Consider the following 57,671-nt stretch of genomic DNA (forward strand, 5'->3'; position numbering starts at 1 on the left):
ATCCTGCAATATGGGTTGGTAGGGCGGATACATTAAAGCCTCATTTGGATGATAAATTAACCATTGGTTGTTGTTTCTAAAACTAGCTACATCATCATTAGCGACTTTTAATAACATATCATCAAATGCAGGTGCATTAAAAAAATCATTGAATTCCTCTTGCTGCAACAGTTGATGTAAGTCGTAGGTATGCCTGATTTTTCTCTTTAAATCAGCTATTGGGTTTTCTCCATAAGAGAAACGGACCAGGCTCATAATTTTTTCACAGATAGTTCTTATGGGCTCTAATACCAATAAATTAAAAGATAACATTCCGTTTTCCTCTGCTATGTCCTTTTGACCATTGCCGAGCATCATATTGCCTATGAATGAAATGATACTTTTGGAAGTATAAGGTTCGTGATAGCCCAGCCATGTCGCTTCAATAATAATTACATCTCTAACTTGTCCGTAATTACCCTCAAATTCCTTATTATAAGTATGTGCCGTCTTTCTGTTCATACCCATTTTCTGCGTTATCCCTGCAATTGGCACTTCTGGCATTATAGTTTCAACAACCCTACTAATAGCTTTTAATTTTGATTTTAGTTTGCCATTTGTATCCCCTGTTTTACGTAACACCACTAAATCAATATCCTCCGAAAACCTATCAATCATGTTATAGCATTTAGAAAGGGATGTTCCGCCTTTAAATACAGTATCACTACCAATTTCGTTGTTAAAAATGGCATACAGCGCATACGTTACCCAATAGTCTTTCTCTACATAAATGGACGGGATGTCCATCTGTTGCGCTGTAAACTGAACCGCTTGCCTAAATAGTGTTTTGTTTTCATGGAGCCTCATACAATATTCCATTTTACGGTGGTAGCTAACACTTTTACCGCACCAATAAATTTATATTTAGTAATGGGGTTTAATGATTTTAAAATTGGCTCTGTTAAACTGTTTGGTTTAATCTGATCTAATAGCGCACCAACCAATGCTTTGGTAGCAGGGGGATATTTTAATACCAAACGAACTAACGTAACTTTCTTTTTTTCAGAAAGCCTTTTGATTATTGCCAAAAGTCGTTTGCTAGCAGATTCTATTGTAGCATCAGGTATTTTTTTAATATATCGAACGGCATCTAATAGTTGAAGCAATGGAATATTCTCTTTCGTAATTGTGTTGTTTTGCTTAATAAAAGCAATCATGTACCGTTCCCGTTTAAAGTTGGGTCTAATCTGATTTTTTCCTATTTGAATAGTGTTACTGACCTGAGTAGTTAACCCCAGCTGATTATAAACACTGTAGCCGGTAAGATAGCCGATAATCTTTCCATCATCTTCTAATAAATCTTTCACAACCTGTGCCTGATTTGGCTGTAAATTACCAAAAGGTGTATTTTCAGGTTTATAGAATTTCCCCTTAGAAAGTTTAGCAATTTTTCCTGAGGCAGCCATTCGATTAAGCGCTTTTATTATAGCCTCTTTCTTACTGACCTCAGTAGTAAAATCTACATAGGTGAATATATATCCTTTAGGAAGCCTATCAATGGTAGATGATATATAATCAGTGATTTTCATATAAGAGCTTAGACAAATATAAAAGTAAATGTCCAGTTTTTTTCATAAAAAACTGGACATTTACTTTTATATTTAATGAGTTCCTGCCTTTTAGTATAAAAATCCAAATAGCCAGATTGGAACTTTGTTTCCTGCTCCGATTTCAATATCATCAGCTGCAATTAAATAATTATCCAGGTGCTTAACCTGAGATGTATTCATGCCTTTTCCTCCAACCTCGATTGTCAATCCACTAATGGCAAAGTCACCTTCCGACGGAGAATTGACCTTTAAACCTGCATTGAGTAATTGGTTTAAAACAAATGTCTCCCTGATATTCCCAATATCAGGTTTTTCTTTTAGTGCAAAAGCAAGGTTAGTATTTTCCAAAAATATCTTGTCCGGCTTTTGTAAAGTTGAAACCCCTTTCCCTTCCGAACTTAGCGTGTTAAGCAACCGTGCATCTTGTAATTGGTAGATATATTGATAGACACTGTCACGGCTCAAATCAAGTTTCCTTGCAAGTGCGGCAATATTAGGTTTAAAGGGAACCGATTCGGCTATTACACCCAATAATTTTTTAACCTTGATTGCCGTCCCTGAATTATATGAAACGATATAAGCCAGGTCGATATCTACAATTGTATTGATCACCTGGTTCAATTTCATCAGATAGGTATCTTCCCCTTCTACAATAATTGGCAAATAGCCTACTTCTAAATATTTACGGAATGCAGGTAGTGGATGAAAACCTTCAGTGATCATCCGGCTTAGGCTCCGGTGGTTATTGTTGATATCCTCAATTTTGAATGCGTTAAAACTTACCCCATGGATAAATGCTAAATATTCCCGAAAAGAAAGCCCTGCCAGCAAATAGCTCACAACTCTTCTACTTAAGTCAGCCTCACCACGATAAATATCCAATGCTGAAGAAGCTGAAAAAACAACCTGCATTTCGGGCAATCCATCATAAATGTTCTTCAACTCAACTGACCAGTTCTCATATTTATGGACTTCATCGATAAATAATATTTTCCCTCCTTGTTTATACCAATCATTCGCTGTATCCAGTAATGTATGATTGTAAAACCATGTATGGTCAGCTGTGATATATAATGCTTCTGGAGGCAATCCAAGGTCATACTTTAAATACTGCAACATTAGTGTAGTTTTCCCCGCACCTCGTGGGCCTTTAATCCCAATCATTCTTTGTTTCCAGTTAATCTGGTTATGCAAGTATCTTCGGAAATCATTCTTTATCGGACGTAAAAGATTTTCCTGAAATTCAAATAAAATTTGCATATTTATGTCGATTTAATACGACAAAAATATAACAAATATGTCGATTGTAATCGACATATTTGTTATATTTCTAAAAATCCTGATACTTATTCCTAAACGAAGCCTTCAGCCCAATAGTAAAAAACTTTTCCTTATCACTCTTCAGGTCATTTACCTCATTACGCAGGCTATAGCCCAGCTCCATGCGCAAGTTATTCTTAGGGTTCAGCAAGTACGATACATTTGTATTAGCATAAAAGAATTTGGTTTTCAGGCCATGACCAATCTCTACCCCATAATCATCCACACGGGTGGTATAATCGAGGTAAATATTCTTTCCATAATTTAAGCCATCCACATCCAGACCATAGCGTGCTACATTACCCTGCAGGCGCAGTTCCCAGCGGTTGTAGCGATAGTTAACCAACGCAAGGTATTCCCGGAAGTTCGCACCAAAAGGATGCGCCAGCGGTTCATTATAATGACCATAGTTTTTAATGCGCTGACTCGCCGAGTAGGTATACGGCCGCACCGCATTATATTCCAAAGTCGCGTTTAAGTTAGGCAGCTGAAAAACATCAAAAGCACGAAGCCCTAATTGCGCACCATGTTTATTCGCCCAATAGCCGGTACCCGCAAAAACCTCTTTCAGCGTAAACTCATTCAGCACAAACTGGCCATAAGCCAGCAATTTTTTATTCAGCTTATAACTCCCGTTCAAACCCAGCACGACTTTATCCGGAGAACCATTATTATATTCCGTTGGACGTAAAACTAAGACCGGAACCGCATAACTCAAATCCAGCCCCCTTGGCGCCCACATCACATTCTCAAAAACACCCAGACTCAGTCGTTTATTCACATTCCAATCCAGGTAATGAAAGACTCCATATTTCTTATCATACGGCGTTTCATCATCAAAGCCTATCGCATATAGATCCTCAAACTGCGCCCACATAGCAGTATATTGCACCCTGCCCAGCGCACCCGTAACCTTTAAATACGGATAGTTGAACGCATAATCCGAAAGCAGCAAGGAACGATACCCATTTCCGATGAAGTTCTTTCCATAACCCACCTGAACGTTCAGGTATTTCGAAGGCGTATACGAAAGCAAGGCCGAAGAATTCGAATAATCAAAACCATCAGCACCATACGTCTTGGCATGTCCCTGTCCCGGAACCACCTTATTATTACGAATATAATCGTTGTAGTAGGAGGGATATACCCCTTGATTTTCACTTATCGTGCCATTAAAAGAAAACTTATCGCCTATATGACCATCCACAGCCAGTTCCCTGGTATTATTCCAAATCGTACGGCCATCCTGCTTTCCAACCCATAGATCAGGCAAAAAGTCAAAGTTTACCTCATACTCGTCATTTTTAATCTCAACCAGATGCTGCGTAAAGATCTTCCTGAACAGCCAGTTCTTAGATTGCCATTCTTTAACCGGAACGTCATGTTGCAAAATAGAATCCCGGATAGCAGACCGTAACATCAGAGGCTGAGCAGCAGTATGAATCGAAAAATCTTCCATCTGATACAAATGTGAATTAGGAAACCTATTCAATACCGGAAGCGGGGAAGATTGAGGGAAAGCCTTAAAAGAGAGGCCAACACAGAGGAGTAAAAAAAGTGTATACTTCATGAACAACAAATATATCTAGTTCTTTGAAATTTTCTTCAATATTTCATTCGGATCCATTTGACTGTCAAGGATCTTCTTTATTGGAGCTTCATGCTTTCATAACCAGTTTACCGATTACAATCCTCCTGTACACGATCTAATTTTTCAAAGACCGAATTCATACTAACGAATTCAGGAACAATTTTCTTCATCTGCAATACGATTTGCGTATTATCATTGATAGTCGCCAGTTTGAATAATTCAGCAAGCTGTTCTTTCACTTCGGCAAAGTCATGTTCCCGTACCTTCCCAATCATGATCTTCTCATGATGCGTAGGTAACGTGTTTTCCCCATCATTCAACAACTCTTCATACAATTTCTCACCAGGTCTTAAACCGGTAAAAGCAATTTTGATATCAACATCAGGGATCAAGCCGGCCAGTTGAATCATCTTTCTAGCCATGTCAACAATCTTTACCGATTTACCCATATCGAAGATAAAGATCTCTCCACCATGCCCCATTGATCCAGCCTCTAATACCAAACGGCAGGCTTCCGGAATAGTCATAAAATAACGAGTAATATCCGGATGAGTTACCGTAACCGGACCACCCTTTTCAATCTGTTGTTTAAAAAGAGGAACCACCGAACCATTTGAACCCAACACATTCCCAAAACGCGTTGTAATAAACTTCGTCACCGGCTTCATGCTCAGCCAATCACTGATGGTCGCATCCAGGTTACACAATGAATTATTTAAAGACTGCACATAGATCTCTGCAATCCGCTTAGAAGCCCCCATAATATTCGTGGGGTTCACTGCTTTATCCGTGGAGATCATCACAAACTTCTCCACCCCATACTTTACTGAAAGATCAGCAATCGTCTTGGTGCCCAATACATTAGTTTTAATCGATTCCGCAGGATTACCCTCCATCATCGGAACATGTTTGTATGCCGCAGCGTGGTACACATAATGTGGTTTAAATTTATTGAAAAGAAAATCCATTCTCTTTTTATCCCTTACATCCCCTATGAAAGCAAAAAAGTCACTAGGCTGATGCGTTTCACTTAATTCCATATACAAATGATGCAAGGGTGTTTCCCCCTGATCACAGATAATGATCATACCTGTATTGAACTTCATCAATTGTCTGACAATTTCACTGCCTATAGAGCCCGCAGCGCCAGTAATCAAGATTCGTTTACCTTTAAGTTCTTCCTGAATCACTTTATTATCCATTGTTATAGAATCCCTGTTGAGCAGCTCTTCAATATTTATATTCTGGATCTGACTAACTTTAGTATCCTTCCTTGTCCAGACATCATGAGCTGGGATATTTAACACCTTTACTTTATTCTCCAGGCAAACATTGACAATATGATTCTTACGCTCAAATGGGATAGAATATGAGGCAAAAATAACCTCATCCAATTCATGTTTAACAATCAGCTCTTCTAGATCTTTAGCATCCAGAATCTTAATCCCATCAATAGATTTACCCACTTTACGATCATCATCATCTACAAAAGCTAAAATCCGTTTATTAACATACGGATCATGATCAAAAGTTCTTTTAGTAGCCATCCCTGCTTCACCTGCACCGTATACCATAACCCGGATCGTATCCAGCTTCAGATTTTTAATGTACATAAAAAAGTATTTCACAATTACCCGATACGTAATTAAGAATACGAAACTAAACAAAGTATAAATGATGATGACAGCAGTACTGATAAACGGCACCCCTCCAAAAGAAATAATTAAGGCATGAATGAAAAATAAAGTGAGCGAACTCCCTGTTAACGCACCTAAAATACGAGTAGAATCTTCAGCAGACGTGTAGCGTATAATACCGGCATAGATTCCAAATGACAAAAAGACCGCCATATTTACACCCATTGTCAAAACAATAGACTTGTTCAGTGCTAACACATTAATAGCCTCTAAATCAAAGTTATGCCTCACCACCTTAGCCATTAACAAAGCAAGAACAGTCAGAAAAATATCAATTATAAAAATCACCCAACGAGGTACAACATCTAATTTAGCAAACATGGAAATACGTTTAATATTATAAACAACACACTTCTTAACTTAAAGTTACATTATAAAAGCAGATTTCTCACCTTTCACATTTTCAATTACAATCAAGCGGTAGTACCAAATAATTTGCTTGAGCCTTCTGTTAAAAGCCTCATTGTCAGAAACAAAAGGGCACTAACTAACAAAAAAAGAACAAACGCAATAACTGAATAGGGCATCCAGAAAAGGACAACAACATTAATTATTAACTGGCTTAAAGCGTAAATAGAAGAAACCAACAGATGGGGCATTTTCTTTTCGTTTGCCAAATACTGATAAAAATGACTTCTATGGGCATCAAAAATATTCTCTTTCCGGATTAATCTGAAACATATTGTAGTCACCGCATCCAGGCCATACAAAAGAAGCAGTAATAAATAACTAAAATTCTCAGTTTTAATAATTAACAGAAGCAAAAAGAACAAAATAATAAAGGCTATACTAACACTACCCACATCACCAGCAAAACACCTAGCCTTCTTTCTGAAATTGAAAAAATTGAACACAACCACTGAAATAATTGAAGTAATTAAAAAGCTTGGGACGACAAATTCTATGATGGAGCTATTGATATACAATAATGAACAAAGCGTTATTAATGTATAAGAGCCCGTAATACCATTAATCCCATCCATAAAGTTAATGGCATTAATACTTCCTATAACTAAAATTAATGCAAGAATTATCCAGTAAAAAGAAAGATCAAAAAGGCCTAACTGATGAAACATGAGAGTAACGGCAATCAAATGAAATACGATTCGCAACTTATTACTCACAGGCTTAATATCATCTATAAAGCTAATAACCAAAACTGTGGCTAATCCTAAAAGGAAATATTTATATTTAAAACCGAAATAAAGAGGATATAAAAGAAGAGCTATTGGAAAAATTATCCCCCCACCTCTCAAAGTCACAGAGGTATGTGAGCTTCTATGATTAGGTTGATCAATAATATTAAATTTATTAGCTGCTTCAAAGTATATAAGTTCTAATATAAAAAGTAAAATTGCAATGTATATATATATAATTTCAAGCATTATATGATAATAATTCTATATTAAATCTTAAACCCTTTTAAGACAGCAGTAGGTCTCCAACCCAGGACTTTAAAAGCTTTGGAATCATCAAAAGTTAAATCAGATGTTATCTTTTTTAATCTAGGAGAATTCAAAGGTATTCCTTTTCCCATTAAATCTCCAAGTTTAGCAATAACCCTTGCAACCCATAGAGGAATATTATATGGCATAGATCTGCCTAATTGAAATGCAATTAGGGAAGATAATTCTATAAATGATGGATGCTGGCCATCTGTTAAATTAAAAACTCCACCAATTAAAGCTACTTTAGGGATTATGAGAGCAATATCTTCAGCTAGCACAATACTCTTTTTTGCTCTTCCTCCATCAATATCTAAATAATAACCATTTTTAATCCCCCTAATCATAGACCCTAGATTACCTTTAGGATTTGCACCAGCAATTAAAGGAAGTCGCAATATAGAACAAATAACGTTATTTTTTTTACACCATGATTGTATTAATTCCTCCGCTCGTATCTTGCTTTGACCATATGTATCTTTTGCTAATAACTCTCTATCCTCCGGAATTAATGTTCCGCAGTCACAACCATAAACAGCAACAGTACTGATGAAAACAAAACTTTTTGGCAATCCAGATAATTCTAATCCTTCTAATAAATTTCGAGTACCAGAAACATTAATATTATAGAATTCATCCCTCTCAGCGTTATTTTTTGGAAACGAATGTGCTTTACCGGCAGCATGAATTACAATATCTACTAATGGCAAAGTAGGAACATTCTTAGACAAGTCACATATGATACATGTATAAACAGTATCATAATGATTCCTTACAACTACACTAAAATCATATAAAGACAAAGTTTTTAAAATTATATTTCCTAAAAACCCAGTTGCTCCAGTTAGCAATATTTTCATTAAAGTATTTTAAAACCTGTTCAACGCAATAAGCAAATTCTCTTCGTAACGCTCCCAAGTGTAGTTCTCTTTTATAAACCTACTAGCATTACCACCCATCGCCTTATACTTTGATGGATGTTTAAATATATCATTAATTTTTATTGCCATCTCCAAAGGCGTATTTCGTACTATAAAGTCAACATCATTTACAGCACCTTTGATGGGATCTGCACCATGTGATGTTAAAATATTTATTTTCCCTAATGACATAGTTTCTAATATCTTATTTTGAATACCTCCCCCATTTTGCATTGGTGCAATAACAGCAAAACATGAATTAAGAATCAAATATGGATCTTCCATAAATCCAGTAACGATAACATTATCCCTATGTTTTAAAATATTTAAGATTTGCTTAGATGGTTTAGCTCCGATAATATAAAAAATAATATTAGAATCAATATGATTCATGACATAGTGGTCAAACCAAATAACAGCATCTATATTGGGCTGATAATGCATTGCTCCAAAAAATGCTATGCTGTGCTTATACTTAGATGATAATTTGTTATAAATAAATAAGCTATCATTAACTCCGTTAGGTAGCCATATAGATTTTCCAAAAGCACTTAAATAGTTCGCATCATCATTGTTCACACATAAAGTTAACAGACTCTCTTTAACTACTTTCAACTCATAAATTTTTAAACGCTTCGCTTCTATCTTATAAATCACCTTATACATTAAAGATTTAGTCGAGTGATATGATTTCACATAGCTTTTGGACAATAAATCTACCATGTCAAAAACTACATTTTTTTTTCTAAATAGATCTATGTATTCTCCTGATCTTATAAGATTTAAAAATACAATCTCATCAGAATTAGCATTTCTTTTTATATATCTTCTTACAGTAGGTAATGTAAAGTAAGCTACTTGGAATGGAATTGATGAAAATATAGATATGAAAACTCTCAATAAAGCACTTATTAATTCAATCCTAAAATAAGCATACTTATAGCTATGATCTTCTAAAAATTTTCTTTCTATCGCATTAGGTACTTCTCTTGAGATTATAATTAAATGTAAATCATAATGCTTAAAAAGTATCTTTATCAAATTATATATTTTCAACTTATAGCCATTCACAGGGGGATAAGGAATCCCAGGTATAATTATTAAGCATTTTTTTTTCATATGCAATCATCTAATAAACAGCCGATACACTAACGCATTTGACCTAAAAAGGATTTTACCGTTTCTTCAAATTTATCATAAGAATATTCTTTCAAAATTTCATATCCCATTGAAACCTTTAAAGAAGTTGCATATCCATCTGATATAACACCATTTATCTTGGAAGCTAAGTCACTCGAATCACTAGGATTAAAATAAGTAGCTGCCTGTTTAGCAATTTCCGGAAAACAGGAAGTTGAGCTGCAAATTAATGGGCACCCGTACTTCATCGATTCAATTAAAGGAATTCCAAATCCTTCTTCAAATGAAGGTAAAACAAACATTTTAGCATTCCTATACAATTCAGCTATTTCATCGTCAGATTGATAATTTAAAAAAACTACTCGATCTTGGATACAAAGCTCAATAGCAGTTTTTTTAAACATTTTCAATGTTTCAGAGCTCCTGATACCTACTACTTTCAAGAAGAAAGTATTTTTAATATGTTCTGATAATTTAGCAAACGCTTTCAATAATATTAAAGAATTTTTATATTTTGGTTCTCCTCCAATATGAAAAATATAGTTCTCCTTTTTCTCAAACCTAATATTTTTCTTTATATCATCTGGTGTATATTGAATTGTATTCGGAATTACAAATATCTTATTCGGGTCTAAATTGAAAAAGTCCGCAATTTGCCTTTTAGAATATTCAGAAACTGTGATAATATTGGTAAACTTTGTAATTATCCTAGGTAAAATAAACCTTCTATATAAACTTCCAACCAATTGTTTAAGAGACTTTGAAGAAAACTCCTTCATAAATATTAAATCATGAATAATCAGTATATTTTTATCTGACTTCTTTATAAAAAGAGACGCAGTATTATATGGAAATATCATTGTACCTTCATTTTTAATCAAAAAAAGAAATAATGACAATTGCTCCCATAAAATATAATTAGAAAACCCAAAGGATAGATATTGACTTAAAATCCTATTCCCAGTTAATAAACCTGTCACATTATAACTCAAGTCTTGCTTCATCACAGACACAAATTGATTAATGAACTTACCCATTCCCCTAAACCTTTCTACAGCAAAATTGGCATCATAGTATACTTTAGTAATCATATTTATTTGCTTTGATACTTCACTAATAAAATATATTTAACAATTATTAAATAGAGATAACACATTTTTCATTGTTTGTTCAATAGGAAACTTTTCTACAATCTGTCTCCTAGCCTCTTTACCCATATCTAATCGTAATTCCTTATTGCATATTAATATTTCTAAGGCACTATATATTTCAGCAATATTTTTTGGAGTGATCAAATAGCCATGTTTTTCATTGATGACGATTTCTGGTATTCCTCCAACATTAGAACTCACTACCGGTATCCCCAACGCCATTGCCTCACAAATCGATATCCCAAACGATTCGTAATAACTTGGCAAAAGGAAGATATCTGTTGTTTGTAAGTATGATTTAACGTCATTGACATGACCATAGATAATAAAATTCTTCAATCCCTTACTCTTTATGTAATTAGTAACACTATTCATTTGGCTACCAGTACCAATTATGTTGAATACAAATGAATATTTGGATGATAGCCTTTCAAGAGAGTAAATTGCATCCCAAATCCCTTTAGAAACTTCAAGGCGGCCAACAAATGAAATTTCCAGCATTTCATTACGCCTCTTATAATCCTTCTTCATTATTTGGGTATTAATTCCATTATATATAACCTTAAGCTTTTTCTTAAATCTCAAATGCTCATTAGCAATCGAATTTGATACACATACAATTTTATTGGAATAAATGAAGTTAAAATTTATTAATATTTTATATAAGAATGTCTTAAATAGACCATTGACAGATTTCACGCTAGTATGCTTGTATGCAATCTTGTAAACATAAGATTTTAAGAATGCGGACATATAAATTGCCCTATTACCATTTAATATAACGTAATCGATTTTATTTTTATCAATGAATAGATTAATTTTACTAATAGACTTAAAAAAAACTAAAGACACGTCTAGTACTTTCTGAGAAGTTTCAAGATTATTATATAATTGCTTATTTGAAACCCAATAATATATATCAATTACGCCCTCTAAACGCGGAAAAACCTCAGCAATAAAGACCTCTCCTCCACCAAAAAATAGAGTAGGACTTATAATCAAAACTTTTTTAATCATAGTTTAATATTTTTCTTATTTACAAAGAAAATTATACAGAAAAAAGAAATTAATATATATATAGGAAGTCTTACCATCAAGTTGATATCATACGAATACCACCTAACAAAAAATAATAAGCATGCTCCGCAAAAAAGATTGCTTAAAAAGCTACCTTTTAGTGGTGAATATATATAATTACAAATTAATGCCAAAAATGCCCCTAGTACCAAGGGCCCCAAGTAGCCTAGTATAACAAAAAAAGCAAAAGGAGCTAAACCACCACCACCTGTTTCCGCTCCATGTAGTGACAAAAAATGGGGAAATTTATAATCGCCTGGAAGAAAAGATGGAGGTATAATAGATGTAATTAAAAGGCCTAACAATATTTTGATTCTATCAATAAAGTCTACTGAACCAGTAGAAATGACTCCAGATATTGCATTTCCGACGTACAATAATTCAGACTGGTTATTAATTATTATGTTTGATCCCCTAGTATTATTTTGAAAAAGCGAAATGTTATTCTTAAACCTATCTATTATAGTTAGTATAAATAATCCAAATCCCGATAGCCCGATTATCCACTTCCAATTAAATCGGTTCTCAAAGAAGTAGAAGAAATAGATTAATATTGGGGGAACAATCAACATTCTTGTTCCCCTTGATACTCCATAAAATAGATATAATAAAAAAATCAAATGCAAAAATTTCTCATACCCGATCTTTGGTTTAAAAATAAACATTAAAAAAAAGAATATATAGAAATACACAGCTATTCCTCCAATGCTATCCAAATTTGACACATATAATTCATACAAATTGCCAGACGAAAAAAGCAAGTTTGTACCGCGCGTGAATAGATATATAATGACAAAGAGACATACTACAAAGCAGAAGTAATAAGCTTTAATAGAAGAATTAATATCTTTGATTTTTGTAAACAAATTGATTTCATTATTAACTCCTCCTCTAAAACACAATATAAACGAAAACAACTGCAATAAATTAATTAATATTCCATTTTCATAATAAAATGGGTCTTGAAACTGCTCTCTAGGCCCAAACTGCGCACCCTCAAAATAGTAATAATAATATTGTATATTGTAAGTAAATATGAAAATTATTGTTATTAAAGGAAGTTGAAACCTTCTACATTGCCAAATTGCATAAACATTAGATATAAGTAAAGAAAGCACTAAATATGTAGTAGTACTAAATATAGAATATAATACTATACTTAATGCTATGTTGACCAGAACAAAAATTTTACTTCCTAAATAAAACATGAAATGATGTTTATAATATTCTAATTTTTAATAATGAAATTTAAAAATCAATCTTATAATAGATTTCAAATAATCAAAATATAGAATTAACCTATAGTGCTTTAACATTAACATTAAACCCACTTTTTTATTTAATACTGAGTTAATTGCTATTTCATATAATACTATGTTGTTATGTGCTTTAGGATAGAAATCACAACCCTTCCACCTATCAACTACGATCTTTTGCGCTTCTATCATTTTATAATAATTTGAAGACATATTTGTTGAATGGATTCTGTAGAAAGCTAAATTAATAGGAATAAAATGGAAAGGATATTTATTAGCAATTTTAAGCCACATATCCCAATCTTCAAAGTAAAGATTTTCATCATACCCTCCCATCTCTATAATAACATGTCTTTTAGCTAATACTGTCAATGCAGGAACAAAGTCATCCAATAACAATTCCCCAAAATTACATTCAATTCTTTTTTTAATAGGTATTTCACTTATAATACCGCTCGTATTAAATTTCATTGCCTTGGTAAAAATAAAACCAAGTTCAGGTTGCCTAATAAATACTTCAATCTGTCTGTCAATTTTTTCATTAGCCCAATAATCATCAGAGGCTAAGCAAGCTATGAAATCACCTTTGGCAAGGAGTTTTATCGCTTTATTTAAGGTTTTGCATAACCCCATATTTGTTTGCCGTTCTAAATGAAAAACATATTTCTTCCTAAGCTGCGTTAAAACTTCAAATGAATTATCAGTAGAGCCATCATCGATTACAATTAACTCTATATTTTTATATGTTTGGTTAATAACACTTAAAATGCATGTTTCTACAAATTTTGAATGATTATAACAGGGAACAATTACTGAGACAAGAGGTACACACATATAGAAAACTCTTAAAATATAACTAGTTATAACTTAGTTATGAAAACATCTTCTTTTGAACGAAAGATATATATTTTTCGCGTAATAGACTAAAATTTTCAAGCGTCCATTATGAGGAATGCTATTACCAGCCAATACAAAATACTTCACTCCCACGTGTATCTTGCTTGTTGGTATTTTTGATATCGCTTGAAAATCAATATAATTATCGTTAAGATGTAACTCATATAGACTTTTAATATCTGTATTAAAAGAATTGTCAAAGCTATTTTGAAAATCATCTTGAACTCTATTAATAGTTAAAACAATGCATTTCCCATTTTTAAAAGAAGCTAAACCTTCCTTTTTAATAAAAAGGTTAGGGTGTTCAGCGACATCACTTTCAAGAAAATTAGGGTTTTTAATTCTTTCAGGATTTAATTGGGCCAAGATTTCAATTACATTTATCTTTCTATAAATAGTTGAATCTAATTCCCAAGGATAACTCCAATTGATAACATTTGCAGTTTTCCAATTCCATTCTAAGTGATTTTCAAATTTATGTATCTTAGGTAAGACAGGCTTTATGTTTTCACCCAAACGTAAACTAAATCCAAAAACATTTGGATTTTTAGATAAAATATTTAATGCAACAGGTATATCGATCCAACCATTAAAGATAACATCATCACATCCAAACATAATATAGTTTGTTGATCGATTTATTAAATATGTTAAATCGTTAAAAAAAACATTTTCTTTAACCCAATGAATCTCAGGAAACTCTTCGAGTAGCTTTTGGTAGCTTATTCTCAAATTATATTTATATAAAACAGAAATTGATGATTGCTCTATCTTAGAAAAATAAATAAGACTTTTAAGATAAGCTTGAAGTTGAAGTGGCCTATCTTTCGAAAAGACAATAACTGATAAAGTTTCTATTGAATTAATAATCATGAGGTGTTGTTCTAATCAGGTGAGTAAAAGCTACTAATGCTATTTGAATCTTTTTTAGTGCCTTTCATGAAAAAATCGAAGTCTTTTGCTATATGCCCAAGATCAAGAGCTTGATAGCCCAATTTAGCTAAATCAAAAGATAGAATTGTAGCAGTTGGACCTAATATGATTAAAACAAGTCTGTTGAGATCTATATTCTTTGCCTCTGCCAATAACAATTCATAATCATGAAAGGCATTTTTCGCAGGTGCATATATATATTGTTTAGATTTTGCACAATCAAATATATCATACTTGAGTCTACTTAAAATACCTTTCCCTTGTATAATGGTAATGTCTCTATCTTTCCAAAGATTTTTAATTTTCTCAAAATAACTAAATAAATTAATTTCTTCAGAATACGTCATATATAATTGGGTACATTCTGTAGAATAATATTGTTTGTCAAACACAATGTGTTTTTCGTATTCCCCTCTCCTCTTTGAAATTACCCTTCTTACAAAGTCTTTTATTATTGGGTTACAATTATTAACAGTATTCCAGTAATAAAAAGGTAATCCCACCAATATATTATGGACATTAGATTCTAAAACCTCACTCAATCTTTCCGCTAGTTTGATACTATTTGCCTGAAAAGCAATCGGCCGGTTATTCAGTAATTCAAATTCTCCATCTCCGAAACGAACAAGAGAGGCTCGATCATTTAAGATTCTATCAATTGTTGTATGAGGAGTCGCAATCTTTGGCCTTTTAACATGGAGAACATCATCTTCAATTTCATACTTAATGTTATCCATGTAAAGATTCATAGTATCACTTAAAAGAAATTTATCTTTAATGTCATACCGAGCTAAAAACAAAATATTCTTCATGAATATTTTTAAATGAATGAAAGATATTTTGATTATACTTAAAATTTTCATAAATCTAATATGTTCAAATAGATCATCAGATATAATATCAACAGAATGTCTCAGTTCAAATGATGATCATTCATTAAAATCTTTATGCTACAATCTTAATTTAATTCAACCCTAATTATGTCATCCTTTACCTCTATCTTACTCTTTGAGCGCCTAGATAAAATATATTTGAATAATTCCTCTTTCTTTGGATAATCACCTATTCCATTAAAACAACGAGCATCGTCTATTAAGATTATATGATTTAAGTTTGAATCTAATATTGTTGTCAATTCTTCATAAACAGGACATTCTTTGTCCCCTTTAGCGGTTACTCCTGCTGAGTAATGTCCATCTAGCCAAAATATTGATTCTCCCTTTAATTCCAACACAACATCTTTCAGTATTTTTGAACTATCCCCTTGAAGGATTACAACATGGGAACTATCTTTAAATCTTGCTACTGCCTCTCGCCAAAGGTCTTCCCCTAGTTCAATTGAATATATTTGTTTGAAATTATTTAGCTGCGCATATACCATATCGCCTAAATAAGTGCCTGTTTCAACTAGGGTGCTATAATTAGACTTATTTTTATACTCTTTAATAGCTAATTGTTTAACTAAATGTTGTTTTTTCCACTCTCTTATTTCATATTCTTTTTGTACAAATTCCTTAACACTTAATGGTAAAAAATTAACTAGTGGTTTTAATAAGTTTTTAATCATTTTAATTTAATATTTACTTTTTAGAAATTTTTCTCGAACATATGATTTTAGGCCTATATAACTATCAAGTTTATACCAAGAATAATACACTGAAAAAACTAATATTACTCCTCCTAAAATATATACAGTTACTTCATCAAACATAAAAGAGACAATAAGGGCACTCATACAAAACGCAATAAGAGTTAAAAATATCTTCACAAATTGAATGTTAAATGAAAAAGCATATATTTTATTAAATTTATAAGATAAAAATAATAAATAGATTAATTGAAATAGAGAAAACGCTATAGCCATCCCCATTAGTCCATATGCTAGATAACCTGCAATATAAAATGCAATTGACAAAACACTATTAAATAGGCTACTGTATAAAAAGTATGCTTTTTTATCACCTTTCGCAAGTGAAATGTAAGACAATACAACTATTGGTGCGGTAAATAAAGTGCCTAGTGCCAGCCAGCGTATAAAAAAAGAAATAGCATAAAATTCAGAAGTTAAAAGAATTTTTATTACCAAAGGGGCAAAAACTATCAAAGATATGAGCATCGGTGCTGCAATAAGTACTGTAATTATACCTTGCTGATTAACCATATCATTAAGCTTTTTGTCATTTGTGCTTACTGCTGCTAACCGAGGATAATAATCCATAGCCATAGCTGTAAAAACAAGTCCTATACTTTGATTAGTGATTGAAGTTCCAGCCTGATACAGCCCCACATCTGCTAATCCTCCTTTGCTCCTTATAAAAGTATTAATAACATATATGGCAACAAGTCCTATCAATTGCGCCATTACCATAACTACTCCTAATTTCGCCATCTCACCTCCTTGGGTTAGTGTATCCTTTCGGCTTACTAAAACCGGAGTGAGTACTATTTTATTTGCAAAAAAAACACTTATTAAAAAGGTAATAATTGATCCTATAATGAGAGCTGGAACAATGCCACTGGATCTCAAAAAGTAATATATTGGAATTGTAGTGATAAGTGCTAGCAGCGACCCTATAATTGCAGATTTCGCTGTATACTCAATTTTACGTAAGCCTTGTAATAATGCTGTATTCCCATTCGTTAGTATTGTGAAGATCAACATTAATGAAAGTAATACGAAACTTACAGTATAACTATTATTCCCAAATGTGAATATGCTTAAATAATGAGAAAAGCTAATAAGTAATATAACGCCGACAAAACAACTAATCCAAAGCCATCTCTTGAAAACAATTAAAATAAAACTTAACTTTTTAGTATCGCCTGATTCTCTTGCTTTTGAAATATCCCTTACTGCACTAAAATTTAAGCCCATACTCGCAATTATAATAACTAATGTAACGGTAGAAACCAACAGTGCAGAAATACCCATACCTACTGGACCCAAAAAAATTGCTACAAATTTTGATCTCACAATACCCGTCAAAACACTTATGAATTGCACTCCACCAAACAAACTGGTAGCTTTAAAAATCTGACGGTATGATTGTTGTTTGGTCATTGTAATATGTCAGCTTAGAATAATAATAAGAATACTAAAAACAGTTTAAGACTTTGCAAACTTTTTCAACTTCTTCTAATGTCATTACAGGACTTATTGGTAGACTTAAAACCTCTCTATGAATTTGCTCTGTAATCGGAAAAGATAAATTATTCCATTCTTTATATGCCTGTTGCTTATGCGGAGGAATAGGATAATGAATCATAGTTTGAATATTATTATCACTAAAAAACTTCTGTAAAGCATCTCTCTTAGGATGTCTTATAATAAATAAATGTCCATTATATGAAGTGTCATTTTTAATCAATAATCCATCTTTATAAAAAGGTAGTATGACATCTGGATTCTTAATATTTTCACAATACTTTAATGCTATATCTCTTCGATTTTGATTATCCCTATCTAAGTATTGTAATTTCACTTTTAAAATAGCTGCCTGAATTTCGTCAATTCTTGAATTCAAGCCTTGGTATATATTCTCATACTTAATTTTTGAACCGTAATTAGATATAGCTCTTACAGCATCTGCCAAATCTTTGTCGTTAGTAGTTACAGCACCTCCGTCACCTAATGCCCCTATATTTTTCCCAGGATAGAAACTATGACCAGCAGCATCTCCTAATGACCCTGTACGTTTTCCCATATAAATACAACCTTGCGACTGAGCATTATCTTCAATTAGTTTCAAATCATAATGGTCAATTAACCTTTTTATTTCAGGGTGCATTGAGTTATTTCCATAAAGATGAACAATCATAATTCCTTTTGTCCTCTTGGAAATTTTTTCTTCAATCAGAAAAGGGTTGATATTATATGTAAGAATATCAGGTTCGATTAAAATAGGAACCAATCGATTATCAGTAATTGCAAGAATAGTAGCAATATATGTGTTTGCAGGAACGATAATTTCATCCCCTTCTTGCATAACTCCTAATTCAATATAGGATCTTAATATTAACCGCAAAGCATCTAAGCCATTGGCAACTCCAATACAGTTATTAGTACCAATATAATTATTATACTCTTGTTCAAAAGATTTACTTTCCTTACCTAGCAAGTACCAACCAGAATCTAATACTTGTTTAATTGCCAATGACAGCTCTGGTTCGTAACTATCATTAATAGCTTTAAGATCAAGAAACTTTAACATATTTCTTCTATTTTACCTTTATTCATCGTATAACTTTTTGCACAACCTTCACAATGGTAATCACTATCAAGCTTGGTACCACATTTGCAAACATAACCCTTTAATTTTCCCGGATTTCCATACCATAAGGAATAATTAGGAATATCCTTATTAATTAAACTACCAGCACCAATCATAGCATATTTACCAATATTTATTCCACCGATAAGTGTTGAATTGGCACCAATACTTGCTCCTGTTTCAATCTTAATTTTCAAAAATTCATTCGGATATTGTTTTGAACGAGGTTTAGCATCATTTGTAAATGTAACATTAGGACCAATAAACACATCATCCTCTATGGTTATACCATCCCATATTTGAACTCCTGATTTAATTGTTACATTGTTTCCTATTAATACATCATTTTCAATAAAACAATTACAATTGACGTTGCAATTCTCACCAATAACAGCATTTTTCAATATAACAGTAAACTGCCATATAAACGTGTTATTCCCGATGGCTTTTGTCTGCACATCTGACAGATCATGAATGAATACTTTAAATTCAGATAGTCCCAATTGATTTTCGAATAATTTTGTATTTCCCTTATCCATTTATATGTTCTAAATAATCGCTATATTTCCTTATATAATCCGACTCATTGTAAAGATGGGAAGCAAAAACTAAACATATAGATCCAGATGAAAAATTAACTTCAGAAGCCCATATTCCCGGAGGAATGTGCAATCCTAAATATGGCCTATTTAACTGCACCATTCTTTTTGTTTTACCATCATCCATTAAAATTTCAAAACTACCACTAGCAGCAATTAAAAACTGATGACATTCTTTATGCGAATGCGCACCTCGTGATTCTCCACCAGGTATGTCATACAAATAAAAGACCCGCTTTATGTCGAAAGGCAATTCGATACTGTTATTAATAGGAGTTAAATTACCAGCTCTATTTTTTATTTTTGGAAGTTCAAATATTGAACAATCATATGTTGTAGCCTTCTTCATGACTTATTAATTTTTGAATTAATAAATTGTTGATAATCCCTTTGATAATCCTCTTCATCAAATACTGTTGAAGCAACGATAAAACATAAAGAATTAGTAGAAAAATTTTCCATATAGCGCCATATCCCCTTTGGAACAAATAATGCGTAATAAGATCGATTCAATGAGTAAGTTTTCTTGTTATTTCCATCATCCAGTATGACATCAAAACTACCACTCAATGCTATTATAATCTCTTCATTCTTATGATAACTATGCCCTCCCCTAGCTTCTCCACCTGGAACATCATAGATCCAATAACTTCTTTTTATTTTAAAAGGAATATGTCTCTCTTCCTCCAAAAATGAAAGATTTCCTCGCTCATCTAAACTTTTTGGTAATTTAATAATTTTAACCAGATCAATTGACATAATAAGTTATTTTATCACTTGTGAAATTATTTTTTTAATAATTAAAACTAATGTGCTCAGGAAAACAAACAGCATAAGTCCCATAATCATCCCTTTAATATTACCGAACTTAATTTTTTCTAGTGGAAAAACAGGTAGGTCTATAACTTGAATTAAGGGCGTTTCTTTTAGTAAAGCCATTTTTGACATCTCTAAATTTTTTACTAATTCGCTCAATATCTCTTTATTTGTTTCAGCTGAAAATTGCGAGCGCTGTAAAGGAGCTACACGTTGAACCTGTCGGGTAAGGTTTAAGTTAGGTGTAGCATCTGAAATTGCTGCAGCTGAGTAAATAGCACCATTCATCACCTTAAGAACCGAATCAGCTTTATGCTGTAATATTTTAACATTAATAATAGATTTTCTTGTCTTTGTTTGCACATAAAAATCATTCACATTCTTAACTATCTGTTCATTAAATGCTTTTGCAAAGAATTCGTCTGTTGCTTTAACTTCCACTTTAATGATACTCAATTTCTTATCTGATTTAGCAACATTTAAATAGTTTAAGTTTATATCTTTTACAATACCACCAAGAATACTATCCTTTAAACGTTTTGATTTTAGAGTGCTAGAGTCTAGAAAACTAAATTGAATATCTTTTAATTCCGATTTTTCAGCCCAAGCTTTTCTTAACTTATTGAAATCGATATAACGATCAACTAATAATTGTTTCTTTCCATTATAATAAACCTCTGTTAACAAGGTTTTTTCAATCATAGTTCTTGATTTGTATAATTCGAAAATATTATCTCCTTGAAAAATACCACCACCTCCACCACCCAAATCTAACCCTGCCATAGAAGCTAATCCACTTAGAGATCCTAATCCACCAGCTGCTTTATCATCATCTAATACAAAAGTGGTTGTTGCCGTATATATTGATTTTTTAGACCATGCAAAAGTAAATCCTAGAATACCACCCAATATACCACACAAAACAATTGTTGACCATTTGGACAGCAGATAATGATACCATTCCTGTAATTTCAAAATAAGATCTTTTAGTGAAATCTCATCTGAGTTACTTGATATTTTATTTATACTTTTAGAATTCATTTTAATCAATCAAATAAATCAGGCTTCGTTACTATTTATATAAACTTATAATTATCAATGCCAAAGAAGTCAAGGCAGTTCCAATACTAATCCATCCCTGAACGCCTACCTTTTCTCTTGGAGCTCGTTTAGGTACAAAGATCTCAGCACCGGGCTTAACACCAGGATAGAAATTCAAAAATAGCACATGACTTACCGCATCAACAGACCCATTTGCATATTGAATATAAGCACCTCTTTTATTAGCGTTATAAGTATATCCACCTGCTCCATTAATATAACCCTTCATACCCTTACCTGGCCGGTATACTACATTTATAGGTCTGAGAACCTCTCCCGTAATCTTTACTGTTTGCAATTGTTTAGGCACCCGAATCACATCTCCATCCTCTAACAATAAATCAAATCTAGATAGTGGTCTATCTAGAATTTTCTTCAAATTAATTCCCACTAAATCACTTTCTAATAGTTGAATTTCCTGACTAGATGTATCCTTTACCCCTTCTCCTTTTAGCCTGGATAAATTAACCAGTTTCTGTTTATCTTCTTCCTGAGTATCAATAGCATTATTACTTCTGCTATCTTTAGCTTCATCTGCCCCTGGCCTTTTCAATGAAGCACCTTCTACAAATGAAAGAGCTGTTAATCCTCCGGCCCTTTTAATTACATCAGAAATCCGCTCATCTTTATGACTAATCGTATAGATCCCAGGATATAAAACCTCTCCCTCAACCCTAACCTGTTGCTGAATCTGGTAACCTTCAGAACTCCGGATCGAAACTACATCAAAGGGTTGTAATATGATTACGGAATCCCGTAATCTTAAATCAACTGGAATATTCACATTAATAATATCTGCAGTCTTTGCAGACAAAGACATTGCATCACTATTTTTAACCCTTCTTGCAATTTCAATCCGGTTAGGAGTAGCACCCTCTTTAAAACCACCTGCCATTTGAATTAGGGCCTCAACTGTCATTCCCTCGGCATACTCAAAACTACCAGGTGCTCTAACTTCCCCTTTAATATCAACCTTAAACTCTTCCCTTAAATCAAAAATGGAGGATATCGTTACCTTATCCTCTCTCCTTAGAACAATATCTTCCTGTGTTCCCTTTAACACTTTATCGACATCAAAAGATAATAGCGCCAGTGAATTGTCTGTATTTAACCTGGATATATAACCCCGATTTAAAAAGGCATCCTCTGTCAAACCATCTGCCTTTTCGATCAATTGTTTTAGTGTCAAACCACTTTCCAGTTCATATTGTCCGGGACGAAATACAGCTCCATCAATTTCTACACGATTGGCAAAACGGTCTAATATCGTTTCTACGATATATTTATCACCATTCTTTGGTCTATAATTAAGAAAGTCATCTGCATTAACATCTGTAATTTGTCTTTCCTTATTCGTATTCTGCAAAACTTTAATCTTCGCTGAATATGCTTTATTAGAAAACCCCCCGGCAAATCTAATAACATCATCCAGCGACTCAGTAGGAAGCACCTCATATAAAGCTGGCCGTTTCACTTCACCCGACATTTCCACTCTTGCCTGGTAAACCGGAATATTGATCACATCCTGATCCTGCAAACGAATGTTTCCGCTTTGCATCCCTTTCAAAAGGAAATTATAAACATCTATAGTGGAAACAACCCGGTTATTACGGATCACCTGAATCTTCCTGAATGACCCATTTTCATTAGGTCCGCCTGAAGCATTTAAAGCATTAAATACAGTAGATAACGAAGAAAGGGTATAAGAACCCGGCTTAACTACTTCCCCTAAAAGCGTAATTTTAATGCTCCTGATATTACCTAAGTTAATGGCAACGTTGGTACGACCACTCCTTAAACTTGGATAAGTGCTGCCCATCGTAGAGCGAATCTTTGAAGTAGCTTGCTCGATAGAAAGTCCCCCTACTGAAATCAATCCTACATACTGAAGACGAATCGTTCCATCAGGACTTACCTGCAATTTATAATTGGCTTCATTATCACCGGTCAGATCAATCAATAGCTGATCGTCAGGTCCTATAATATATCCCTTAGGAGTAGCCATCCGAAGATTTGGCTCAAACTTAATATCGTTGTTTTTGAATAATTCAGCACCAAAGATCTTAGGGATCAGGTTACCGAAAGCATCCTTTAACTCAGTTTTATTCTGGTTGGCTAAATTATTTCGATTATTAATAGAGTCTGATTGAACATACGTTCTACCGAATCCCTCATCAGCCTGACTCTGTGAATCAGTGCCTGTACTAGCAGCAGGACTTGATTTCCGTATTTTTTCAACACGTGTTCTTAACTTGGCAACTTCCTCTGCTTTCATTCCCTGGGCAGTGGCCATTTGCTCTAATTGAGCATCATTATACCCAACAGACTCGGCTTTTTGGATCAACTGTCGCACTTGTGCATCTGTTAATTCATCGACTTTTACATCTGAATAATTGGTCTGCGCAAATATATATGGGGAAATTAATATACTACATATAAACAATAATGTAGCGGCTATTTGTCTTAAATTCATGAATATGGAGAGGTATTAACTTAATTGCAATCAACAAAAGTACCACAATCTTAACAATATCATATGATCTTTATCATAGAATTGAAATCTTTTCATTCGATTGTTGTTCATTTGTCAAAGGTTATACGTGTGTAATTCCAATTACGCTACTTCATAATTGGGAAATATTTTCCCCCATCACACATTCACCGAATTTACAATACGAATTGTTTCCAATTCGATAAGAAATTAATTTCCCTATCAGGGTCCAATGGTCATTAGCTCGCCTGGTCACCCGGAGCTTTTCAGCCATCTCCTGCGAACTCAGCAACTACTCTTGCTCTCCCTCTCCTATCTGATCCAGCAGCAACTGCCGTACCTCCCACACCAGGTTCATATCTTTTATAAACTTATCGAATTTGATGAGTTTAATTATACGGCCTGACATTTTTATTGCATACATTGCCTGCTCCTAACCATATTAACCAATGGAACAAAAACTTACTGGCCGCTACATTGATCCACTTACAGACTGGTCTTTTAAGCATCTTTTTGGCCTTGATCCTCATAAAGACATTCTAATAGAATTCCTAAACGACCTTTTTAAAGGCGAAAAGCATATCACAGATATCGTATACAAATCGAATGAGCATGCTGGAGACCGACGTGATCTAAAAAAGTCAATTTTTGATCTTTTGTGTACAGGAGATAAAGGCGAGCATTTCATTGTAGAAATACAGCGTGGAAAACAAATTTTCTTTCGCGACAGATGTATATTCTATACCTCCCGCCTGATCAATGAGCAATTGTCGGTTGGAAAGGATAGCGAGACTTACGAACTACAGGAAGTATACCTGATTGCCATATTGGATTTTACCATAGAGCAATCCCCCTCGAAACAATACCTGCACGATATCTGTTTAATAGACAAAGATAAAGGCACAATATTTTATAAGAAACTGGGTTATAAGTTTTTGGAATTGCCTAACTTTACTAAAAACGAGAAAGAATTAGAAACAGGCCTTGATCGCTGGTTTTATATGCTGAAGAACATGAGCAGATTAGACAAATTGCCGCTCTATTTCAAAAAAAGCATATTTGAAAAGATATTCCAGATAGCAGAAATTAGTAATTTAACAAAGGAGGAGTATATGTCATACAGAACAAGTTTAGAGCAAAAGTGGGATTATGATAACGTGCTTGCTTATGCTGTTCAAGAGGAGGGCAAAAAGAAGTACGGTGAAGGAGAGAAAAAAGGCGAAATTAAAGGAAAGATTGAAGGGAAAATAGAAGGAGAAAAAGAAAATAAAATAGCAACCGCCCGTAAAATGAAAGCCAAAGGTTACTCATTTGCTGACATTGCTGAAATAACAGACCTTTCCATCGAGGAAATTGAAAACTTATAAAGCAAATTATCGGCAATAAACTCAATTTATTGCCGATAATTGATATTTAAACAGATCTCCCTACACCATTACCCGCTCACCAATCTGCTGTCTCCACATCGCATAATACAACCCCTTTTCTTCCAAAAGCTCTACATGTTTACCCGACTCAATGATATGCCCCTTCTCTAAAACAAAAATCTTATCGGCATGCATGATAGTGGAAAGGCGATGTGCAATCAATATGGTTATTCTCTTATCCATATTGGATACATCCCGTATGGTCTTGGTGATTTCTTCTTCAGTAATGGAATCCAAAGCTGAGGTCGCCTCATCAAATACCAGGATATCCGGTCTCCGAAGCAAGGAACGGGCAATAGACAGGCGCTGCTTCTCTCCCCCGGAAACTTTAACACCCCCTTCTCCAATAACCGAATCCAGCCCCTTATCTGCACGAGCGAGTAAACTCTGACAGGCTGCTTTACGCATCACATCCAGACATTGCTCATCAGTAGCATCCGGTCTTACGAACAACAAATTTTCCCGTATCGTTCCCGAAAACAGCTGCGTATCCTGAGTGACAAACCCAATCCGCTCTCTAAGCTGATCCAGGTCTATTTCGGATGTAGGAATATTATTGTACAGGATACTTCCCTCCTTAGGGGTATAAAGGCCAACCAGAAGCTTCACTAATGTTGTTTTACCTGAGCCTGAAGGCCCTACGAAGGCAATGGTTTGTCCCGTAAGTGATGTAAAACTAATATGGTTCAGCGCGTTGGTATTAGCTGTCTGATGTTTGAAGCTTACATTCTTGAAACTCAATTCCCTGATGTGATCCAGCTTAACCGGATTAAGCGGTTTCTCCTCGATTGGAGAGCTCATGATCGCTTTAAAGTTAGCCAGCGATACTTCCGTTTCCCGATAGGTATTGATGATATTTCCTAGTTCCTGTAGCGGACCAAATATAAAGAAGGAGTATAGGAACAACGAGAAAAACTCACCAACGGAAATCTGATTATCATAGATCAGGTACATCATCAGAAACAGGATTCCATTTCGCAACAAATTAACCAGGGTGCCTTGAATAAAACTCAGACTGCGGACGTACTTCACTTTTTTAAGCTCAAGCACCAGAATCCGATCCGTAGTACTATTCAAACGCTTTATTTCCTGTGCGGCCAGACCTAAACTTTTAACCAGCTCGATGTTTCTTAAAGATTCCGTAGTTGATCCGGCAAGGGCAGTTGTCTCCGATACAATACTCTTTTGCACGACCTTAATGCGTTTACTCAGAATCGAACTTACTGTACCCAATACAGGGATGACCGCAATATAGAATACCGCAATCAGCCAATGAATATTGATCGCATAGAAAAACACGAACGTAATCCCGATGACACTGGTGAAGACAATATTAATGGTGGCAATAATCAGCTTCTCGGTATCTAGTCGTACCTTTTGAAGGATTCCTAAGGTTTCGCCGCTTCGCTGATCTTCAAACACCTGGTAAGGAAGCTCCAGCGAATGCGCCAATCCATCGGAATAAAGCTTTGCACCCAAACGCTGCGTGATGACATTGACATAGTAATCCTGGAAATTCTTCGCAATTCGAGATACCATGGCCACGCCCATTGCAGCTAAAACCAGTAATCCAGCGCCTTTAAAAAACTCTTGCGTACTGTAATCATTATAATGAGTCACATACTTATCAATGATTTTCCTGAAAATCCAGGGATCAAGAAAAGAAAAGATCTGATTAATTGCAGCCAGGAGTAATGCTAATGCAATTAGACTTTTGTATTTCTTTAAATAGTTAATCAGAATCTTCATTAAAAAGGGTTGTTATGTAGCGGTGCAAAAATAATAAAGGGAACAGTGATCGACACTATTCCCTTCTTAACTTTACTTAAATAAGATATAACGTGTTTAAACAGTCATAATATCTTTCTCTTTTATCTCTGCTAAGCGGTCTACTTGTACAATAAAACCATCTGTTATTTTCTGTACATCAATCTCACCGGTCTTGATTTCATCTTCTGAAACACCCTCAGCCTTCAATTTCTGAATTTTATTATTCACATCCTTACGGATATTACGAATGGCGATCCGTCCACGTTCAGCTTCTTCCTTTACCTTTTTTACCAGGTCACGGCGACGCTCTTCTGTAAGTGGTGGTACATTCATCCGGATCACCATGCCATCATTCTGTGGATTTAACCCCACATTGGAATCGATTATCGCTTTTTCAATTTTAACCAACAAGGGCTTTTCCCATGGTTGGACTACAATGGTACGTGCATCGGGTGTATTAATACTCGATACCTGGCTAATTGGAGTAAGCGTACCGTAATATTCCACCATTACCGAATCAAGCATGGAAGGCATTGCCTTACCAGCACGTATTTTTAACATTTCTGAATCAGCATGATCAATGGCCTTTTCCATTGAAGTCTTTGCATCAGTCAGTTGCTTTTTTATAAGGTCGTTCATAAACCAGAATGATTATGTCTAATATTAATTTTTTATCCTCTAACCAATGTACCAATAGCTTCACCCTGCGAAATACGCATAAAGTTTCCCGGTTTGTTCATATCAAAAACGATAATCGGAAGATCATTTTCCTGACATAGCGTAAATGCCGTTTTATCCATCACGTTCAAGCCTTTATCATAAACTTCCTTGAATGTAATCTCATCATATTTAATTGCCGCAGGGTCCTTTTCAGGATCTGCTGTATAAATGCCATCCACACGGGTGCCTTTTAGTACCACATCGGCATTCACCTCTATAGCACGCAACGAGGCACAAGTATCGGTTGTAAAATAAGGATTACCTGTTCCCGCACCAAAGATCACGATCCGTCTTTTTTCAAGGTGACGTACAGCCCTTCTACGAATAAATGGTTCGCAGATCTGTTCCATCTTAATAGCAGTCATCAGCCTGGTTTTAATGTCCAGTTTTTCCAGCGCATCCTGTAAAGCCATACTATTAATTACAGTTGCAAGCATTCCCATATAATCTGCTTGAACGCGATCCATTCCTGCTTTTTCTGCACTCAACCCACGGAAAATGTTTCCACCGCCAATTACGACAGCTATTTCAATACCAGTATCAAAAACAGCTTTGATGTCTTTTGCATATTGAAGCACCCGATCACTGTCAATTCCGTACTGTTTATCGCCCATTAAAGACTCACCGCTTAGTTTCAGAAGGATACGCTTATATTTCATTTTTAGAAGATGTTTTTATGATGACAGCCTGTTGAAGCCGGCCAAAGGTAAGTATTTATGTAGATAATAAAAAAGGGGTTCTTTTACTTGCGTAAAAGAACCCCTTTCAAGGTCAAGATATTTCCTGAAAACAGGTTATGCTCCTAATTGAACACGTTTGAATGCAGTTACAGTTAATCCTTTTGATACTGAATCTAAGAATTGAGCGATAGTTTTAGAAGAATCCTTTACAAACTCCTGGTTTAATAAAGTAGAATCTTTGTAGAACTTATTCAACTTACCCTGAGCTATTTTTTCAATCATTGCTTCTGGTTTTCCTTCCGCACGGATCTGATCAACAGCAATTGCCATTTCACGTTCGATGGTATGGGTATCCACATCTCCTTTATCAATAGCAACCGGATTCATTGCAGCGATTTGCATCGATACATCTTTTCCTGCAGCTTCGATACCTTCAACATCAGCACTTAAAGCAACTAATACACCTAAACGGTAGTTTCCATGAATATAAGCGATCACTCTTTCACCTGTTAAGACTTCGAATTTACTTACACCAATCTTTTCACCAATTTTACCGGTTTGATTAATCACCTGATCAGCAATTGAAGTTCCGTTAAGATCCAAAGCAGTAAGTTCTGCTAAAGAGGAAGGAGTATTTGCAATAGCTAAATCAGCGATACTGTTAGCAAATGCAAGAAAATCAGCATTTTTAGCTACGAAATCTGTTTCGCAATTTACTTCAACAATAATTCCGTGTTTACCATCGGCAGTTGTTTTAGCAATTACGACACCTTCATTAGATTCACGGTCCTGACGACTTGCAGCAACTTTAGCCCCTTTTTTACGAAGGTAGTCGATAGCAGCTTCAAAATCACCATTTGATTCTGTTAATGCTTTCTTGCAATCCATCATCCCTGCACCTGTTTGCTGGCGCAGTTTGTTTACGTCTGAAGCGGATATTTGTACGGTTGACATTTTTTAAAGTTTAATTTAGAAATAGGTTTTAATTAAAGAAGGCCGGCTTCTTAACCGAATTCCGACCTTCAAAATATGTTTTACTCTTCAATTGAAGAGCGAAGAATTACTCTCCTTTAGCAGACGCAGCTTCTCTAACAGCAGCAGCTTCATTGGCAGCAGCAACTTCAGCAACATGACCGCTATCGATCTTTGCTTTGGCAGCAGCAGCTTCTTTTTCTGCTTCGTCTTCTTTTTCACGCTTACGTTCGTCTAAACCTTCATGAATAGCCTTGATAATGATATCAGTGATCAAAAGGATAGATTTAGTAGCATCATCATTCGCTGGAATAGCAAAATCGATGTTTGAAGGATCAGAGTTCGTATCCACCATTGCGAAAGTAGGGATATTTAACTTTAATGCCTCAGTAACAGCAATATGCTCTTTCTTTACGTCGATTAAGAATAATGCTGCAGGTAAACGGTTCAAATCAGCAATACCTCCAAGAAGTATCTCTAATTTAATACGCTCACGCTGTATCATCAATTTCTCTTTCTTAGACAATACATCATACGTACCATCTTTAGTCATCTTATCGATGTTAGACATCTTTTTGATAGACTTACGCACGGTAGAGAAGTTTGTTAACATACCACCTAACCAACGTTCGGTAATAAAAGGCATATTGACTGATTTTGCTTGTTCAGCAACGATGTCCTTCGCTTGTTTTTTAGTCGCTACAAATAAAACCTTACGGCCTGATTTTACAATCTGTTTGATTGCTGCTGCAGCTTCTTCAACTTTTATTAAAGTCTTATTTAAATCTATAATGTGGATGCCATTACGCTCCATGAAAATGTACTGAGACATTTTCGGATCCCATTTACGGGTAAGGTGGCCAAAATGTACACCTGCATCCAGTAAATCCTGATATGTTGTTCTTGCCATTGTGTGATCTCCCTGAAATTAACGTTTACTAAATTGGAATTTTTTACGAGCTTTCTTACGTCCTGGTTTTTTACGTTCAACCATTCTGTCATCGCGTGTTACGAGACCTTTTGCTCTTAAACCTGGTTTAGCTTCCGGATCTAACTCAACAATAGCTTTTGCAATTGCCAAACGAACTGCTTCCGCTTGTCCTTTTACTCCGCCACCAGCAACGTTTACAGTGATATCAAATTTTCCGGCATTGCCTGAAACTTCTAATGACTGATTCACAATGTACTGTAACGGTAAGGTTGGGAAGTATTCTTTGTACTCCTTTTTATTAACAATGATGTTGCCAGTTCCATCGTTTAAATAAATTCGGGCAACTGCAGTTTTTCTTCTTCCTGAAGTGTTTGTAGTCGACATTTCTTTTCTCCTTTAATTAAAGTTTGATTTCTTTTGGACTTTGTGCGGCATGAGGATGCTCACCACCTGCATATACATACAGATTTCCGAATAATGCTCGGCCCAAACGATTTTTAGGTAACATACCGCGAACAGCCTTTTCAATAATGCGTTCTGGATGCTTAGCCAATAACTCCTTAGGAGAAATGAAGCGCTGACCACCTGGATATCCGGTGTAACGAACATAAGTTTTATCACTTAGTTTGTTTCCGGTCAGTTTTACCTTGTCTGCATTGATAACAATGACGTTATCTCCGCAGTCTACGTTCGGGGTGAAAGTAGGCTTGTGCTTACCACGGATCATCACTGCGATCTTAGTAGACAAGCGCCCCAAAATCTCGCCTTGTGCGTCAACAACTACCCATTCTTTATTAACGGTTTTTTTGTTGGCTGAGACAGTTTTGTAACTTAACGTATTCACTTGCTTGATATTAAATTAATTAAACAATTTACTTACCCTTAAAAAGGGTTTGCAAAGATAGAGTAAATTGTTTAATAACCAAACAGTTATTCCTTTTATTATCGTTATGATATTTTATTGTAGTGAATCCCCGGATTGCTGTCCTGAAAGAATTCTTTCAGGATCTTGTTTTGCTCTGCTCCTAATTCAGGGTCCTGATCAAATAGGTCTATTACTTCATTCCGAACCGTTTGAAGCAGCTCCTGATCATGCACCAGATCTGCCAGCTTTAAGTCCAGAACCCCACTTTGCTGTGTGCCCTCCAGATTACCCGGCCCCCTTAACTTCAGGTCTGTCTCTGAGATTTCAAACCCGTCATTGGTCCGCACCATCGTATTCAGGCGAATCCGTCCATCCGCACTTAATTTATTGGTACTCATTAAAATACAATAGGATTGCTCGGCACCTCTACCTACCCTGCCCCTTAACTGATGAAGTTGAGAGAGTCCAAAACGCTCCGCATTTTCAATCACCATAACACTGGCATTGGGAACATTTACACCCACCTCGATCACCGTAGTGGCTACCATAATTTGCGTTTCTCCCTTTACAAAGCGCTGCATTTCGAATTCCTTATCCGCAGGGTTCAGTTTACCATGCACAATACTAATTTTATAATCGGGCAGTGGAAACGCTGCAGATATATCTTCTATCCCTGCTTCCAGATAAAGCAGATCTAATTTTTCACTTTCCTTAATTAAAGGATAAACGAGGTACACCTGTCGCCCCTTGGCTATTTCCTGCCGCATGAAACCCAGCATTCTTAAACGCTGATTTTCGTAAAGGTGGATGGTTTTGATTGGCTTTCTCCCGGCCGGCAGCTCATCTATGACCGAAATATCGAGATCGCCATATAAGGTCATGGCCAGCGTTCGTGGGATCGGAGTAGCCGTCATCACCAACATGTGTGGAGGTATTTTATTCTTTCTCCACAACTTGCCTCTTTGTTCCACACCAAACCGGTGCTGCTCATCAATAACTGCCAAGCCCAGGTTATGAAACTGAACAGGATCTTCAATCAGCGCATGCGTGCCAATTAAAATATGCAGACTTCCATCAAGCAATGCTTCATGTAATTTCCGCCGCTCTTTTTTAGGTGTGGCCCCTGTTAATAAAGCAATGTTGATGAAATCATCGCCAATCAGGTGCTGAATAGATTTCAAATGCTGGTTAGCCAATATACTCGTGGGAGCCATTATGCAAGCCTGATAGCCATTATCAACGGCTAAAAGCATGGTCATGAGTGCCACAACCGTCTTGCCACTCCCCACATCACCTTGCAGTAAGCGGTTCATTTGCACGCCGCGCTGCGTATCCATCCTTATTTCCTTGAGCACGCGCTTTTGTGCATTAGTGAGGTCAAAGGGTAACTTAGTAGCATAAAACGCATTGAATTTATCGCCCACTTTTGCAAAAATGGCCCCTTTAAACTTATCGGTCCTTAGGCGTTTAGTATGCAAGAGCCGTAGCTGGATCAGGAAAAGCTCCTCAAATTTTAATCTTTTAATGGCCTGGTCAAGCGACTGCATGGTAGCCGGAAAGTGTATTTCCCTGATTGCCTGAATTTTACCAATCAGCACATGTTTTTGGCGGATATAATCGGGAATCGTTTCGCTGAGTTGATTGGATACGGTATCGACCAGAATTTCCTGCAGCTTCTGGATGCCTTTACTATCCAGATGACATTGTTTCAGTTTTTCCGTAGAATTATAAACAGGCTGTAAGGTGGGGTTACCCGACTTTTTGAGCGCTGGATTATAGACCTCCAGTTCGGGATGCGAAATGGAAATCTTGCCATTAAACTCGTTGGGCTTACCGAAAACAATGACCACAAGTCCGGCATGCACGATCCGGTCGATCCAGGAAAGCGACCGGAACCATACTAATTCCATCACTCCGGTTTCATCCTTCAGTTGCACCACCAATCGCCTGGCTTGCTTCTCTCCAATAATTTCCTTTGCTAGCACGCGACCAATAACCTGAATGGTAGGCAAATCGCCATTGAGCTCCTGAATCTTGTAGAAACGCGTCCGGTCGATATAACGGAAAGGGTAATAAAGCAAAAGGTCCTGAAAAGTAAAGATGGAAAGCTCCTTTTTAAGCAGATCGGCTTTATGCAGACCTACGCCTTTTAAGTACTCTATAGGAGTTTGTAAATTTAGTTCGGCCCCCATATATTATAAAAGGCGATTAAACGGGTTCAGGTATGGAATGATCTGAATGATTATTTAAATGATTATTTAGTGGCTATGACAGAAATTTCAACGCGAACACCTTTTGGCAAACCAGCTACCCCAACTGTTTCACGTGCAGGAAAGTCAGCTGTGAAATAGGCACCATAAATGGTATTCACAAGGGGGAAGAGACTCATGTCAGTTAAGAAAATAGTCGTCTTCACCACGTCTGCAAAACTATATCCTGCTTCATCTAGAATTGCAGTTAAATTAGACATTACTTGTTTCGTTTCTTCTTCAACTGAAGAATTAACGAGTTCATTGGTGTTGGGATTAATAGCAATCTGACCGGATACATATAAAATACCATTGGCTAAAATAGCCTGGTTGTAAGGACCGATAGGAGCTGGCGCGCGTTCTGTTTTAATAATTTGCTTCATGATTATAGAAAATACCAATCAATTATTTTGTAAATGATCCCGAAAAGGAATAGGAGAATAGCTATTGTATTGATGATATGCATCACCTTCAGGTTAATGTTTTGCGGGCGGTCTGAATCTTTTTTTCTAAAGAAATACATAAAACAAATTTACTAAAATTTAATAAAGGTAAATGTTAAAAGCGCATCCGGATACAATTTACGAAATGTATGACAAACAACAAAAATAAGATAAATTCAGGTATGAGCTAAGTTCTGGAAGGAAGTTAAAAAGATCATGACTAAAAGGGATTTAATTTTGACCTGAGACGCAGCTTGCTTGCTTCCCGAGCGGAGAAGGTGCGGACAAGGTGCGTAGGAGGTGCGCAGAAGCTGCGGGAAAATTAAGTGCAAACTCAGCAGTTTTTACGCAAAAAAAAGGGCCCTTTTGGGGCCCTTTTAGATAATATGCTTATATACTATATTATCAAATTACTTGATCTCAACACGACGGTTTTGCATACGACCTTCTTCCGTTGTATTAGAAGCGATAGGTTTGCTTTCTCCGAATGCTTCAACAGTTACACGGTTTGCGTCAACTCCAGAATTTACTAAGTAAGTTTTAACTGAGTTAGCTCTATCTCTAGAAAGGCTCATGTTATACTCTTCAGTTCCTTCAGCAGATGCATGACCTTGTAAGTCTAATACAGTTGTTGAATTAGCTCTTAAGTCTGAAGAAACCTTGTCCAATGTAGGATAAGAAGAAGTCTTCAATACTGAGCTATCGAATTCGAATTGGATTGTTCCGTATTGACCAGCAGCAGTAGAATCTGATGCAGGGAATACAATTGGACAACCTGAACCATCAACTACAGTACCTGCAGGAGTTCCTGGGCATTTGTCAAAACGATCAGATACACCATCACCATCAGCATCAGCAGCAAGTTGATTAACAGTATTCTCTAAAGTGCTTACGCGAGTCTTTAAAGCTTCAACTTCCTGACGTAATGTAGGATCTTTTAATTCATCATACATTAAAGCTACTGGGTTAGACCATTGTAGACTTGGTTTTGATTTGCTACCTAAAGTAAATTCAAGACCGGCATATCCGTAAGACCATTTGTCTTTGTTGGATGCGCCATTAGCCCAAGTTCTGTCCAGGTTATCAGCATCTAAGAAGTTAGCATCGTAACCTAAGTTGAAAGCTACAACTTCACCTAATCTGAAGTTCATACCAACACCAACCGGAATAAATAATTCAGTTCTGTCTCCATTATCATCAGGAGTGTAACCGGTTAAACCAGCACCTGCCTGTATAAAGAAGTCAACATTTTTTTGTCTGCTTAAAAAAGAAACAGTTCCAACGTTAACAACTCCCTTTAATGAAACTGCATAGTTGATATCAGTACTGAATTCTTGACGAGTACCAGCAGCTGTTCCTGATCTTCCATCATTAGCATCAAATTTACCTGATACTTTACCTGCATGTCCGTCTAATTTCAAAGCGAAAGATGGAGCAAGTTGTTTTTTAATGAATAGACCGTAACCGAAGTTAGCGTCCCAATCATTGTAATCATTAGTTCCAAAAGGAATAACTGGAGCTAATACGCCACCGTTAATACCGATTGACCAGGTTCTGTACTGAGACCTTCCGCCAAACACTGTGGCTGAAGATGTTGAAGTTGTTGTGGATGTTGAGTCCTGTGCTGATGCAGCTAGTGCAGCCATCGAGAACAAAGATCCAGCAACAAGCTTTTTAATTGTAGAATAATTCATTTTAGTTTGTTTTAAGGTTAAACAAATTTTTAATTGTAATAATATGACAAAAATAAATATAAGTTTGACACTTGCAAATAATCAAACATTATACCAATTTTAAAAATTAAACATCAACTTGAGTAAAAGGTTTTATTAATATTTGAAAAGAACCCTACTATTTACATCAAAATCGTCAAAATTAATTCATCGAACTCCTAATATGTTTAATAGACCCTTGATAATTAAATAGATACAGAAGCAATAATTTATCTTTCGTGAAAATTACTATAATTTACTTTGAGACATTTAAAAGGCAATTCATTAATCTTAGCGATTTAATTTAAACTTTGCTTACCAATTCGTTACACATAATAGTACGTTAATTTATACAAACTGGATAACGAATTAGTAAAAACACGACTCTTTGCTAACAAAACGGGAATATCGACCTAAAAACTGGTCAAAAGATAAATAAGGATTATCATAATCAAGTTTTATACTTTTACATTCTACTATAAAATATGAAAGTAACCGGTTTTAGCTTTATTCGAAATGCAGCTAAAAATGACTATCCCATTGTTGAGGCCATTAAATCAATTCTCCCTCTTTGTGACGAATTCGTCGTTGCACATGGGAATTCGGAAGACGAAACTTTAAGACTGATCAAAAATATTGGCTCAGATAAGATCCGAATCATTCAAACTACGTGGGACGATGATATAAGAGAAGGCGGAAAAGTGTTTGCGGACGAGACCGATAAAGCCTATGAGGCGATTTCGGCAGATACAGACTGGGCTTTTTACATTCAGGGAGATGAATGCGTACATGAAAAGTATCATCCTATAATAAGGAGAGAAATGGAGGACAATGTGGACCAGGAGGAAGTAGAAGGACTACTTTTCAACTATCTTCATTTTTATGGCTCGTATGACTATATCGCGACGACCAGGCGCTGGTATAGAAAAGAGATCAGGTTATTAAAATTCAGACCTGGTGTGCGGTCCTACCGCGATGCTCAGGGCTTCAGGAAAAACGGAAAGAAACTTCAGGTAAAGTTAATTGACGCTTACATCTATCATTATGGATGGGTTAAACCGCCTGCAGGATTGAAACATAAAATGCGAAACTTCAATCAGTATTATCAAACACAAGAATGGGTTGAACAAAATATTCCTTCGGACTATGTATTTGACTATGGCAATGCGCATATTCTTCAAAAGTTTGAAGGCAGCCATCCCGCGGTTATACAGCCAAGGATTAACGCATCGAACTGGAAATTTTCATTCGATCCGGTTAAACTTCAAAAAAATACGACTCTCAGGTACAGGATCCTTCACCTGGTGGAACGGTTGACCGGATGGCGGGTTGGAGAATATAAAAATTATAAAATAATCAGTTAAGCCATAGATACTTTCCCTGGATAAATATAAACCATATACTTAAAATAATTTATGATACTAAGAGATGTGCACCACATTCTTATCAGTAGAGTTGATGCTATCGGCGATGTTATTCTTACGCTACCCATTTGTGGGATAATTAAGGCCTATTATCCTAATTGCAAAATTTCTTTCTTGGGCCGCTCATACACCAGGGAGGTCGTATTGTTAAGCGAGCATGTAAATGAGTTTATTGATTATGATGAATGGCACTCGATCTCTGATAAGGATGCTGCAAACTTCCTGAAATTAAAAAAAATCGATACAATTATACATGTATATCCAAAAAGGAGGATTGCTTTTATTGCACTCCTAAGCAGTATAAAACATCGTATAGGTACGACAAATAGGATATACCATTGGCTAACCTGCAATCGTCTTGTTCTCCTAAGTAGGAAACGATCAGATCTTCATGAAGCCTTGCTCAATAGTAAGTTGTTAAAAGGGCTGAATATTCCATTTAAAAAGAACGAGAATTTATCAGATTACTATGGCTTTTCGAATGTTCCCATATTAAATGAGGCGTATGAATCATTACTCTCAAAAGACAAATTTAACCTTATCATACATCCTAAATCCAGAGGACATGGCAAAGAATGGAGCCTGGAGAACTATTCCAAGTTAATTCAGCAGATTGATAAATCTCGTTTTAAAATTTTTATTAGCGGATCTCTTACTGAAAAAACACTTCTTAAAACCTGGATAGATCAGCATCAGGGAACGGTTACCGACTTAACCGGATTGTTTAATTTGAATCAATTTATAGCTTTTATATCTCGAAGCAATGGTCTTTTAGCCACCGGGACTGGTCCGCTCCACATTGCCGCAGCATTAGGCATTCATGCGTTAGGACTTTTTCCCAGCACGAGGCCTATTCATGCCGGACGCTGGGCTCCTAAAGGCAAGAAAGCTGAATATTTGGATTGTATTAATTCGGATATGGATTCCATTGAAACGACGACTGTGATATCACGTATATATAATTGGGTTTAATAATTGTAGCGTTTTTATTATAATTGGCGTATACAAAGTAATATTTCAATTACAATTGAATGCAGGACACTCTGGTATCTTTAATTATATCCACTTATAACTGGCCAAAAGCACTTGAAAAATGCTTGCTAAGTATATTGATACAGAAGCAATTACCAAATGAAGTGCTTGTTGCTGACGATGGATCAGGGCAGGAAACAAGGCAATTGATTGAAAGATACAAACTTATTTTTCCTGTTCCCATAAAACACATCTGGCATGAAGATCAAGGATTCAGAAAAAGTAAAATCATTAATGAAGCAGTGCGGAACAGTTCTTTTGATTATTTAATTCAAATTGATGGTGACGTGATTCTTCATCCTTATTTCGTGAAAGATCATATAGCTGTAAGAGAAGAAGGAGTATTTATAAGAGGAACCCGGGCAATGCTTTCCGCACATAAAACACAAGAGATATTAGAAACAGAAAACATAAAATTGACTATTTTTTCTAAAGGGCTTAAACACCGGATTAATGCATTGTGGATACCTACGCTTAAACAACTTGGGATTCGCAAAGAGAACTCTTCAAAAAGTGTCAGAGGTAGCAATTTAGCTTTCTGGAAATCTGATTTTATTTTGATTAACGGATATAACAATGAACTGGAGGGTTGGGGACACGAGGATGAAGAACTTGCTGCTCGATTTATAAATAACGATATTATTAAAAAAATAGTAAAGCTGTGTGCTATACAGTACCATTTACATCACAAGCCATCATCCCGTATAAACGAAAAAGTTCATGCTGAAACTGTTAAAACCACAGTTACAAACCAGATCAGAACTTGCGTTAAAGGATATAACAATTGATTATATGACTAATAAAATCAAAACATCACTTATTATTTCAACTTATAATTGGCCGGAAGCACTTAGTTTATGCTTATTAAGTGTAACCAGACAATCTTTTATGCCAGATGAGGTTATTATAGCTGACGATGGATCAACTATTGACACGAAGGAACTAATTGACAGACATCGAGAAAAATTTCCTGTTCCACTAAAACACGTTTGGCAAAAAGACGAAGGTTTCCAATTAGCAAAAATCAGAAACAAGGCAATAGCTATAGCTCAATTTGAATATATTATTCAGATTGATGGAGATCTTTCATTACATAAACACTTCATTAAAGATCACATAGAGCTTAGTCAAAAGGGATCATTCATCACAGGTAGTCGGGTGATAATGGATAAATCACTATCTGAAAACGTATTGAGAAGACAGCGAAATTTGACAAACCTTTTTTTACCAGGAATAAGAAATCATACAAACATGATGAGAATAAAATTCCTGAGGGACTATCTTGCTGACCGATACAAACAACATGACAATCTATATCTGAGGGGATGCAACATGGCTTTTTGGAAAAGCGACCTGATTAAAGTGAACGGCTACAATGAAGATTTTTGTGGATGGGGTAAGGAAGACAATGAAATTGCTGTGCGCCTGATTAATTCGGGGATAAAAAAACGGGCGATTAAGTTTGGAGGCATTGTTTTCCACATGTACCATGGCAATCATTGCTTAGTGCGCAATCATGAAAATGAACACCGGCTGGCACATGCTATCAAGGATAAGATTACGTATTGTAGTCGTGGCATCAGCCAATATATTCATAAACAGTTGACATTTCCGATTCCTTCGAATACGGCGGAAAGTCTGCCTTCATTAATAAAATACACTACTCAGTAAAAGTAATCCGATTATAAGACTCATTTTAATGATTTTCCATTTATTCAAGCGAAAAGGACTGGGGCAAGGTTTATTGAAGCCGAAGTCTATCCGCCTGAATAGAAACAATAAACGACCAGTTTTAATCAGCGAATAAAAGAAGCCCAATTCCTGTGTGTTTTTATGTATGGTCATTTGCCAAGCGAGGGGTAAGGAAAATTTCCTAGTGGCTATAATGGCACGGATCAGGTTAGTCAAATATTCGGCAAGCAAAATGATCACGAGTAATTTCAGGTAAATCGTATAATTGCAGCCCAACAGGAAAGCAATCCCGCTAAGGAGGAGTAGAATGGAACTACTTTCGCTCGTATTGCTAAAATCTACATAACTATACATTTTGATATGCGGGAACTTCAGTATGATCGCATTTCCATATCCATAATTGAACATTCTTTTAAGCTGCATTTTACCTGCATTCCACCAGGGGTGTGTTATTTCAGCCTTTGGCAGGCTTAAATAATAGCAGTCATTTTCTAAACTATTCCGAACCAATAGCTCTACATCTTCAGCACTGGTCCATTCGACACGAAAGCGTCTGCTACTTAACAACTCCCGATTTAGCATGATATTAGAAGTTGGAGACCAGCGCTGATTTTCTTTAGTTCTACTCAAATAAAAGTGGCCTAGTACTCCGTTTAATAACAGGGCCTTGGTGATGGAATTAATGGGATCGGGGAATGCGGTAACACCAGAAAACCCGATACTCGTTCTATTTTTTCGAATCGCATCGGCATATACGAGTAATAAATCTGCTCCAGGAATAATATCATCATCAAGAAGCAGGATCCAAGCGCCGTGACCACAATCAATTCCTTTATTACGGGTTTGGGATGGACCGAGATTTAAGGAGTTAATAAGTAAGGTAATCGTTCCATCGTTAGCTAAACGTTGAATAGAGTTGGGAACAAGCACCTGTGGATGATCGCATACCAGATAATACGTAACCTCAAAATCCATCGGTTTTTTTAAATTGAATATCCCCAAAAGGAATTGCTCATCCATTCTAAAAGAAGGAATAACAACATCTATATGATTAAGAGCATCTGCAAGCATGTATAAAAGGAATCAGAGGATAAGTATAACACTTTATATGTTAAGTTTGCTTTATTTAAGACCATTACGCTCCTATGCAAATATTTAAGACAGGTGGAACACGTGAGGCCCATTATCCTGCAGATCCTCAGAAGCCATTAATCAGCATTATCATTGTCACACTAAATGCAGAAGCTCAGCTCGAGAACTGTATCAGCTCGATCCTAAACCAGGTCTATCAGAATATGGAGATCATCGTATTTGACGGTGGAAGCACAGACTCAACGGGATCTCTACTGGAAAAATACAGCCAAAACATTACTTATTGGCAAACTGAACCCGACAATGGTATTTATGATGCCATGAATAAGGCTGTACAAAAGGCTAAAGGGGACTGGCTTTATTTCATAGGTGCTGATGACCAGCTACTTGAAGGATTTAGTCTGATGATAGGCAAACTAAAGGATAGTCGAACTATTTATTACGGGGACATGAGTTATAATGGAGAGCGGACTGACCGGAAAAAATACACGGCATACCGGCTATCAAAGGAAACGATATGTCACCAGGCAATGATTTACCCTGCGCAGGTATTTGAGCAGTATCAGTACGATTTGACCTATCCACTGGCGGCTGACTGGGCATTGAATCTTAATTTGTGGGCTGACAAGCAATTCCGTTTTCAATTTTACTCCTTAATGATGGCGAATTTTAGTATGACGGGGGCATCATCTATACAGAAAGATCATCAGTTTTTAATCGATTTGCCCGTTTTGATCAAAGAGAAATTGGGCTGGGCGGTCTATCTGCGCTACCTTTTAAAACAGGCAAAAAAAAGGTTTAGGCAACCCCTTTTAGCTTGATACTTAGTATATCTGATATAAAACAAAGCTCAATCCCGTCCTTTTTAATACTTTTGCAGATTGATTTAATAAATGAAGACATATTTCCGATTATTATCATTTGCAAAACCCATTGAAAAATTTGCAATCCCGTATATTGTAACGACACTGCTAGCTGTAGTATTTAATACATTGAATCTTGCGTTGATTGTTCCTGTGCTTACCTTTCTGTTTAATACTACAGGCAATGCAACTGTATACACAAAACCAGAAAGTGCCTGGAATATGATGGCTAACTTCAATTACTACTCTCAAGTGATTAATAAAACGTATGGTACTTATGGTGCTTTGCAATTTATATGTGTGGCTATTATCATTTCCGTGCTGCTAAGCAATCTATTTAAATACATTTCTCAGCGCATCATGGAGAATTTAAGAATCCATACCCTTCTTAATATTCGAAAAACTGTATTTGAGAACGTAATGAATATGCACCTGGGTTTCTTTAATAACGAACGTAAAGGAGATATCCTATCTAAAATCACAAATGATGTACAAGTAGTACAATTTACGGTGACGGGAACACTACAGGTAATTTTCCGAGAACCCTTTCAACTTATTGCCTATCTGTTTACGCTTTTTGCTATATCATATAAATTAACTTTTATTTCTATTCTTTTCATTCCTATTTCGGCCATATTTATTGCCAGGCTGGTAAAAAGTTTGAAGAATGTGGCATCTAATTCGCAATCCTCATTTGGGGTGATGGTAAGTAACCTGGAAGAGGCACTAACTGGAGTGAAAATTATTAAAGCCTTTAATGCCGGTGATTTTATTAAACAAAAGTTTAATAATGAAAATGAAAACTTTTCAGAGATGGGAAGACAAATGGCCAAAAAGCAACAATTAGCCTCTCCTATTTCCGAGTTTCTGGGGGTACTGATGGTGGTATTCATTGTGCTTTATGGTGGTAGCATTGTGCTTGGTGGTGATCCTAATTTTACTGCTCCTATGTTTATTGGATATATCGGAATCTTTTCTCAGCTAACCCGTCCGGCTAAAGCTTTATCTGATTCTTTTACAGGAATAAACCTGGGATTAGCAGCAGGAGAACGTATCTTAGAGCTGATCGATATGAAGCCGGCGATTCAGGACGCGAAGGGTGCAATTGAAGTAACTGAATTTAATCGCGCCATCACTATTAATAATATTAATTTCAGCTATGGCGAAAAAATTATATTAACCAATGTATCGCTTACCATTCCTATTGGGAAAACGATAGCCTTAGTTGGTCCATCAGGAGGAGGTAAATCGACGTTAATGGACCTGATTCCCCGATTTATTGAGCCACAAAGTGGAAGCATTTGTTTTGATGATACGGATATTAAAAACATTTCAATGGATTCCCTGCGTTCGCAAATAGGCTTTGTAAACCAGGAATCGATCCTCTTCAATGATACTATTTTCAATAATATTGCCTTTGGAAAACCTGATTCTACTAAAGAAGCAGTAGAAGCTGCTGCCCGCATTGCTAACGCTCATGATTTTATATTAAATACAGATAACGGTTATGAAACCAATATTGGTGACCGTGGAATTAAATTATCGGGGGGACAAAAGCAACGAATAAACATTGCCAGGGCTGTTTTGAAGAATCCACCCATTATGTTGTTGGATGAAGCAACCTCTGCATTGGATACAGAATCAGAAAAATCGGTACAGGATGCATTAAATAAATTAATGAAAAACCGTACTACTTTGGTCATAGCCCACCGTTTAAGCACTATAAAGGACGCGGATTTAATTGTTGTACTTGATTCAGGAAAAATAGTTGAAACAGGTACGCACTCGGAATTGATGGTTCATGATGGCGTTTATAGACGGTTGGTGGAAATGCAGACGTTTAGTGAATAGATTTACGCATCAAGCTAAAAACATCACGTAACGTTATAAGAGACTACTGGAAGTTTATGCACAATAAAAAAAAATTTAGAAAAGTCCGCTTTATACTGTTACAAATATCCTGGCTATTCAGTTTTTTGGCAAAGTTCAGGAAATCAGAAAAAAGAATTTTACTTGTTAAAATTGATGCAATAGGAGATTACATCCTCTTCCGTAATTTTATAGAAGTATTAAAAAATTCAGAAGAGTACAAAGATCACAAAATTGAACTTCTAGGTAATATCGTTTGGAAAGACCTGGCGCTCGAATATGACAATGACTTTATATCGGAATTTTATTTTATAAAAGAAGACCCCTTATATGTGCAGCCATCAGAAGTATTAAAACTTGGCTGGATGCTTTTCAAAAGGAGATATGAAGTTGTCATACACTCCACATATTCGCGCAGTTTTATGGGCACAGGCCTTGCAGCTCTAGCTGCAGGAAAGGAAAATATTGCTTATGACTACGAAAGGGGCCCTGTTTTTGAGTATAAAAGACAAACAGATAAATTTCATACTCGGCTTATCCAACTACCTAAGGAGATTTTTCATGAATATGATCGGAACCTATACTTTTTTGAAAAGCTACTGGATCAGCCCAGTTCTCCTATCAACGGATTATCACTTCCTATTTCAAAAACAACAAATAACGCAATACTAGTATTTCCAGGCTCAAGCTATTATAAACGCAATTGGGAAAGAGAAAACTTTTTAGAAATCATTAAACGCCTTTTGACTGAAAGCTCTAAAGCTATCATCATAGCAGGAGGACCTTCAGAAGTGCCAGTAGCTTCTTATCTCACGGGGCATCTTCCGCCTTCAGAAAGACTTACAGATCTCACAGGAAAAATAACTCTTCCTCAACTTGTACAGCTTATTGCTGATTCAGAATTAGTAATTTCGAATGAAACAAGTGCAGCACATATCGCGGCAGCGTGTAAAACTCCCGTAATTTGCATTCAGGGGGGAGGTCATTTTGAACGTTTCACCCCATATCCGGATACCATGAATTTTAGGCCAATCTGCATTTTTGAAATAATGCCTTGCTATAACTGCGATTGGAACTGCAAATATCACAATGACTTCAATGAACCTTTCCCATGTATATTAAAAGTAAGCATAGAAAAAGTTTGGTTAGAAATAAGTCGATTAATTTGAATTTATATCCAAGTTATATATCCATTGTTACGAAATGAAGCAAAACTAAGTATACTATAAGATACTCAAATATATTATACGCCCAATAAATATGTCATATCCAAAACCACTACGTTATAAAAATCCTACAGTAAGTATAATTACGGTATCATTGAATGCAGCGGATCATATTGAAAGATGTATCAACAGTGTTTTATCACAATCATATCCCAACATTGAACATATCATTATTGACGGTGATAGTACAGATGGAACAGTTGACATTTTGATAAAAAATAGCAACAAGATTAGCTTTTGGAAAAGTGAACCCGACAGTGGTATTTTTAATGCGATGAATAAAGCATTAAGGCATGCAAAGGGTGACTGGATCTACTTTTTAGGAGCAGATGATTTCCTATATCCTGGATTTAGTGAAATTGCACGTCATTTAGAGTATGGAAATACTATTTATCATGGTCACTGTCTTTGGGGCAACACCATTCTTGGAGGGAAATTCACCTCCTACGACCTTACTATAGAATGTATTTGTCATCACAGTATTTTATATCCGAAACTTGTATTTCAAAAGTATACTTATAATGAGAAGTACACAGTTGGCGGTGACTATCTCCTTAATATTCAATGTTGGAATAATCAGGAATTTACGAAACAATATGTTCCCCTTCTTATCGCAAATTTCGCACAGGGTGGTTTTTCAGAACAAGTTACCGATCATGAATTCATAAAAGACTTTAAACAAATTATTAAAAAATATTCCAGCGCCAAAGTATATTTTCGATATCTATATCAAGAATACAAAAGCAGGAAAAAAATCAATAAATCCAAATAATTAAGGTACTATAACCCATGACTCCCTATACGACCACATCTGCCGTACTTTTTATATTATTTAAAAGGCCGGATACAACTATTCGGGTATTTGAAAAAATAAGAGAAGCTAGGCCATCCAAGCTTTATTTAGCAGCTGATGGTCCCCATGTTGATAACGTCAGTGAAATACAACTTTGCAAAGAGACACGCGAAATAATTGGTAAGATTGACTGGCCTTGCCAGATTAAAATATTATTCAGAGAAGAGAATCTAGGTTGTAAATATGCCGTTTCATCTTCTTTAGACTGGTTTTTTAAAAATGAAGAGGAAGGGATTATTCTTGAGGATGACTGCCTGCCTTCAAATGACTTCTTCCGATTTTGTGACCAGCTTTTATTTAAGTATAGAAATGACACTCGGGTACGTATGATTTCAGGAGACAACTTTCAATTTGGAAGAAAATGGGGAAATGCTTCCTATTATTTCTCAAACAACATCCATGTATGGGGCTGGGCTTCTTGGAGAAGGGCATGGCAAGATTATGACGTAGAACTATGTGGATTTAAGGAGGATGAAATAGAGGAGCAGTTAGGTAAGATATTTAATGAGCCTTTGCTGATTGAAAGTTGGAAGAATATTTTCGTTTCATTAAAAAGGAAAGAGATCGATACTTGGGATTATCAATTAGGACTAATCAATTTTTTCAATAATGGATTATGCATTATTCCGAACGTGAACTTAATTTCCAATATTGGTTTTAGATCTGATGCCACACATACCGTATCGGATAATGATCTAAATGCGAATATTCCTGTAGAGCCATTGGCGGCTGAATTAATTCATCCTGTATATATATTGCCAGAAAAAGGAGCTGATTTATTCACTTGGTACAGTGATTTCAATATTGAAGAAAGAAAGGCATTGGCTAAAAAAGACAAGAGTCTGAATAAAAGAATCAGGAAATTGTTAAGGCTTAACTAACGCTTATTTTTTGTTGTTTCTTCGTTATTCTTGCTTATTTGCAGACAATAATCCTTTAACATATAACCAATCTTTTTGAAGCAGGGTTTCTAATGGTTTGACTTTTCTTAGTTCGTATTTTTCCAAAATTCTTCTTATTTTCTTAATATAGTAAGGTTCCTTAGGTTGTTCGAATGGGCTATTTTCAAAAGTTCGCTTCGTAAATAAGTGAAGAAAAGTTCCATCTGTATAAAAATTATATCCTAGTTTTTTCGCGATATATTCAAGAGACTTAATATTGTAAAAGGATACATGCTGACCAGTTTCCGGTGAAAAATACCACCAATCTTCTGGTTTGGAGAAAACCACTTCGGGTTGTAACTCTGTTGAAAACAGAAAACTATCAGAATATTGCATAATCCGCGCTACTTCTTTTAATGGATCAGCCATATGTTCCAATACTTCAAATGCAGTTACCAGTTCAAATGAATGCGGTAAACCCAATGTACTTAAATCAAAATTTTCGGCGAAGAGATTTTGACAATAAGGATCGTAATGGTAAAAGTCGTAACCCTTATCTCTCATTATTCTGGTAAATAACCCGTAACCGCCAGCATAATCAAGAAATATTTTTGTATTGTCGAAATATTTAGAAAGCAGATAATTAATATTTTTACTGATCTCGAGATTTCGATAAACAAGACCTAAATCTAGTTTTGTTATAGCTGATGAATAAGCATCATCTAACCAGTAAGGCTCTTCAGTTTGTATAAATCCCGTATCCTGACACTGATAAAAGCTTACATAATATTTATTTAAAATTTTAGCTTCAAATATTAATTTAGTTTCACCAGATGTTATTTTGCTATTCATTGTATAAATTAGTGCGTAAACATAATATTATTAAATACAATAATAAAAAGTAATTAGGACAATTGGAATAAGATTCCACATCGCACATAAATGTTTAGTTTTGCAGCGATGAAAAGTTCAGAACTCGCATTCAAACAGCTCCCACTCATCAGTATTGTTACTGTAACATTTAATGCCTCCAGTCATATTCAAAAATGTATAGATAGCATCCAAACGCAGTCATATCCCAATGTCGAACATATCATCATTGATGGTGGCAGTACTGATGGAACTACAGCTATTCTTCAACTTAATGACTCGAAAATAACCTACTGGAAGAGCGAACCAGACGCAGGTATTTTCGATGCAATGAATAAAGGATTAAAACAGGCAAAAGGCGACTGGATTTACTTTCTTGGTGCGGATGACACGTTATACCCCGCATTTTCTGCTATGGCAGCATTATTAAAAGACCGGGACACAATTTACTATGGTCAATGTTCCTGGGGTGATTTGATCCTGGGAGGAGAATTTAGTCCCTACCGCTTAACATTCGACTGTATCTGCCATCATAGTGTGCTCTATCCTAAACGGGTTTTTGAAAAATATAGATACAGTGAAGAATATCCAACAGGCGGCGATCATCTGCTTAATATTCAATGCTGGAACGACTCTTCATTTAAAAAAGCATATCATCCTTTAATTATAGCTAATTTTGCACAGGGAGGAGTTTCCCAATCTATTCTCGACCCATTGTTTGATCAGGATTTCCCCGGAATTGTAATGAAGTACTGCAGCTTGACTGTTTATTTTAAGTATCGGTGGAGACAAATTAAAAACAAAAGAAAATTAGTATAATCCCTTATGCCTGCATATCAAACCACATCTCCCGTTCTCTTTCTTATATTTAATCGTCCGGATACCACTCAGAAGGTCTTCGAACAAATTAGTGAAGCCAAGCCTGCAAAGTTATATATTGCAGCTGATGGGCCTCGTCGGGATCGTGAAGGTGAAGATTTGCTGTGTAAAGAAACCAGGGAAATCATTAAAAACATTAACTGGCCTTGCGAGTTAAAAACATTATTCAGGGATAAGAATCTTGGATGCAAATATGGGGTTTCTACTGCTTTGGACTGGTTTTTCAGTAATGAAAATGAGGGAATCATCCTGGAAGACGACTGTTTACCATCAAATGATTTTTTCAGGTTCTGTGATGTTCTGCTTGAAAAGTACAGAGAGGACACCAGGATTAGTTCTATAGCGGGTTGCAATTTTCATTCGGGTAAAAGATGGGGGGATAAAAGCTATTATTTTTCTAATAACCTGGAGGTTTGGGGTTGGGCAAGCTGGAGGAGGGTGTGGCAACATTATGATGCTGAACTTTCGGAATATCAGGCAGAGGATGTATCGGAAGCTTTCAATACCGTCTTTAATGAGCCTATTATTTCAGCAGAATATCTGGAAATATTCAATCAACTTAAAGCTGGAAAGATTGATACCTGGGACTATCAATTGAAGTTTATAACCTTCTTTAATAATGGGTTAACAATAATTCCGAATGTTAATTTAATAAGCAATATTGGGTTTAGAGCGGATGCCACACATACTAAAACTGATAATGACCAGTTAGCGGACCTGCCTACAGAGGCCTTAAGTGATCCTCTTTCTCATCCTTTGTATATCATTCCGAATAAAGAGGCAGACCTGAATATACTGGAGTTTGAATTTCAACTTCGGCAAAAGAAAATTAATAATAATAAATTGAGTCGCAAATTTAAAAGATGGCTTAAAGATTGAAGGTTTTACCTGGCTATTAAATAAAATCATTTATCTCGGCCAATGGGCTCATGATCGATTTCGATGACCGATTCGCCTTCTATATTCTTCTTTAGGCTTTTTCCAGAATTTACTTTTTAAGTACTTTATCATTTACTTAAATTGGAGGTTCAATACATGCATTGACCAATCCATTTTCAGATCTAAATGTCTTGTATTTTGGAATTTAATTTGATGATAATTGCGTTTGTGCTGGGTTAAGGGGGTTTTTGGGGTGTTAAGGGAGTTTTTGTAGCTGTTTTTGGCGTGTTAAAACTTGTTTAATACTTCTATTACCCGGCCTATATCGTGTTCAGTGTGGCAGAATGAAATGGGTAAACTCAGGGTTGTTTGATGTATTTCTTCTGATATCGGGTAATGAAATCCTTCAAACTTACCTTCCAGAGCTTTCTGCTGATGCGGTGGAATGGGATAATGAATTTCGGTTTTTATATGATGCTCCAGCAAGTAGGCCCTTAGCTGATCTCTTTCGGGATGCCTGATCGTATAGATGTGAAATACGTCGAAGTAATCGGCATGTACTATGGGCTTTATGAAATCAGCACTCAGCCATTCCTGGTATAAAGAGGCCAGACGACGTTTATGACTGTTGATGTCATTGAGCCGCTTTAACTTTACGGATAGAAAACCTGCCTGAATTTCATCGAGCCTAGAATTGGTACCTATGTATTCGTTTACATATTTGACTTTCGAACCGTAATTACGAAGTGCTTTTATCTTCTCATAGTGTTCCTTATTATCGGTAGTAATGGCTCCTGCATCTCCCAATGCACCCAGGTTTTTAGTGGGATAAAAGCTAAAAGCACCGAAATCGCCAAAGGTTCCTGTTTTTTTTCCTTTGTACTCAGCTCCATGTGACTGTGCGCAATCTTCTACCACTTTTAAGTCATACTGACCTGCAAGAGCCATAATAGGATCCATATCACTGGCCTTTCCATACAAATGAACTACGAGAATAGCCTTTGTCTTCGCGGTTATACTTGCTTCAATTTTTGATGGATCAATGTTATAAGTAAGCGGATCGGGCTCTACGAGTACTGGTACCAAATTATTGTGATACACGGCAAGAATGGTAGCAATATAGGTGTTTGAGGGAACGATGACTTCGCTACCTGCAGGAAAATCGAAACAGCGCAAAGCAAGGATAAGTGCATCTAGTCCGGAAGCCAGTCCTGCACAGTAGTTTGACCCATTGTAGATAGCAAATTCTTGTTCAAAGGTCGATACATTGTTTCCCAGGATAAACCACCCGCTCTCCAATGTATCAGCAAAGCTCTTTTTATAGCTTTCCATAAAGGGGGCATTCAGGAGCTTAAGACTTTCGTATTCAATCATGATAAGGGTCGTATATATAATCTGCTGCGTCAAAAAACTCTGATGCCAGCACCATTAGGATCGCATCTTCACTGAAACTGTGCATCTGATGCCAGTCTTCCGGCTGAATTAACAGGCATTTATCTGGTGTATCCAGCAGAAATTCTTCCTTCAACACGTGATTGTTGTTAAAAATTGTACAGCTTCCTTTAATACAGATCGCGGCCTGAATAGTTTTGTGATGCCTGTGACCGCCTCTTACAGAGTCATCTACACCGTAAATATAAAAAATACGCTTAATAACAAAAGGGATTACCTTTTCTATAACAGTCAGGTTTCCTCGTGTATCGGTAAATGTTTTCAGGTTAATTAGTTCGGCCACTTTAATTTTTTAATGTAATATGAGATGCTGGTTCTTTTTTTAGATCAATCTTCTTTTTTTGTAATAGTTCCTGTAATATCCTTTTAATATAAATGTTACCCTCCTACCTATTACGCGTTTAATCCAATCAAAATTAAGCAAAGGTTCGTGAAAGGTTATTTCTTTATTTACCGTACGGATTCTATTTTCTGCAGCTACCAATGCCTTGATGTAGGGCTTGTAAATGTCTTTTATAACAGCTTTTGATAAATAATACTGCTCTGCTGTTAAGCGAAACGATTTCTGAATGCAATACCTGAAATCATGAAAATGGTAAAAAATAAGTTCATCTTCTTTTAGGAAAGTGGTATCTAGAACTTGTATTTTATTTGCTTTATGGAGAAGATCGTATTGCTGCACGTTCCATGGAGCAACTCCGCCGCCTATATTTGTCAATTCATGCACACCGGTAAATCGGGTGGTCCAGTCATCTAAATATTTCTGATCACCAAACTTTCCATCTTCAAATCGTTTATAACACCATTCCAAACAGGCATTGCGCCACCAGTTTAATGCGGACAACCCTTCATCTGTGTTTTTAAAGGTGATGTACTGTACACAATAAAAGCCACTCAGTGCGGACTGATCATGCTCCGCAGTATAGCGGTGCGCCGTTATGAGTACTGACCTTTCGTTCATTTCGTCCATCAATCCCTTTGGATCACTAAAGAAAAGCAGGTCGGCATCAATGTAGGTACAATGGCCCAGGGCATACGTTTTTAAGCAATACCAGATTGTTGAGGAGGTGCAGGTCCAGCAATATTCACCTGCGGTACGTCCGGGTTTTACAGCTAACAGCTCATCGTCCTCAAATTCCTTTAAAGAAATGATAGTGGCATGTTTCAGTTTTAAGCTTAATAAAACAGTCAGACAGTCGTTATCAAAAGCGAAAATATAAAGATGAAAATCGTTGCAATGGTCTTCAAGTGAATAATACATCGCAAGCCCCCTGGATAGGTAAGCGGAATTAAACAACGTACAGTAGTTTAGCATGAACTTTATTAAAAAATAATTAACATATATGGCTTCATCTTCCTATGAAGAATTGTTTAATAAAAGAAATAATACAGGGGCGTTTAAATCTCTGATTTAGTGCATATTTGGTAACCAAGGATTTTGCAGCACCCTGAAAATGGAGCGCATATAATCGCATATAAGACTGTGCACCAATGGTTTTTGCATAAGGCAGAGTATTTTTCCAATAAACCTTTTTTAATCCTGCTTTCATCTCGAACCCATCGCTTTCATTGATATTACTATCAAAATAATACGCACCAGAAATTTCCGAGATCTCTTTTACATGATCCGAAACATCTTGCTGGTATAAAGAAAAAGCAAACATATCACAAATTCCTCCCAGTCTGTTAGCATCTTTAAATTCCTGATAACTTAATTTGAACCTTGCTATATACTCAGGTTCGCTATATAATTCGGTTATGTAATTGCAAAACCTATTTAAGGACGAGCTATTGAAGAGCGTAATATGTGGAGAATGTGCCTGACTTATTGTAAAATCATATTGCAAAAAATGATTAAATACTTCTTTCACATTACAGAATAGCAACACATCAGAATCTAAATATAAAAAATGTTCTATTCCTTTCTGCTTAACAAATTCATTGATAATAAACCACCTTTGAAAGCATCCGAGCTCAAAATGATAGGGATTACTGGACATGTGTTCATAAATCTTTGCAAATTTATCAGCTGTAGCGGAATACTGCTCCATCATATTATGTTTTACAAAGGGCATTTTGCTGTTTTCTTCATCACCAAGAAGATAGATGTCCGCGTCTTTATTAAAAGCGTAATTATGTGCTAATACCGGTTTTAAGTACGATGAATTACCCTTATGAACAAAAATTAAAGGAATATCTTTCATAAATTAATAAATTCTTTGGTAATTTTTTATCGACCTACCATTAGGATTACAAAACAAATGTAAGAAATTAACCATTACTGAGTTCATTAACTGCAAACGTAGAACTGAAGATAAACAGTTCTAATTTACAGCAGTTTAGCTACCACTAATCTCTCCAAGGCAAAAACTTTTCATTACTTTCCTTTATATAAGGAGTAGTTGAATTCAAAATCCTTCCATTCAGCACTCTCTCATACAACTCAACATAAGACCTGGTCATGGTAGCTGCTAAGAATTGGTCACACACATACTCATGGCACTTTTTTCTATCAAAATCATTTACATCTTTTAAAGCATCCGACAATGTTCCCAACGAATCTGACAATACCCCCATCCCTTGCACAACTATTTCAGGCAAAGACCCATACGGCGTACCGAAAACCGGACAACCGAAATAAAGACTTTCGATCAATGCAATTCCAAACGGTTCGTGCCATCTAACCGGAAAAATTAATCCTCTTGAAGCCCTGAGGTAAGCATTTTTCTCCTCGCCACCAACAATGCCTCTAAACCTAATCCTTGAGCTAAGCGTAAAACGAAAGCCCATAGTAATATTTAACCGGTTACCTCCAAGTACTTCTAGCCGCTCTTTAGCCTTCAAGGCAACATCAATAGCACCCTGAACATTTTTAATTCGCCATGCCGCCTTCCCTAAAAAATGAAAGTAATCACGCCTTATACGAAAATCAGGGGCCCCATATTCCTCAATATCGATTCCATTATATATGTATGTTTCAGCATGATGCCGCTTCGCATGATCTTTAGATATGAAAACAGAATTTCTAGACAATTGTACGCTTGCATCATTATTACCATGTATAGTAACAATAAACGGACGCAAACTAAAGTCAACTATCGGGTACTGGAAGTGCACCACATCTATATCAACCGGTACCTGACTCTCCAAAGGAACGGTATAATCTCTGCATATAACTTTTGCAAATGGACATGTAGATCCCTCATTAACCAAATATGTAACCTGATGACCCATCTTGGCCAGCTCCTTACCTAACCACCAGGTTATTCTTTCTATACCACCATAAAGAAATGCAGGGATCCTTGATTTACTGACTATAAGAATGTTCATAAACGCCTATCAGCAAAAAATTAAAAACTATAAAAAAGGCAACCCTTTTTAAGGTTGCCTTTTTTATTTATTGCAGAAGTAAACTTCTTACAATTTTCTCTTTACTTCAACACTTTCGTAGCCTTCAACAATGTCTCCCACCTCAATGTCATTAAAGTTCTGAATATTTAAACCACACTCATAACCCTTAGTAACCTCTTTCACATCGTCCTTGAAACGTTTCAATGAAGCCAGCTCGCCTGTGTAAACCACAACACCATCCCGTATAATACGGATCTTACTGTTACGATTCAGCTTACCGTCAAGTACCATACAACCTGCAATAGTACCAACCTTACTGATCTTGAATGTTTCACGTATTTCTACGTTAGCAATGATTTTCTCTTCGAATTCAGGAGCAAGCATACCTTCCATGGCGGCCTTCACTTCGTTGATCGCATCGTAGATGATAGAATACAAACGAATGTCGATTGATTCCTGTTCAGCTAATTTACGCGCACTTGCTGATGGACGTACCTGGAAACCGATAATGATCGCATCTGATGCAGAAGCCAATAATACGTCTGATTCGGAAATCTGACCTACTGACTTGTGTATGATGTTCACTTGTATCTGTTCCGTAGACATTTTCAACAATGAATCGGATAATGCCTCAATTGAACCATCAACATCACCCTTAACAATGATGTTAAGTTCCCTGAAGTTTCCGATAGCCAAACGGCGACCAATTTCATCAAGCGTGATATGTTTCTGAGTACGAAGTCCCTGCTCACGTTGTAACTGCAAACGTTTATTCGCTATTTCACGAGCTTCAACCTCACTATCCATCGAGTTGAACTTATCACCTGCAGTTGGTGCACCAGACATACCCAACACCTGTACTGGTGTAGATGGCCCGGCAAACTCAACCTTCTGTCCGCGTTCATTAGTCAATGCCTTCACACGACCACTGTAACTACCAGCAAGAATAGGATCACCTACTCTTAATGTTCCGGCTAATATTAACACAGTGGTTACAATACCACGGCCTTTATCTAATGCCGCTTCAATAACGGTACCAGTTGCTCTCTTATTTGGATTAGCTTTTAGTTCGAGTAACTCTGCTTCAAGCAAAACCTTTTCTAAAAGCAAGTCTACGTTCAAACCTGTTTTACCGGATATTTCCTGACTCTGATATTTACCACCCCAGTCTTCAACCAGGATATTCATCTGCGAAAGTTGTTCACGTATCCGGTCTGTATTTGCTCCTGGTTTATCTACCTTACTAAAGGCAAATACAATAGGAACATTTGCAGCCTGAGCGTGATTGATTGCTTCACGTGTCTGAGGCATCACACTATCATCCGCAGCAATTACAATAATGGCGATATCGGTAACCTTTGCACCACGAGCACGCATCGCCGTAAAGGCTTCGTGACCCGGTGTATCCAGGAATGTAATTTTACGTCCATCTTCCAGTTGCACTGCATATGCTCCAATATGCTGCGTAATTCCCCCGGCTTCCCCACCTAACACATTCGTTTTACGAACAAAGTCAAGTAATGATGTTTTACCGTGGTCAACGTGACCCATTACAGTTACAATAGGAGCACGTGGAATCAAAGTATCCGGATCATCTTCAATCTCTAAGCTCGCTTCTTCATCATCCGGTTTAACGAACTCTAAATTATAACCAAACTCATCAGCAACAATACTTAGCGTTTCGGCATCCAGACGTTGATTGATAGACACGAACATACCTAAACTCATACAAGTAGAGATAATTTGTGTTACCGGAACATCCATCATGCTAGCCAGTTCATTTGCTGTAACAAATTCTGTAACCTTCAGTACTTTAGACTGAAGTTCTTTTTCCATTGCAGCATCTTCAGCAGATTGCGCAACATCATCACGTTTCTGACGACGGAATTTAGCACGTTGTGCAAACTTTCCAGATTTACCTGCTCCACTTAAGCGGGCAAGGGTTGCTCTGATCTGATCCTGTATTTCTTTTTCTGTTGGTTCCTCCTTAGGACCTCCTCCAGTTGAAGCACCACCATGGTTTCTTGTACCTCCTCTAAAATCAGGCCTTGCGCCACCATGATTTAGAGCACCGCCACGAAAATCGGGTCTTGGACCTGTATGAGGCGCCGGAACCGGTGCAGCTGGACGTGGAGCTCCACCTTGCGTTGCAGGTGTAGTTCCTTGTGCCTGGCCAGCACTTTGCCCTTGTCCTCCCTGATAACCGGGAGCATCTTTACGTTTACGCTTACGTTTATTGTGATCACTGTTTGCTGCAGATGAAGAAGCTACAGGCTGATCTTTACGACGCTGTGGCTGCTGTGCAGACAAATCAATTTTACCAATTACGTTTGGCCCGGTCAGACGTTGTGCTCTTGCACGAATAACATCATCTTCAGGAACTTGTTCTACTTTTACAGGTTGCTCCACGACAGGGGCATCAGGAGTTTCCATAATTTTATTTTCAGGAGCAGCCTGAGGGGCTACTTCTTTCTTCTCTTCTTTAACAATAGCAACGGGGGCAGATGCAGCAACTTGCACAGGTGCAACAACAGGCTCCGGTTGTTTTTCCACCACTGGCTCTGCTTTTACTTCTGCTACGGATTGAGTAGGTTTAACTTCTACCGCAACTGGCACATCTGATTTTGGAACTTCAGAAACAGGTACAGGTTTAGGTGTTTCCTTCACTTCAGCCGGAGGTGATGTTTCCACTTTCGCTTCAACAACAGGTACGGGAGCAACAGGTATTCCTAAAACTGGGGCAGGTTGGGATGCAACAGGTTCTGCTACAACTACCTTTTCAGGTTCCTTTTCTTTCACCACTGCTGCTAATGGGGGTTTTACTTCATGCTTGGGTCTGCGGTTAAATGATTCCAGATCAATTTTACCAACAATTTTTACGCCTGCAATCTGATTTTCTCCCTTAGCAGGTTCTGCTACAGGTTCTTCTGCAATAACGGGAGCTACCACAGGTACTACTACTTTCGGCTTTTCTGCAGATGGACCATGTCCAAATGAACCAGTATTCTTAATCAGAATCTCTTCCTGTTCGAATTCCTTTTCCCTGCGAAGTTCATGTCTTTCCGGAGCCGGAGTTAATACATCATCACGACGTATTTTTCCTATCACGATTTGTCTGGCTTCTTCACGGACAATTTTATCACCTTGGTACTCCTGCAATAAAGCACCATACATTTCTTCTGAAAGCTTTGTATTAGGCTTTGCATCAACTTTAAAACCCTTTTTACTTAAAGATTCCACGGCTG

The 57,671-nt window shown here is 36.3% G+C and carries 53 protein-coding genes (1 of these 53 running past the window's edge); 12 read left to right on the forward strand and 41 right to left on the reverse strand.

All coding sequences use genetic code 11. The features are described from left to right. From BFL47_RS13785 to BFL47_RS13890, 22 genes are all read right to left on the reverse strand, one after another. A partial coding sequence (locus tag BFL47_RS13785; RefSeq protein WP_069660445.1) for a nucleotidyl transferase AbiEii/AbiGii toxin family protein occupies nucleotides 1-846 on the reverse strand: 846 nt, incomplete at its 3' end. Beyond that, nucleotides 843-1,568 (reverse strand): DUF6088 family protein, encoded by a 726-nt coding sequence (locus BFL47_RS13790; protein WP_069660385.1) that lies wholly within the window; start codon nucleotides 1,566-1,568, stop codon nucleotides 843-845. The genes BFL47_RS13785 and BFL47_RS13790, both read right to left, overlap by 4 nt. A gap of 90 nt (nucleotides 1,569-1,658) precedes the next feature. Beyond that, on the reverse strand, nucleotides 1,659-2,849 hold the full coding sequence (locus BFL47_RS13795; protein WP_069660386.1) for an ATP-binding protein: 1,191 nt from the start codon (nucleotides 2,847-2,849) through the stop codon (nucleotides 1,659-1,661). Between the two features lie 70 nt (nucleotides 2,850-2,919). Continuing rightward, nucleotides 2,920-4,479 (reverse strand): hypothetical protein, encoded by a 1,560-nt coding sequence (locus tag BFL47_RS13800; protein WP_069660387.1) that lies wholly within the window; start codon nucleotides 4,477-4,479, stop codon nucleotides 2,920-2,922. Between the two features lie 107 nt (nucleotides 4,480-4,586). Continuing rightward, nucleotides 4,587-6,518, reverse strand: coding sequence for a polysaccharide biosynthesis protein (locus BFL47_RS13805; protein WP_083257187.1), 1,932 nt, complete (start codon nucleotides 6,516-6,518; stop codon nucleotides 4,587-4,589). 92 nt (nucleotides 6,519-6,610) lie between these two features. Next, nucleotides 6,611-7,582, reverse strand: a complete 972-nt coding sequence (locus BFL47_RS13810; protein ID WP_069660389.1) for an MraY family glycosyltransferase — start codon at nucleotides 7,580-7,582, stop codon at nucleotides 6,611-6,613. A gap of 20 nt (nucleotides 7,583-7,602) precedes the next feature. Beyond that, nucleotides 7,603-8,502: an NAD-dependent epimerase/dehydratase family protein gene (locus BFL47_RS13815; RefSeq protein ID WP_069660390.1), complete on the reverse strand. Its 900-nt coding sequence runs from the start codon at nucleotides 8,500-8,502 to the stop codon at nucleotides 7,603-7,605. A gap of 9 nt (nucleotides 8,503-8,511) precedes the next feature. After that, nucleotides 8,512-9,681, reverse strand: a complete 1,170-nt coding sequence (locus BFL47_RS13820) for a glycosyltransferase (protein WP_069660391.1) — start codon at nucleotides 9,679-9,681, stop codon at nucleotides 8,512-8,514. A gap of 29 nt (nucleotides 9,682-9,710) precedes the next feature. Then, the gene (locus BFL47_RS13825; protein WP_069660392.1) at nucleotides 9,711-10,793 is read right to left on the reverse strand and encodes a glycosyltransferase family 4 protein; all 1,083 of its coding nucleotides are present in this window, start codon (nucleotides 10,791-10,793) and stop codon (nucleotides 9,711-9,713) included. A gap of 36 nt (nucleotides 10,794-10,829) precedes the next feature. Then, entirely contained in the window at nucleotides 10,830-11,870 is a 1,041-nt protein-coding gene (locus BFL47_RS13830) for a glycosyltransferase family 4 protein (protein WP_069660393.1), read from the reverse strand. Next, nucleotides 11,867-13,138 carry an oligosaccharide repeat unit polymerase gene (locus tag BFL47_RS13835; protein WP_069660394.1) on the reverse strand — a complete coding sequence of 424 codons (1,272 nt, stop codon included), beginning with the start codon at nucleotides 13,136-13,138 and terminating at the stop codon, nucleotides 11,867-11,869. Before BFL47_RS13835 ends, BFL47_RS13830 begins: the two co-directional genes overlap by 4 nt. Before the next feature lie 27 nt (nucleotides 13,139-13,165). Further along, complete coding sequence (locus tag BFL47_RS13840) at nucleotides 13,166-14,020, reverse strand: glycosyltransferase family 2 protein (protein ID WP_069660395.1); 855 nt, start codon at nucleotides 14,018-14,020, stop codon at nucleotides 13,166-13,168. Nucleotides 14,021-14,053: 33 nt separating this feature from the next. Further along, nucleotides 14,054-14,956 carry a hypothetical protein gene (locus BFL47_RS13845; protein ID WP_069660396.1) on the reverse strand — a complete coding sequence of 301 codons (903 nt, stop codon included), beginning with the start codon at nucleotides 14,954-14,956 and terminating at the stop codon, nucleotides 14,054-14,056. Between the two features lie 11 nt (nucleotides 14,957-14,967). Then, nucleotides 14,968-15,828: a GT-D fold domain-containing glycosyltransferase gene (locus BFL47_RS13850; RefSeq protein WP_170827326.1), complete on the reverse strand. Its 861-nt coding sequence runs from the start codon at nucleotides 15,826-15,828 to the stop codon at nucleotides 14,968-14,970. Between the two features lie 146 nt (nucleotides 15,829-15,974). Next, on the reverse strand, nucleotides 15,975-16,583 hold the full coding sequence (locus BFL47_RS13855; protein ID WP_069660398.1) for a hypothetical protein: 609 nt from the start codon (nucleotides 16,581-16,583) through the stop codon (nucleotides 15,975-15,977). Between the two features lie 6 nt (nucleotides 16,584-16,589). After that, complete coding sequence (locus BFL47_RS13860; protein ID WP_069660399.1) at nucleotides 16,590-18,077, reverse strand: oligosaccharide flippase family protein; 1,488 nt, start codon at nucleotides 18,075-18,077, stop codon at nucleotides 16,590-16,592. 34 nt (nucleotides 18,078-18,111) lie between these two features. Continuing rightward, the gene (locus BFL47_RS13865) at nucleotides 18,112-19,227 is read right to left on the reverse strand and encodes a DegT/DnrJ/EryC1/StrS family aminotransferase (protein WP_069660400.1); all 1,116 of its coding nucleotides are present in this window, start codon (nucleotides 19,225-19,227) and stop codon (nucleotides 18,112-18,114) included. Then, on the reverse strand, nucleotides 19,221-19,826 hold the full coding sequence (locus BFL47_RS13870) for an acyltransferase (RefSeq protein ID WP_069660401.1): 606 nt from the start codon (nucleotides 19,824-19,826) through the stop codon (nucleotides 19,221-19,223). Before BFL47_RS13870 ends, BFL47_RS13865 begins: the two co-directional genes overlap by 7 nt. Further along, nucleotides 19,819-20,235, reverse strand: a complete 417-nt coding sequence (locus BFL47_RS13875; RefSeq protein ID WP_069660402.1) for a sugar 3,4-ketoisomerase — start codon at nucleotides 20,233-20,235, stop codon at nucleotides 19,819-19,821. The genes BFL47_RS13870 and BFL47_RS13875 overlap by 8 nt, the downstream gene beginning before the upstream one ends. Continuing rightward, complete coding sequence (locus BFL47_RS13880; RefSeq protein WP_069660403.1) at nucleotides 20,232-20,645, reverse strand: sugar 3,4-ketoisomerase; 414 nt, start codon at nucleotides 20,643-20,645, stop codon at nucleotides 20,232-20,234. Before BFL47_RS13880 ends, BFL47_RS13875 begins: the two co-directional genes overlap by 4 nt. Before the next feature lie 6 nt (nucleotides 20,646-20,651). Beyond that, entirely contained in the window at nucleotides 20,652-21,743 is a 1,092-nt protein-coding gene (locus BFL47_RS13885; protein ID WP_069660404.1) for a GumC domain-containing protein, read from the reverse strand. Between the two features lie 31 nt (nucleotides 21,744-21,774). Next, on the reverse strand, nucleotides 21,775-24,276 hold the full coding sequence (locus BFL47_RS13890) for an SLBB domain-containing protein (RefSeq protein WP_069660405.1): 2,502 nt from the start codon (nucleotides 24,274-24,276) through the stop codon (nucleotides 21,775-21,777). 467 nt (nucleotides 24,277-24,743) lie between these two features. On the opposite strand from BFL47_RS13890, the gene BFL47_RS13895 reads away from it, so the two are divergent. Then, entirely contained in the window at nucleotides 24,744-25,661 is a 918-nt protein-coding gene (locus BFL47_RS13895; RefSeq protein WP_069660406.1) for an Rpn family recombination-promoting nuclease/putative transposase, read from the forward strand. A gap of 60 nt (nucleotides 25,662-25,721) precedes the next feature. On the opposite strand, the gene BFL47_RS13900 is transcribed toward BFL47_RS13895, so the two are convergent. From BFL47_RS13900 to BFL47_RS13945, 11 genes are all read right to left on the reverse strand, one after another. Then, nucleotides 25,722-27,470, reverse strand: a complete 1,749-nt coding sequence (locus BFL47_RS13900; RefSeq protein WP_069660407.1) for an ABC transporter ATP-binding protein — start codon at nucleotides 27,468-27,470, stop codon at nucleotides 25,722-25,724. A 96-nt stretch (nucleotides 27,471-27,566) separates the two neighbouring features. Next, on the reverse strand, nucleotides 27,567-28,130 hold the full coding sequence (frr, locus tag BFL47_RS13905) for a ribosome recycling factor (protein WP_069660408.1): 564 nt from the start codon (nucleotides 28,128-28,130) through the stop codon (nucleotides 27,567-27,569). Between the two features lie 32 nt (nucleotides 28,131-28,162). Next, nucleotides 28,163-28,870: a UMP kinase gene (pyrH, locus tag BFL47_RS13910; protein ID WP_069660409.1), complete on the reverse strand. Its 708-nt coding sequence runs from the start codon at nucleotides 28,868-28,870 to the stop codon at nucleotides 28,163-28,165. Between the two features lie 135 nt (nucleotides 28,871-29,005). Continuing rightward, on the reverse strand, nucleotides 29,006-29,845 hold the full coding sequence (gene tsf, locus BFL47_RS13915) for a translation elongation factor Ts (RefSeq protein ID WP_069660410.1): 840 nt from the start codon (nucleotides 29,843-29,845) through the stop codon (nucleotides 29,006-29,008). A gap of 106 nt (nucleotides 29,846-29,951) precedes the next feature. Then, the gene (gene rpsB, locus BFL47_RS13920; protein WP_069660411.1) at nucleotides 29,952-30,773 is read right to left on the reverse strand and encodes a 30S ribosomal protein S2; all 822 of its coding nucleotides are present in this window, start codon (nucleotides 30,771-30,773) and stop codon (nucleotides 29,952-29,954) included. A gap of 18 nt (nucleotides 30,774-30,791) precedes the next feature. Next, on the reverse strand, nucleotides 30,792-31,178 hold the full coding sequence (gene rpsI, locus BFL47_RS13925) for a 30S ribosomal protein S9 (RefSeq protein ID WP_016196062.1): 387 nt from the start codon (nucleotides 31,176-31,178) through the stop codon (nucleotides 30,792-30,794). 16 nt (nucleotides 31,179-31,194) lie between these two features. Further along, nucleotides 31,195-31,638, reverse strand: coding sequence for a 50S ribosomal protein L13 (gene rplM, locus BFL47_RS13930; RefSeq protein ID WP_069660412.1), 444 nt, complete (start codon nucleotides 31,636-31,638; stop codon nucleotides 31,195-31,197). Nucleotides 31,639-31,742: 104 nt separating this feature from the next. Then, nucleotides 31,743-33,851: an ATP-dependent DNA helicase RecG gene (recG, locus tag BFL47_RS13935; protein ID WP_069660413.1), complete on the reverse strand. Its 2,109-nt coding sequence runs from the start codon at nucleotides 33,849-33,851 to the stop codon at nucleotides 31,743-31,745. Between the two features lie 62 nt (nucleotides 33,852-33,913). Beyond that, on the reverse strand, nucleotides 33,914-34,291 hold the full coding sequence (locus tag BFL47_RS13940) for a RidA family protein (RefSeq protein ID WP_069660414.1): 378 nt from the start codon (nucleotides 34,289-34,291) through the stop codon (nucleotides 33,914-33,916). Between the two features lie 2 nt (nucleotides 34,292-34,293). Then, the gene (locus BFL47_RS20420) at nucleotides 34,294-34,431 is read right to left on the reverse strand and encodes a DUF6728 family protein (RefSeq protein ID WP_317042942.1); all 138 of its coding nucleotides are present in this window, start codon (nucleotides 34,429-34,431) and stop codon (nucleotides 34,294-34,296) included. 330 nt (nucleotides 34,432-34,761) lie between these two features. After that, on the reverse strand, nucleotides 34,762-36,045 hold the full coding sequence (locus tag BFL47_RS13945) for an OmpA family protein (protein WP_069660415.1): 1,284 nt from the start codon (nucleotides 36,043-36,045) through the stop codon (nucleotides 34,762-34,764). 503 nt (nucleotides 36,046-36,548) lie between these two features. Here BFL47_RS13945 and BFL47_RS13950 point away from each other — a divergent pair. From BFL47_RS13950 to BFL47_RS13965, 4 genes are read left to right on the forward strand one after another with little or no spacing between them, the layout of a single operon-like run. After that, nucleotides 36,549-37,427 (forward strand): glycosyltransferase family protein, encoded by an 879-nt coding sequence (locus BFL47_RS13950; RefSeq protein ID WP_069660416.1) that lies wholly within the window; start codon nucleotides 36,549-36,551, stop codon nucleotides 37,425-37,427. 51 nt (nucleotides 37,428-37,478) lie between these two features. Then, entirely contained in the window at nucleotides 37,479-38,459 is a 981-nt protein-coding gene (locus tag BFL47_RS13955) for a glycosyltransferase family 9 protein (protein WP_069660417.1), read from the forward strand. Nucleotides 38,460-38,518: 59 nt separating this feature from the next. Next, on the forward strand, nucleotides 38,519-39,307 hold the full coding sequence (locus BFL47_RS13960; protein WP_069660418.1) for a glycosyltransferase family 2 protein: 789 nt from the start codon (nucleotides 38,519-38,521) through the stop codon (nucleotides 39,305-39,307). Nucleotides 39,308-39,311: 4 nt separating this feature from the next. Then, nucleotides 39,312-40,190, forward strand: coding sequence for a glycosyltransferase family 2 protein (locus BFL47_RS13965; RefSeq protein ID WP_083257188.1), 879 nt, complete (start codon nucleotides 39,312-39,314; stop codon nucleotides 40,188-40,190). Here BFL47_RS13965 and BFL47_RS13970 read toward each other — a convergent pair. Further along, nucleotides 40,167-41,282, reverse strand: a complete 1,116-nt coding sequence (locus BFL47_RS13970; RefSeq protein ID WP_069660419.1) for a glycosyltransferase family A protein — start codon at nucleotides 41,280-41,282, stop codon at nucleotides 40,167-40,169. The two genes, BFL47_RS13965 and BFL47_RS13970, sit on opposite strands and share 24 nt — an antisense overlap. A 74-nt stretch (nucleotides 41,283-41,356) precedes the next feature. Between BFL47_RS13970 and BFL47_RS13975 the strand changes: the two genes are divergently transcribed. The 5 genes from BFL47_RS13975 (at nucleotide 41,357) to BFL47_RS13995 (ending at nucleotide 46,995) form a co-directional block, all read left to right on the forward strand. Further along, entirely contained in the window at nucleotides 41,357-42,124 is a 768-nt protein-coding gene (locus tag BFL47_RS13975; protein WP_069660420.1) for a glycosyltransferase family 2 protein, read from the forward strand. A 72-nt stretch (nucleotides 42,125-42,196) separates the two neighbouring features. After that, entirely contained in the window at nucleotides 42,197-44,017 is a 1,821-nt protein-coding gene (locus BFL47_RS13980; RefSeq protein ID WP_069660421.1) for an ABC transporter ATP-binding protein, read from the forward strand. 125 nt (nucleotides 44,018-44,142) lie between these two features. Then, the gene (locus tag BFL47_RS13985) at nucleotides 44,143-45,204 is read left to right on the forward strand and encodes a glycosyltransferase family 9 protein (RefSeq protein ID WP_170827327.1); all 1,062 of its coding nucleotides are present in this window, start codon (nucleotides 44,143-44,145) and stop codon (nucleotides 45,202-45,204) included. A 91-nt stretch (nucleotides 45,205-45,295) separates the two neighbouring features. After that, entirely contained in the window at nucleotides 45,296-46,033 is a 738-nt protein-coding gene (locus BFL47_RS13990; RefSeq protein WP_083257189.1) for a glycosyltransferase family 2 protein, read from the forward strand. Between the two features lie 17 nt (nucleotides 46,034-46,050). After that, the gene (locus BFL47_RS13995; RefSeq protein ID WP_069660423.1) at nucleotides 46,051-46,995 is read left to right on the forward strand and encodes a nucleotide-diphospho-sugar transferase; all 945 of its coding nucleotides are present in this window, start codon (nucleotides 46,051-46,053) and stop codon (nucleotides 46,993-46,995) included. A gap of 24 nt (nucleotides 46,996-47,019) precedes the next feature. Here the strand turns inward: BFL47_RS13995 and BFL47_RS14000 are convergent, their stop codons facing one another. Beyond that, complete coding sequence (locus tag BFL47_RS14000; RefSeq protein ID WP_069660424.1) at nucleotides 47,020-47,847, reverse strand: class I SAM-dependent methyltransferase; 828 nt, start codon at nucleotides 47,845-47,847, stop codon at nucleotides 47,020-47,022. A gap of 108 nt (nucleotides 47,848-47,955) precedes the next feature. On the opposite strand from BFL47_RS14000, the gene BFL47_RS14005 reads away from it, so the two are divergent. Then, nucleotides 47,956-48,684, forward strand: a complete 729-nt coding sequence (locus BFL47_RS14005) for a glycosyltransferase family 2 protein (protein ID WP_069660425.1) — start codon at nucleotides 47,956-47,958, stop codon at nucleotides 48,682-48,684. A 6-nt stretch (nucleotides 48,685-48,690) separates the two neighbouring features. Further along, entirely contained in the window at nucleotides 48,691-49,623 is a 933-nt protein-coding gene (locus BFL47_RS14010; protein WP_069660426.1) for a nucleotide-diphospho-sugar transferase, read from the forward strand. A gap of 288 nt (nucleotides 49,624-49,911) precedes the next feature. Here BFL47_RS14010 and BFL47_RS14015 read toward each other — a convergent pair whose 3' ends face one another. The 6 genes from BFL47_RS14015 to infB form a co-directional block, all read right to left on the reverse strand. Next, nucleotides 49,912-50,997 carry a DegT/DnrJ/EryC1/StrS family aminotransferase gene (locus BFL47_RS14015; RefSeq protein ID WP_069660427.1) on the reverse strand — a complete coding sequence of 362 codons (1,086 nt, stop codon included), beginning with the start codon at nucleotides 50,995-50,997 and terminating at the stop codon, nucleotides 49,912-49,914. Next, entirely contained in the window at nucleotides 50,990-51,358 is a 369-nt protein-coding gene (locus tag BFL47_RS14020; protein WP_069660428.1) for a sugar 3,4-ketoisomerase, read from the reverse strand. Before BFL47_RS14020 ends, BFL47_RS14015 begins: the two co-directional genes overlap by 8 nt. A 39-nt stretch (nucleotides 51,359-51,397) precedes the next feature. Beyond that, the gene (locus BFL47_RS14025; RefSeq protein WP_069660429.1) at nucleotides 51,398-52,390 is read right to left on the reverse strand and encodes a glycosyl transferase; all 993 of its coding nucleotides are present in this window, start codon (nucleotides 52,388-52,390) and stop codon (nucleotides 51,398-51,400) included. Nucleotides 52,391-52,424: 34 nt separating this feature from the next. Further along, nucleotides 52,425-53,279, reverse strand: coding sequence for a hypothetical protein (locus tag BFL47_RS14030; protein ID WP_069660430.1), 855 nt, complete (start codon nucleotides 53,277-53,279; stop codon nucleotides 52,425-52,427). 145 nt (nucleotides 53,280-53,424) lie between these two features. Continuing rightward, nucleotides 53,425-54,405: a glycosyltransferase gene (locus BFL47_RS14035; RefSeq protein WP_069660431.1), complete on the reverse strand. Its 981-nt coding sequence runs from the start codon at nucleotides 54,403-54,405 to the stop codon at nucleotides 53,425-53,427. An 87-nt stretch (nucleotides 54,406-54,492) separates the two neighbouring features. Beyond that, nucleotides 54,493-57,671, reverse strand: partial view of a translation initiation factor IF-2 gene (infB, locus tag BFL47_RS14040; protein ID WP_069660432.1) — the 3' portion only. The gene runs 64 nt beyond the window's last position; only the last 3,179 of its 3,243 coding nucleotides appear in the window; its start codon lies beyond the right edge, outside the window; it ends in the stop codon at nucleotides 54,493-54,495.

The organism is Arcticibacter eurypsychrophilus, from assembly GCF_001730525.1.
In the GTDB taxonomy this organism is placed as follows: domain Bacteria; phylum Bacteroidota; class Bacteroidia; order Sphingobacteriales; family Sphingobacteriaceae; genus Arcticibacter; species Arcticibacter eurypsychrophilus.

Coding starts and splice junctions, on each gene's coding strand:
- BFL47_RS13790 (WP_069660385.1), bottom strand. CDS start 1,568: ATGAAAATCACTGATTATATATCATCTACCATTGATAGGCTTCCTAAA.
- BFL47_RS13795 (WP_069660386.1), bottom strand. CDS start 2,849: ATGCAAATTTTATTTGAATTTCAGGAAAATCTTTTACGTCCGATAAAG.
- BFL47_RS13800 (WP_069660387.1), bottom strand. CDS start 4,479: ATGAAGTATACACTTTTTTTACTCCTCTGTGTTGGCCTCTCTTTTAAG.
- BFL47_RS13805 (WP_083257187.1), bottom strand. CDS start 6,518: ATGTTTGCTAAATTAGATGTTGTACCTCGTTGGGTGATTTTTATAATT.
- BFL47_RS13810 (WP_069660389.1), bottom strand. CDS start 7,582: ATGCTTGAAATTATATATATATACATTGCAATTTTACTTTTTATATTA.
- BFL47_RS13815 (WP_069660390.1), bottom strand. CDS start 8,502: ATGAAAATATTGCTAACTGGAGCAACTGGGTTTTTAGGAAATATAATT.
- BFL47_RS13820 (WP_069660391.1), bottom strand. CDS start 9,681: ATGAAAAAAAAATGCTTAATAATTATACCTGGGATTCCTTATCCCCCT.
- BFL47_RS13825 (WP_069660392.1), bottom strand. CDS start 10,793: ATGATTACTAAAGTATACTATGATGCCAATTTTGCTGTAGAAAGGTTT.
- BFL47_RS13830 (WP_069660393.1), bottom strand. CDS start 11,870: ATGATTAAAAAAGTTTTGATTATAAGTCCTACTCTATTTTTTGGTGGA.
- BFL47_RS13835 (WP_069660394.1), bottom strand. CDS start 13,138: ATGTTTTATTTAGGAAGTAAAATTTTTGTTCTGGTCAACATAGCATTA.
- BFL47_RS13840 (WP_069660395.1), bottom strand. CDS start 14,020: ATGTGTGTACCTCTTGTCTCAGTAATTGTTCCCTGTTATAATCATTCA.
- BFL47_RS13845 (WP_069660396.1), bottom strand. CDS start 14,956: ATGATTATTAATTCAATAGAAACTTTATCAGTTATTGTCTTTTCGAAA.
- BFL47_RS13850 (WP_170827326.1), bottom strand. CDS start 15,828: ATGAAGAATATTTTGTTTTTAGCTCGGTATGACATTAAAGATAAATTT.
- BFL47_RS13855 (WP_069660398.1), bottom strand. CDS start 16,583: ATGATTAAAAACTTATTAAAACCACTAGTTAATTTTTTACCATTAAGT.
- BFL47_RS13860 (WP_069660399.1), bottom strand. CDS start 18,077: ATGACCAAACAACAATCATACCGTCAGATTTTTAAAGCTACCAGTTTG.
- BFL47_RS13865 (WP_069660400.1), bottom strand. CDS start 19,227: ATGTTAAAGTTTCTTGATCTTAAAGCTATTAATGATAGTTACGAACCA.
- BFL47_RS13870 (WP_069660401.1), bottom strand. CDS start 19,826: ATGGATAAGGGAAATACAAAATTATTCGAAAATCAATTGGGACTATCT.
- BFL47_RS13875 (WP_069660402.1), bottom strand. CDS start 20,235: ATGAAGAAGGCTACAACATATGATTGTTCAATATTTGAACTTCCAAAA.
- BFL47_RS13880 (WP_069660403.1), bottom strand. CDS start 20,645: ATGTCAATTGATCTGGTTAAAATTATTAAATTACCAAAAAGTTTAGAT.
- BFL47_RS13885 (WP_069660404.1), bottom strand. CDS start 21,743: ATGAATTCTAAAAGTATAAATAAAATATCAAGTAACTCAGATGAGATT.
- BFL47_RS13890 (WP_069660405.1), bottom strand. CDS start 24,276: ATGAATTTAAGACAAATAGCCGCTACATTATTGTTTATATGTAGTATA.
- BFL47_RS13895 (WP_069660406.1), top strand. CDS start 24,744: ATGGAACAAAAACTTACTGGCCGCTACATTGATCCACTTACAGACTGG.
- BFL47_RS13900 (WP_069660407.1), bottom strand. CDS start 27,470: ATGAAGATTCTGATTAACTATTTAAAGAAATACAAAAGTCTAATTGCA.
- frr (WP_069660408.1), bottom strand. CDS start 28,130: ATGAACGACCTTATAAAAAAGCAACTGACTGATGCAAAGACTTCAATG.
- pyrH (WP_069660409.1), bottom strand. CDS start 28,870: ATGAAATATAAGCGTATCCTTCTGAAACTAAGCGGTGAGTCTTTAATG.
- tsf (WP_069660410.1), bottom strand. CDS start 29,845: ATGTCAACCGTACAAATATCCGCTTCAGACGTAAACAAACTGCGCCAG.
- rpsB (WP_069660411.1), bottom strand. CDS start 30,773: ATGGCAAGAACAACATATCAGGATTTACTGGATGCAGGTGTACATTTT.
- rpsI (WP_016196062.1), bottom strand. CDS start 31,178: ATGTCGACTACAAACACTTCAGGAAGAAGAAAAACTGCAGTTGCCCGA.
- recG (WP_069660413.1), bottom strand. CDS start 33,851: ATGGGGGCCGAACTAAATTTACAAACTCCTATAGAGTACTTAAAAGGC.
- BFL47_RS13940 (WP_069660414.1), bottom strand. CDS start 34,291: ATGAAGCAAATTATTAAAACAGAACGCGCGCCAGCTCCTATCGGTCCT.
- BFL47_RS20420 (WP_317042942.1), bottom strand. CDS start 34,431: ATGTATTTCTTTAGAAAAAAAGATTCAGACCGCCCGCAAAACATTAAC.
- BFL47_RS13945 (WP_069660415.1), bottom strand. CDS start 36,045: ATGAATTATTCTACAATTAAAAAGCTTGTTGCTGGATCTTTGTTCTCG.
- BFL47_RS13950 (WP_069660416.1), top strand. CDS start 36,549: ATGAAAGTAACCGGTTTTAGCTTTATTCGAAATGCAGCTAAAAATGAC.
- BFL47_RS13955 (WP_069660417.1), top strand. CDS start 37,479: ATGATACTAAGAGATGTGCACCACATTCTTATCAGTAGAGTTGATGCT.
- BFL47_RS13960 (WP_069660418.1), top strand. CDS start 38,519: ATGCAGGACACTCTGGTATCTTTAATTATATCCACTTATAACTGGCCA.
- BFL47_RS13965 (WP_083257188.1), top strand. CDS start 39,312: ATGACTAATAAAATCAAAACATCACTTATTATTTCAACTTATAATTGG.
- BFL47_RS13970 (WP_069660419.1), bottom strand. CDS start 41,282: ATGCTTGCAGATGCTCTTAATCATATAGATGTTGTTATTCCTTCTTTT.
- BFL47_RS13975 (WP_069660420.1), top strand. CDS start 41,357: ATGCAAATATTTAAGACAGGTGGAACACGTGAGGCCCATTATCCTGCA.
- BFL47_RS13980 (WP_069660421.1), top strand. CDS start 42,197: ATGAAGACATATTTCCGATTATTATCATTTGCAAAACCCATTGAAAAA.
- BFL47_RS13990 (WP_083257189.1), top strand. CDS start 45,296: ATGTCATATCCAAAACCACTACGTTATAAAAATCCTACAGTAAGTATA.
- BFL47_RS13995 (WP_069660423.1), top strand. CDS start 46,051: ATGACTCCCTATACGACCACATCTGCCGTACTTTTTATATTATTTAAA.
- BFL47_RS14000 (WP_069660424.1), bottom strand. CDS start 47,847: ATGAATAGCAAAATAACATCTGGTGAAACTAAATTAATATTTGAAGCT.
- BFL47_RS14005 (WP_069660425.1), top strand. CDS start 47,956: ATGAAAAGTTCAGAACTCGCATTCAAACAGCTCCCACTCATCAGTATT.
- BFL47_RS14010 (WP_069660426.1), top strand. CDS start 48,691: ATGCCTGCATATCAAACCACATCTCCCGTTCTCTTTCTTATATTTAAT.
- BFL47_RS14015 (WP_069660427.1), bottom strand. CDS start 50,997: ATGATTGAATACGAAAGTCTTAAGCTCCTGAATGCCCCCTTTATGGAA.
- BFL47_RS14025 (WP_069660429.1), bottom strand. CDS start 52,390: ATGCTAAACTACTGTACGTTGTTTAATTCCGCTTACCTATCCAGGGGG.
- BFL47_RS14030 (WP_069660430.1), bottom strand. CDS start 53,279: ATGAAAGATATTCCTTTAATTTTTGTTCATAAGGGTAATTCATCGTAC.
- BFL47_RS14035 (WP_069660431.1), bottom strand. CDS start 54,405: ATGAACATTCTTATAGTCAGTAAATCAAGGATCCCTGCATTTCTTTAT.